The following is a 57,242-nucleotide window of genomic DNA, read 5'->3' as shown; positions in this document are numbered from 1 at the left end:
CCACCCATTTCTCAAGCCTTGCACCCCCAAATTGGTTTCTATGTCGACCGCATAATTCGTGCCCGACACCCCCCCCTGTGGGAGCGGGCTTGCCCGCGATGGCTATCGAACAGTCCCCATTTCTCAAGCCTTGCACACCCAAATTGGTTTCTATGTCGACCGCATAATTCGTGCCCGACACCACCCCCCTGCGGGAGCGGGCTTGCCCGCGATGGCTATCGAACAGTCCCCCATTTCTCAAGCCTTGCACCCCCACATTGGGCTCTTGTCGGCCACAGACTTTGTGCCCGACACCACCCCCCTGTGGGAGCGGGCTTGCCCGCGATGGCTATCGAACAGTCCCCCATTTCTCAAGCCTTGCACCCCCAAATTGGTTTCTATGTCGACCGCATAATTCGTGCCCGACACCACCCCCCTGTGGGAGCGGGCTTGCCCGCGATAGCTATTGAACAGTCCCCCATTTCTCAAGCCTTGCACCCCCACATTGGGCTCTTGTCGGCCACAGACTTTGTGCCCGACACCACCCCCCTGTGGGAGCGGGCTTGCCCGCGATGGCTATCGAACAGTCCCCCATTTCTCAAGCCTTGCACCCCCAAATTGGTTTCTATGTCGACCGCATAATTCGTGCCCGACACCACCCCCCTGTGGGAGCGGGCTTGCCCGCGATGGCTATCGAACAGTCCCCATTTCTCAAGCCTTGCACACCCAAATTGGTTTCTATGTCGGCCACAGACTTTGTGCCCGACACCGATCCCCTGTGGGAGCGAGCCTGCCCGCGAAAGCTATGGCTCATCCACAGCCAATTCCGATATTGCACCCACCCCGTGCACCCCCGCCAATCCCGCCCTTTCCCAGTGCGCCCTACCAAGCTTTTTCATCACTCGCAGCCATATATTTCCTCATTTTCCTGATCCCGGGCTTGGGCCAACATCGACCTTGCCAGTCAGCCCCTGCTGACCACCCAAAGGTCCATCAGAGACCTCGGGTTGCACCCGCTCCAAGGCCACTGGCCGTACTGCCCATTACAAAACTAAATCAACAGCTTTGGGAGTGCTCCATGATCAAGTCCTTGCTTATCCGCTTCGCTCATCCATTGGCAATCAGCGCCATCGCCGCTACGGTTGCCACCAGCGCCCAGGCCGGCACGCTGTCCATCGGCCATACCACCTGGGTCGGCTACGGCACGCTGTATCTGGCCCAGGACCTGGGCTACTTCAAGGAAAACGGCCTGACCGTCGAGTTGCCTGTCGTCGAAGAGGCCTCGATGTACATGGCTGCCCAGGCGTCAGGCGAGTTGTCGGGCTCGGCCTCGACCATCGATGAAGTGCTCAAGTACCGCCCGCAATTCTGCTTCAAGGCCGTGGCCGCGCTGGATGACAGCCATGGCGGCGACGGGGTGCTGGTGGGCAAGGACGTCAAGAGCCTGCAAGAGCTGAAAGGCCAGGCCGTGGCGGTCAATGAGGGCTCGACCTCGCAGTTCTGGCTGTCGTACCTGCTGAAAAAGAACGGCATGAAAATGAGCGACATCACCGTGCAAAACATGACCGCCGATGATGCCGCCACCGCTTTCATCGCCGGCCGCGTGCCCGCCGCCGTGACCTGGGAACCGCACCTGTCGATGGTCCGCGACAAGCAGCAGGGCAAGGTCTTGATCGACAGCAGCAGTACGCCGGGAGTGATTGTCGACGTGGTGGCGCTCAACTGTTCGGTCATTGAAAAACAGCCCGCCGACGTCAAGGCACTGGTGGCCGGCCTGTACAAAGCGGTGAAGTACACCCAGGAACACCCTGATGACGCTTACAAAATCATGGCCAAGGGTGTCGGCGGCTATCTGGCCGACCCGAAAGAGCTGGCTGCCGCCGCCAAGGGCGTGCGCTTCTACGATCAGGCCATGAGCGAAAAACTCCTCGGCTCGCCTGGCAAACCAGGGGACAGCGCACCGCTGATCAAACTGGCCAACGAGACCGCCACTGAATTGCAGGGCAGACCCTACAACGTCAGCAACGACGACCTGATCGACAACCGCTTCGTCAGCCCGCTCTAGGAGGTCAGCATGTTCAAGCGCAATTCATGGCTGAGCCGCTGCCTCACGCCCAAGACCGGCCTGCCGGTGCCGTTGGTGTGGAGCGCCAGCGGGCTGGCCTGGGTGTTGTTGGTGGGCCTGTGGGCCGGGTTGTCCTATGGCGGCATCGTGCCGGGGATGTTCCTGCCGACACCGGGGGCGGTGCTTGAGGCCGCCCTGCGCCTGGGCCGCGACGGCACGCTCGGCGTGCACGTCTGGGCCAGCGTCGAAGTGGTGATGGTCGGTTTTATCATCTCCTCCCTGGTGGCGGTGCCGCTGGGGTTGCTGATGGGCAGTTTTCGCATCGTCCAGGCCTTCCTCGAACCGTTGGTCAATTTCATCCGCTACCTGCCGGTGACCTCGTTCGTGCCGTTGTTCATCCTGTGGATCGGCATCGGCCTGGAACAGCGGGTCTCGGTGATCATATTCGGCGTGTTTTTCCAGCAACTGGTGATGATTGCCGACGTGTCCAAAGGCATCTCCAAGGATCTGATCAACGCCTCTTACACCTTGGGTTCAAGCCGTCGTGATGCGGTGGTGCATGTGATCGCCCCGGCGTCGTTGCCGGGGGTACTCGACACCCTGCGCGTGACCATGGGCTGGGCCTGGACGTACCTGGTGGTCGCCGAGCTGGTCGCCGCCTCCAGTGGCCTCGGCTATCTGAGCCTCAAGGCCATGCGCGGCTTTCAGGTGGATGTGATTTTTCTGGCAATCGCGATCATCGGCCTGCTGGGCCTGATCACCGATCAACTGTTCCGCTTCCTACGACTGAGGATTGCCGCATGGGCTCAGTAACCGCCGTCAACCCGCGTTTCGTCGAGCCGCTGGCCGCTCCGGTGCATGGCGCCCCACGGCTGCAAGTGGACAAGGTCAGCCTGCGTTACAAAAAACCTGATGGCGGCACATTCACCGCGTTGGAGCAAGTGTCGTTCGAGGTGCCGGACCAGCAGTTCGCCGTGCTGGTGGGGCCGTCGGGCTGCGGCAAGTCGAGTTTGTTGTACCTCACTGCCGGTCTCGCCGAGCCGACCTCGGGGGAAATCTATGTCGGCGGCCAGCAAGTCGAAGGGCCGGGGGCGGATCGCGGCATGGTGTTTCAGAGCTACACGCTGTTCCCGTGGCTGACGGTGCGGCAAAACGTCGAGTTCGGCCTCAAACGACGGGGCATGCCCGCCACCCGGCGCAAGGAAATCGTCGACTACTACGTCAACGAAGTGGGCCTCGCGGGGTTTGCCGACAACTACGCCAAACAGCTGTCGGGCGGCATGATGCAGCGCGTGGCGATTGCCCGGGCCTTGGCCAACGACCCGCAAATCCTGCTGATGGACGAACCCTTTGGCGCACTGGACAGCCAGACCCGCCTGCAAATGCAGCAGTTGTTGATGCGGGTCTGGGGCAACAGCAAGAAGACCGTGCTGTTCGTGACCCACGACATCGACGAGGCGATCCTGCTGGGTGACCGGGTCTATGTGATGGGCGCCAAACCTGGCCGGATCAAGCAGATTCTGGATGTGCCGATTGAACGACCACGCACGCTGGACATGGTGATGGAGCGTTCGTTTATCGAGATGAAGCGGCAGATATTCGGGTTGTTGCATGATGAATTGGAGGAGGGGCATTAGGGCTGATTGCAGTCACTTGTGAGCCAATACGGTTTCTGTGGCGAGCAAGCTCCCTCGCCACAACAGCCCCTTTCCACACGGCCGATGAGTCAAGGCGCAGGCGGCAACAGAAACCGTGCAATGACCGGCAGGTGATCGGATATCCGCAATGTATCGTCCTGGCGCACCATCGCCTCGACCCGTTTGATCCTCGGGCTGTAGAAAATGTAATCCACCGTGCGATCCGGGCCGTTCAGGCCGGGATCGTTCGGGTAATGGGTCAGCCACTGATCACGATCCACACCACTGGCTTCATTGTTGGTCGGGATCATCGGGTACTTGTCCCACAGCACATGCAACGCGCTGTCAGCGGTGTAGGGCGTTCGCTGCTCGGCGGGCAGGCGCTGGTATTGCCCCAGCGGCAACAGATTGAAGTCGCCGCCAATCAACCACGGCGTGCCCCGACTCTCGTATTTATCAAGCACTTTGGCTACCGCCTTCACCTGCGCCTCCAGCGAGCCGTCGGGCTGGGTCACGCGGTCCAGATGGGTATTGAGCACCGCAATCTGCCCGCCATCGCTGAGTGGCAGATAAGTCACCAACAAGGCATTTTTCGGTTTGAACTGGCGGCTGATGACGTTGACCGGGGCGACCGGTAGCTGCAAGCGTTCAGCGTGTTCGATCTGGTAACGGCTCAGCGTGGCCAGTTGCCGGCCAACGCTGCCGAAGATATGCGGATCAGGTATGAAGTCGGCCTTCCAGTCGAAGGCATGGGCACTGCACGGGTAAAGGTCGATCAGTCGTTCCTGCAACAGTTTGAGCTGGTTCTGGTAGCCGCTGGCCTTGGCGCCGTCATCCAGTTCCTGCAACAACACGATGTCCGGCTGTTCGTCGCGAATCACCCGCGCCACTTCGTCGAGGCTGAAGGCCAGGTCTTCCGGGGTAGGGTCTTCATCGGTGCCGTGGGCCAGGTCGTACCAGAACACATAGCGTTTACCGGCCAGGTACTGGACGTTCCAGGTCATCACCTTCAAGGCCTGGCCCGGCACCAGGGTCGGGGCCTTGGTGCTGCAACTGACAGGCAACACTTCCTTGGCGTCGGGGCGCCAGGTCAGGCTGAAGATCAGCAAACCGATCATTGCGACAGCAATCAGTGGGCCCAGCACGGTGTAGCGCAGTAGACGGGTCATGGCTCGACTTAATAGCGTTACAAAAGATGAGATCGAGCATACCCCAGAGCGTTGCCAGCGCCCACGGTCAGACGGGTCTGTTGTTTGTGTCAGGCGTTTCGTCGATCAGCATGAACAGCCGGAACAGCACCACGCTGGTAAACAGCTGCAAAAAGCTGTGAACGCTGTCGATCAGCAGGGCAATGACCGGGTTCTGTGGTTCCGGGTACACCGCATAGCTGGCGCCCTTGAGCAGCCACAACGGCGCCATCACACACAAAATGCACACCAGAATGCGCAGGAAATGGCCGCGTGTCAGGCGCAGGCTGGCCTTCATCGCCGCCAGTGGCGCCAGGCCACGCAGCACCAGCAGGTATTCGGCAAACGCCAACGTCACCATCAGCCAGATGCCCGGCAGGAAATACAGCGACAGGCCCAGCAGAATCAGCAAGGTATTGAGCGCGGTGAGCAGGGCGAAACGCGGCCACAGGGTGGCGGACATCGCCAGCAGGTCTCGGATACGCGGCGACTCGCCACGGCTGCGCGCATCGAGAAACAGAATCAGCGCCGCGGTGTACAGTGGGTACACCAGCAAGCCGACGATCACGCTGTAACCGGGAAACCCGTCCGGCCCGGCCGAGTTGTCCACCAGCTGTTGCAGGAAGGCCTCAAGGATCACCAGCGGCAGGCAAAGCTGCACGATCTGGCCCAGATTGCGCTTGAAGAAGTACAGGGAGTCACGCAGCACGTCGAACGGATTCATCAGTCGGTATCGCAGGTTGGAAGCAGTGGCCCACTTTAACCGATCAACTGCGGTCACAAGCAAACGTAAACGTTAGGTAAAGGCTATTGAAACATCTGGTATCAGCCCCATAACTGAGTCAGCACCTGGTCCAGCGTGGACGAGGGCGACGATATTCCCGGCAATCTACGAGGTCGCCATGAACAGCGAAGAACAAACCCTGATCGATGGACTGTTTTCCCGGCTGCAACAGGCCGAAGCGGATTCAGCCCCGCGCGACGCCCTGGCCGAGGCGCGGATCAAGGAACACCTGACGCGCCAGCCCGCGGCCGGCTATTTCATGACCCAGGCGATTCTGGTGCAAGAGGCCGCCATCAAGAGCCTTGATGAACAGAACAAGCAGCTGACCCAGCAAATCCAGCAGTTGCAGGCCGACCTGCAACAGGCCAAGTCCCAGGCCGCCGCACCGGCTCCGGCCAGCGGTGGTTTCCTGTCGAGCATCTTTGGTGGTGGCTCGCGCGATCCGCAGCCTGCGCCAACCCAAAGCGCGCCGCCTGCGAGTGGCGGCTGGCGTGAACCGGCGCGGCCTTCGTTCGGTTCGCAACCGCCGCAGCAAAACTTCGGCGGGCCGCAACAGAACCCGCAACAAAACTACGGTGCACCGCAACAGAACTACGCCCCGCAACAGCAGGCACCTGCCGCCGCTGGCAGCAGTTTCCTTGGCGGCGCGCTGAAAACCGCCGCCGGTGTGGCGGGTGGCGTGATGCTGGCCGAAGGCATCAGCAGCCTGTTCCACAGCAATCAGCAGCCTCAGCAAGTTGTCGAGGTCATCAAGGAAGAGCCGGCCCAGGTCAATGACCAGAGCGGCGGCAACGGCTGGAACGATGATCAGCGCGTGGCTGACAACAGCTCTTACGATAATGATCAGGGCAACTTTACCGACGCCGACTACAGCGATGATGATTCATCGTCCTTCGGCGGCGATGACGACGACTCCTTCGTCTGACCCACCATTCGTCCGAGGCGCGCTCGCGCCCCGAGCCGATTATTCGCTGAACAATCCTTCTGACTGGCATACTGGGCAACTTTTCGGGCCTGGGGCCTGATCCTGTCCGCACGCTTGTGCGCTCTTGAGGATGTACGGTGAAAAAAATCGCAGTGTTCGCCGACGTGCAAAACCTCTATTACACCGTGCGCCAGGCCTATGGTTGCCACTTCAACTACGCCGCGTTGTGGGCTGATATCAGCAAGCAGGGCGAGATCGTCGAAGCCTATGCCTATGCGATCGATCGTGGTGACAGCAAACAGCAGCAGTTCCAGCAGATCCTGCGCAACCTGGGTTTCATCGTGAAGCTCAAGCCCTACATCCAGCGCAGCGACGGCTCGGCCAAGGGCGACTGGGACGTGGGCATCACCCTCGACATCATGGACGCCGCCGACCACGTCGACGAAGTGGTGCTGGCCTCCGGCGATGGTGATTTCGACATGCTGCTGGAACGCATCATCAGCAAACATGGCGTGCAGGCCGTGGCTTACGGCGTGCCGGGCCTGACCGCCAACTCGCTGATCCGCGCCGCCAGCCGTTACGTGCCCATCGAAGGCGCCTTGCTGCTCAAGAATTGATTTTTACGGAGTTGAAACAGGTTTGGAACGCATAGCAGTCATCGACTTTGAAACCACTGGAATTTCCCCGAGCAGCAGCTGCCGGGCCACGGAAATCGCCGTGGTGATTCTTGAACAGGGGCGCATTGTCGACCGTTACCAAAGCCTGATGAACGCCGGCGTCCGTGTCCCGGCTTTTATCGAACAACTGACCGGCATCAGCAACGCCATGCTGCGCACCGCGCCGTCGGCCGAGCAGGTGATGAACGAGGTCAACGAATTCGTCGGCATCACCCCGCTGTTGGCGCACAACGCCGCGTTCGACCAGAAGTTCTGGGACTTTGAACTGGGGCGGATCAAACGCACCCGCTTGCAGAACTTTGCCTGCTCACTGCTGCTGGCCCGCCGCCTGATGCCTGCCGCACCGAACCACAAACTCGGCACACTCACTACCTTCGCCAGCCTGCCCAATACAGGCAAGGCTCACCGGGCCATGGCCGATGCCGAGATGGCGGCCAACCTGACGGCGCACCTGGCGCAAGAACTGCGGCAGAAGCATGGGCTGCGCGAGTTGTCCCATGACTTGCTGTGCAGCTTGCAGAAAGTGCCGGCGGCGAAGATCAATGAGCATCTGAAACGCCATCGCGGATTCTGAAAAAAAACACATTTCCCCCCCTGTGGTAGCGGGCTTGCTCGCGATGGCGGTCTGTCAGGCACCATTGATGTCGACTAACACTCCGTCATCGCGAGCAGGCTCGCTCCCACAGTAGATTTTCTTTTGGATCAGACCTGCTTACCTCCTCAGGGCCCCCAATGTTCTATCGCACTGACTGATTCGAAAAGTGTACGGGCGCTTTAAACGGGTTTTGTAACTTAATATTATCCGTGGGCCTTTCTAGACTATTCGCTCCCCTTGTCCTGCCTTCGAGTCGTCCATGCCAGGCCCACGCCGTTTTCCCTTGCCGTTGATCGGCGCTTTTTTCGCGTTGTATGTGATCTGGGGCTCGACCTATCTGGTCATTCGTATCGGCGTGCAGTACTGGCCGCCGTTGATGCTCGGCGGCATTCGCTTTGTCATCGCCGGGTCCTTGATGTACGCCTTCCTGCGTTGGCGTGGGGTGCCGGCGCCGACCTGGGCGCAGTGGAAAGCGGCGGGGATGATCGGGATCTTGCTGCTGAGCCTGGGTAACGGTGCGGTGAGTATCGCGGAGCACACCGGTGTGGCGTCTGGCGTTGCCGCGCTGGCCGTGGCCACCGTGCCGCTGTTCACCTTGCTCTGTGGTTATTTCTGGGGCGCGCGTAATACCCGCCTCGAATGGGCCGGGATTGTCCTCGGGATGATCGGCATTGCCATGCTCAATCTTGGCTCCAATCTCCAATCGAGCCCGCTGGGCGCGGCGTTGCTGGTGTTCGCGGCGGCAGCCTGGGCCTTCGGTTCGGTGTGGAGCAAACACCTGCCGCTGCCCCAGGGCGCGATGGCCAGTGCTGCCGAGATGCTGGTGGGTGGCGTGGTGCTGCTGATCGGTAGCGCGGTGAGCGGCGAGCATCTGGACCGCGTGCCGCCGATGGAGGGCTGGGCGGCACTCGCCTATCTGATCGGCTTCGGCTCGATCATCGCGTTCAACGCCTACATGTACCTGTTGAAACACGTGCGTCCGGCAGCCGCCACCAGTTATGCCTACGTCAACCCGGCGGTGGCGGTGTTGTTGGGGATCGTGTTTGTCGGTGAAACCATCGGTCTCGAAGAAGCCGTGGCGATGGCCGTGATCATCAGTGCCGTGGTGCTCATTGGCCTGCCGCAGTGGCGCCGACAGAAACCGGCGTGAATTAGGGTAAACTGCGCGCCATTGCACACTTGTTTTGCACAACCGCGCTGAATTTTCCTACGGTATTCCCATGACTTTCGCCACCCTTGGCCTGATCGAACCCTTGCTGCGCTCTCTCGAGACGCTCGGCTACCAGACCCCGACGCCGGTCCAGGCGCAAGCCATTCCGGCGGTGCTGGCCGGTCGCGACCTGATGGCAGCCGCGCAGACCGGAACCGGCAAAACTGCCGGTTTCGCCGTGCCGCTCCTGCAGTTGCTGGCCATGGAAGGGCCGAAAGTTGCCTCCAACTCGGTGCGCGCGCTGATTCTGGTGCCGACTCGCGAGCTGGCCGAGCAGGTCCATGAAGCCGTGCGCCAGTACGCCGAGAACCTGCCGTTGAGCACCTACGCGGTGTACGGCGGCGTCAGCATCAACCCGCAGATGATGAAGCTGCGCAAAGGTGTCGATGTGCTGGTGGCGACCCCGGGGCGTTTGCTCGACCTGTATCGTCAGAAGGCCCTCAAGTTCAATCAGCTGCAAACCCTGATCCTGGACGAAGCCGATCGTATGCTCGACCTGGGTTTCTCCGAGGAGCTGGGGAACATTTACCGCGTGCTGCCCAAGCAGCGTCAGACGCTGTTGTTCTCGGCTACCTTCTCCGATGCAATCCGCACCCTGGCCGGGCAAATGCTCAACGATCCGCTGAGCATAGAAGTCAGCCCGCGCAACGTGGCGGCCAACACCGTCAAGCAATGGGTTGTGGTGGTGGACAAGAAGCGCAAGCCGGAGCTGTTCATTCACCTGCTGCGCAAAGGCAAGTGGAAACAGGTGCTGGTGTTCGCCAAGACCCGCAACGGCGTGGATGCGCTGGTGGAAAAACTCCAGGGCCTGGGCATCAACGCCGACGGCATTCATGGCGACAAACCGCAGGCCACCCGCCAGCGCGCACTGGATCGATTCAAGGCCAGTGAAGTGCAGATCCTGGTGGCCACCGACGTCGCGGCCCGTGGCCTGGACATCGAGGATTTGCCACTGGTGGTCAACTTCGACCTGCCGATCGTGGCCGAGGACTACATCCACCGCATCGGTCGTACTGGTCGTGCGGGTTCGACGGGGGAGGCGATTTCCCTGGTATGTGCCGATGAAGTGAATCTGTTGTCGGCCATCGAAACCCTGACCCGCCAGACCCTGAGCCGTCGGATCGAGCAGGATTTCGAACCTGAGCACCGGGTGCCGGACACCGATGCCAGCGGTCAAGTGGTGAAAAAACCGAAAAAACCGAAGAAGCCAAAGACCTCTGGTGGTGGCAAGCGCAACCTGGGTAAATGGGTTGAGAGCGGCGATGCTTCGGCGCCGGAGCCTTCGATCAAGCCTGTGCGCAAGGTGCCCGTGTTCAATACCGGGCCGCGTAAGCGTAAGCCTTGATCTGATGGGGTGTCCTCCAGGCCGCCTTCGCGGGCAAGCCCGCTCTCACATTTGACCGAGTTTCTTTAGAAAGAATGCGATTGAATGTGGAAGCGGGCTTGCTCGCCAAGGGCGCGCCTCGGTCCTCAGCCCCTACGCCGCAACCACTCCACCATCCCCAACCCCGCCGCCCGTCCACTGGCAAAACACGCCGTCAGCAGATAGCCGCCCGTCGGCGCTTCCCAGTCCAGCATTTCCCCCGCGCAAAACACACCCGGCAGTTGCTTGAGCATCAAGCGCTCATCCATCGACTCGAACTTCACACCGCCAGCACTGCTGATGGCTTCGTCCAGCGGACGGGTTTTCACCAGCGTCAGCGGCAACGCCTTGATCGCCTTGGCCAGCAATGCCGGGTCAGCGAAGCAGGTGGCACCGGTCAGCTCGCGCAACAACGCGGCTTTCACCCCATCAATCCCTAGCTGACTGTGCAAATGCTTGGCCATGGAGCGTGAGCCGCGCGGCTTGCTCAGGTTCGCCTGAATTTTATCCACAGGCTTGCCGGGCAACAGGTCGAGATGAATGGTTGCCGAGCCATGGGCGTTGATCGCCTCGCGAATCGGCGCCGACAATGCGTAGATCAGACTGCCCTCAATCCCGGTGGCCGTGATTACACATTCTCCGAGCCGCGGGATGTCGTCATTGAGGCCGATGGCGATATTCTTCAGCGGTGCACCGGCGAATTTGCTGACCATCAACTCGCTCCAGGCCTGCACCTCGAAGCCGCAATTACTTGGCTGCAACGGCGCAAGTCCTACGCCGCGTTGCTCCAGAGGCAGCATCCAGGCGCCGTCCGAACCCAGCCGCGACCAGCTGCCACCGCCCAAGGCCAGCAACGTGGCGTCCGGCTTCAAGGCTGTTTCACCGTCCGGGCTCGACACCTTCAGGCTGCCATCGGCATTCCAGCCGAGCCAACGGTGGCGGGTGTGGATCACGACACCGCTGTCGCGCAGGCGTTTGAGCCAGGCGCGCAGCAACGGGGCGGCTTTCATGTCGGTTGGAAAGACCCGGCCGGAGCTGCCGACAAAGGTTTCGATGCCCAGGTCGTGAATCCATTGGCACAGCGCATCGGCGCCGAAAGGGCGCAGCAGTGGCGCAATCTGTGGTGCTCGCTCGGCGTAGCGCGAGAGGAACGCCGGGTACGCTTCGGAGTGGGTGATGTTCATGCCGCCCACACCGGCCAGCAGGAACTTGCGCCCAACCGATGGCATGCCGTCGTACAGATCGACCTGGATGCTCGCCTGGCTCAACACTTCAGCGGCCATCAGGCCGGCGGGGCCACCGCCGATGATGGCGACGTGAGCGGGGAGGGCGGCGGTGGCTTGGGTCATGGAATGCGCTGCGGTATGGCGGAATAAGCCGGGCATTCTACCAGCACCCTTCCCTGTGGGAACGAGCCTGCTCGCGAAAGCGCTGTGTCAGCCGATGGAGAGGTTGAAGGTACTGGCCTATTCGCGAGCAGGCTCGCTCCCACATGGGAATAGCGGTGGGGCGGGAAGGCTGATCAAAAAACAACCATCGTGCTGTACCCTATGTCGTATATGGCCTGCAGCGCCTTTCACTCAGGTTATCCACAGGCAGTTCCACAGGCATTGTGGGTAAAGCATCCACAACTCAATGACAGCCTGATGACGTCCACACCCGTTGTGCGCTGTGGTGCAGGATGCCGTGACGGCGGGCCAGCGCCAGGCGGTCTTTGCTGTAGCCGCCGCCAATCACCCCGACCACTGGAATGTCGCGGCCCAGGCAATGGCGCATCACACTTTCGTCACGGGCAGCGACGCCCTCGTCGGTCAGTTTCAGGTAACCCAATGCGTCGTCCTTGTGCACATCGACACCGGCGTCATACAGCACCAGATCCGGTTGATAGAGCGGCAGCAGATAGTTGAGTGCATCGTCCACCACTTGCAGGTACTCGGCGTCGCCCATGCCCTTGGGCAGCGCAATGTCCCAGTCACTTTCGGCCTTGCGTGCGGGAAAATTCTTCTCGCAGTGCAGGGAAACGGTGATCGCATCCGGGGTGTTGTGCAGAATTCGTGCAGTCCCATCACCCTGATGCACATCGCAATCGAAGATCAGCACCCTGTTCACCCGGCCACTTTCCAGCAGGTAATGGCTGATCACCGCCAGGTCATTGAAGATGCAGAACCCGGCCGGGTAGTCGTAGTGCGCATGGTGCGTGCCGCCGGCCAGGTGACAGGCCAGGCCATGTTCCAGCGCTTGCTCGGCGGCCAGCAACGAGCCGCCGACCGCCCGCACCGTGCGCCGGGCCAGCGCTTCGTTCCACGGCAGGCCGAGGCGCCGTTGGTCTTCGCGGGACAACTCGCCGCTCATGTAACGTTCGATATAGCCACGGTCATGCGCCAGGGCGAGAATCTCCACAGGGCAGATGTCCGGGCGCAGCAGGTCGGCGTCCCGGGTCAGGCCGCTGTCCACCAGGTGATCGCGCAACAGGCGGAACTTGTCCATGGGGAAGCGATGGTCCGCCGGGAACTCGGGGCTGTAGTCTTCGTGGTAGATCAGGGGCAGGGGCATGGCTGATTTATCTAAGAAGCGTGTAGGAAAGGGTGAACGATCCTACCAGCGATGTAGACTTGCCACATGGAAACGGAGGGGCACGATGGAGCCGATACTGGAACTCGAAAGCGCACGCCTGTTGTTGCGGCAGTGGCGCGATGAGGATTTGCCGGAATTTGCGGCGATGTGCGCCGATCCGCAGGTGATGCGCTATTTCCCGGCGCCCTTGAGCCGACTGGAAAGTGCCTCGTTGATTGGTCGGGTTCGCGGTCATTTTGCCGAGCACGGCTTTGGCCTCTGGGCGCTGGAGCGCAAGGACACCGGGCAGTTCATCGGTTTTACCGGGCTGGGTGTGGTCGGGTTCGACGCGCCGTTTACCCCGGCCGTCGAGATTGGCTGGCGCCTGGCCAGCGAGCATTGGGGGCTGGGTTATGCCAGTGAAGCCGCCTGGACAGCTTTGCGTTGCGGCTTTGACCGCTTGGCGCTGAAAGAGGTGGTGGCGTTCACCACGCAAAATAATCTGCCGTCGGAAAAAGTCATGCAAGCGATCGGCATGCATCACGACCCGGCCGACGATTTCGAGCACCCCCGACTGGCCGCCGATCACCCGTTGCGTCATCACCTGCTGTACCGCATCAGCCGTGAACAATGGCTGGAAACCTTGCATGGATAAGCAAACACGGATCGTTACAATGCCCGGACGTTGCACCGGGCCTGAAACTGAATCGAGCGCCGCAGCCAAGACTGCGCGTCATTGCGTTGTGTGAGGAGAGTCTGAATGAGCCAAGTGTTGGAAGATCTGGTCGAGCTGCTGACCCTGGAACCGATCGAAGAAAACCTGTTCCGTGGCCGCAGCCAGGACTTGGGGTTTCGGCAGTTGTTCGGTGGTCAGGTACTCGGCCAGTCGCTGTCGGCCGCCAGTCAGACGGTTGAAGAGGCGCGGCATGTGCATTCGATGCACGGTTATTTCCTGCGTCCGGGCGATGCCGGGTTGCCGGTGGTGTATCAGGTTGACCGGGTGCGCGATGGCGGCAGTTTCAGCACGCGCCGGGTGACGGCGATTCAGAAGGGCAACCCGATCTTCACTTGCAGTGCCTCGTTTCAGTACGACGAAGAAGGCTTTGAGCACCAGACCGAGATGCCAAACGTGGTCGGCCCGGAAAACCTGCCCTCGGAGCTGGATCTCACCCAACAGCGCGCACACCTGATCCCTGAGCACATGCGCGAAAAGCTGCTGTGCCCCAAGCCGATCGAATTTCGCCCGGTTACCGAAAAAGACCCGTATAACCCGCAGCCGACCGATCCGGTCAAGTACGTGTGGTTTCGTGCCGACGGTGCCTTGGCCGACTCGCCGGCGCTGCACAAATACTTGCTGGCCTACGCTTCGGATTTCGGCCTGTTGACCACCTCGTTGCAGCCGCACGGTAAATCGGTCTGGCAGAAAGACATGCAGGTCGCCAGCCTCGACCACGCGCTGTGGTTCCACGCCGACCTGCGCGCCGATGACTGGCTGCTGTATGCGATGGACAGCCCGTGGGCCGGCAACTCCCGTGGTTTTTCCCGTGGCAGCGTGTTCAACCGCGCCGGGAAACTGGTGGCCTCGGTCACCCAGGAAGGCCTGATTCGTCATCGCAAGGACTGGGCATGAGCCTGGCCGAAGTGCGCCACTGGGTGTTCGACATGGACGGCACCCTGACCGTGGCTGTGCATGACTTTGCGGCGATTCGCGTGGCGCTGTCGATCCCGGCGCAAGACGACATCCTGACTCATCTGGCGGCACTGCCGGCTGACGAAGCTGCGGCCAAACACGCCTGGTTGCTGGAACACGAACGTGATCTGGCGCTGGGTTCGAAACCGGCGCCGGGGGCGGTGGAGTTGGTGCGAGAGCTGGCCGGACGTGGTTATCGGCTGGGTATCCTGACCCGAAACGCCCGGGAACTGGCGCATGTCACCCTTGAAGCCATCGGCCTGGCCGACTGCTTTGCGGTGGACGATGTGCTGGGCCGCGACGAAGCGCCGCCCAAGCCGCATCCCGGTGGCCTGCTGAAACTGGCCGAGGCCTGGAACGTGCCGGCGAGCGAGATGGTGATGGTCGGTGATTATCGCTTCGATCTGGATTGCGGTCGTGCGGCGGGGGCGCGGACGGTGCTGGTGAATTTGCCGGAGAATCCGTGGCCGGAGCTGGTGGACTGGCATGCTCGCGATTGTGTTGAATTGCGGCGGATGCTTTCGGCTTGAGATGTTTGTTGTCTGTGGAACCGCCATCGCGAGCAAGCTCGCTCCCACATTGATTGCATTCTGTCTGAAAGAATTCGGTCAACTGTGGGAGCGGGCTTGCCCGCGAAGAGGCCCGAACATCCACCTCAACACTCACTGTTGAAACAACACCTTCTGCCCCTCGAGCGACGTAAACATCTTGTCCCCGTCATGCCCCACCCCAGGCACTTCAACCAGCCGCTGATTCACCCCTTGCGGGTTACGCCGTAGCAGGTAATCAAAGAAATTGTGCCCGCGAATCAGGCGATAGGCGCCCTGGGTTTGCGCCTCGCAGCCCTTGTCCAGCGCCGGATGCTGCGGGTCGATGTCCTGCTGCCCCAACAGATAAGTCACGTCGCGTTTGATGTAGCTGCTTTCAAGCTGCGGCGCCGTTTGCCCGCCCGCATACACGGGCATGTCCGTCAGCCCGTATTTCCAGCGGTTGAAGCCAGGACATTGCGCGCGATCAAACGCCACGGGCCGTTGTTCATTGAAATACGCGTAGGACGACGGGTTGGCCACCACATAACGAATACTCACACCGGCAGCCTCCAGCGCTGGCTGATCGTGAGCCAGCAGCGCATAGCGCTGCACTACCTGACCGCCTCCGGAATGCCCGGCGATGACGATTTTCTTCAGGTCCGGAAACTGCTTGTGATCGCTCAACCGGGCGACGATTTCGTCTAGAGCAGCGTAGGAGCTTTCGGGATTCGGCCCTGTGGATAATGCGCCAGCCATCCAGTCATCGCCGTGCCAGCGCAACAGGCTGTCGGGCAACTGATGGCGAGCGACGTCGGTTTCATTCAGAAACTGTGGCGCCATCACCAGCGTGGTCGCACTTTGGCCGGCCTGTTCGGCGGCGTGTTCGGCGCTCTCACGGTACGTTTCGGCGTTGCGCAGACGGCCATGGATGACGATCAGCACGCGCTCGATCTTGCTCGGCGCCGGGCCGATGCCCACGGCCATTTCGCCGCCTTTGAGCACCAGGCGTCCGGGGCTGATTTCCTTGACGCCGTGTTCTTCGGCCTGCGCGCTGGCGCAGGCAATCATGAGGACCAGCCAGCCGATACGCATCACAGGTTCCTCGCTGAAAAGGTGTCGCACTGGCTCATCTGACCCTGGGCGAACCCGGCCTTGAACCAGCGAACCCGTTGCGCCGAGGTGCCATGGGTGAACGAGTCCGGCACCACGCGGCCCTGGCTCTGTTGCTGCAAACGGTCATCGCCGATGGCGTTGGCGGCGTTCAGGGCTTCCTCGATGTCACCGGGTTCCAGCCAGTTCAGGCGTTTCTGCGCATTGTTGGCCCAGACTCCGGCCAGGCAATCGGCCTGCAATTCCTGACGCACCAGCAAACCGCCGTCGCCTTCCATGCGTTGGCCCTGTTGGCGGGCGGCCTGAATTTTCGCGGAGATGCCGAGCAAGGTCTGCACATGGTGGCCGACCTCGTGCGCAATCACATACGCCTGAGCGAAGTCGCCCGCGGCGGAAAAGCGTTGCGACATTTCCTGGAAGAAACTCATGTCCAGATAGACCTTCTGATCCGCGGGGCAATAGAACGGCCCGGTGGCGGAGGTGGCCAGACCACAGGCCGAATTCACCCGGTTGCTGAACAGCACCAGTGTCGGGTTCTTGTATTGGCGACCGGCCTGCTGAAAAATCTGACCCCAGGTGTCTTCGGTGTCGCCGAGGATCGAGCGCACGAACTCAGCCTGCTGGTCGTTGGCCGGCGGCGCCTGGCGGGTTTGCGTGGTAGCCGGCGCCGACTGCTCGCCCATCTGCCCGGTCAGTTGGCCGAGAATCTGCAACGGGTCCTGGCCGGTGAGCCAGCCGATGCCGACGATCAACACGATGGCGGTCAGGCTCAGGCCCTTGCCGCCACCAAACCGCATCCCACCGCCACCGCCGCCGGCATCCTCGCCACGGGCGTCGACCACGTTGTCACTGCGTCGGCCTTTTTTCCATAGCATGTGGGATTCCTCAGATTGTCAGTGGTGATGAGTGTTGCCGCTGTGCAGGCGCAACGCCAGTCCGGTCGTCAGACCGCCCGCCGTGGTGGCGGTTCCGGATGCATCAGCATGGCTGACTGTGTTTAAACACACAAAGATTGCTCGGCCTCCAAACCCCTTGTGGGAGCGAGCCTGCTCGCGAATGCGGTCTCGCATCCACAATGATGTCGGCTGACAGACCGCTTTCGCGAGCAGGCTCGCTCCCACAGGGGAATTTCTCACAAAAGAATCTCTCACAGGAGGATCTGCCGTGTGGGTGGATTTTTTTGTGTACAGGAAAACCAGCGTCCGGCAAAAACCCGTGCGCTGTCCGCCCACTTTCACCGCGCCAACATGGGATGATCTGCAACCAGGTTCTAAATTACCGCCGCTTCCTTCCTTTTAGAGACCTTCACTTTGACGTCGTCCATCAGCACTCCACTTTCCGGCGTCAATCATCCCTTCAAGGGGATCTTGCTGATCGTTCTGGCGACATTTCTCTTTTCCAGCCACGACGCGATTTCAAAATACCTCTCGGGTTTCTACCCGATCGTCATGGTGGTCTGGGCGCGTTACATGGTGCATACCTTGCTGATGGCCGGGATTTTTTTGCCGCAATCCGGGTTGCGCGTGCTGCGCACCAAACGCCCGTTGCTGCAGCTGGCGCGGGCGTTGTGCCTGTTGGGCACCAGCCTGTTTTTCACCACCGGTTTGCTGTTCATTCCCTTGGCCGAAGCCACGGCGGTCAACTTTCTTGCGCCGGTGTTGGTGACCGCGTTGTCGGTGCCTTTGTTGAAGGAGCATGTCACCCGTGGTCAATGGATCGCGGTGATCTGCGGCTTTATCGGTGTGTTGATCATCGTCCACCCCGGCGGTGAATTGTTCACGACAGCGGTGTTGCTGCCGTTCTGCTCGGCGATGTTTTTTTGTTTCTATCAATTGCTCACCCGCAAGCTCAGCCAGATTGATAGCCCGACCACCAGCAACTTCTTCGCCGGATTGTGCAACACCCTGGTGATGAGCGCGCTGGTGCCGTTCTTCTGGCAACTGCCGAGTCTGGGGCACGGGTTGATGATGGTGGCGCTGGGTACCTGCGGGATGACGGCGCATCTGTTTCTGACCCAGGCTTTTCGTCATGCGGCGCCGGCGTTATTGGCTCCGTTTGGTTATTGCCAGATCGTGTTTGCCGGGCTGCTCGGTTGGCTGGTGTTTTCGCACACGCCGACCTTGACCACGGTGGTCGGGATTGCGGTGATCTGTTGCAGCGGGTTGGCGGCGGCGTGGCAGCAGAGCCGACGTTAACGGCCACCGATGAACGACCTGTGGGAGCGAGCAGGCTCGCTCCCACAGGGGGATTGTGTTGGGTTTTTCAGTCGGTGACGGTCGGGATCTTGCGTGGGGCCATGAAGTACATCCAGATCAGCGCGATGAAGTACATCGCCGGGATCAGGGTGAACAGCACCGTGTAGTTGTTGTTGGTCACGGTCAGAATGTGGCCGACGATCTGGGTCATGAACATCCCGCCGATAGCCGCGCACATGCCGCCGAAGCCGAACACCGTGCTCATCATGTGTTTGGGTGTGTAGTCCATCACCAGGCTCCAGATGTTCGCGGTCCAGGCCTGGTGCGCGCCGATGGCCAGGGAGATTGCAGCCACGGCGACCCACAGGTTGCTGGAACCGGCAGCCATGACGACGCCGATGATGCAGCAGGCAAACAGCAGCATCGACATCAACCGCGCCTTGATCGGGTTGAGCCCGCGACCGATCAGGAACGAAGACAGAATCCCGCCGCCAACGCTGCCGAAATCCGCCGTGACATAAATGATGATCAGCGGGATGCCCATCTGGGTGACGTTGATCCCCAGGTTGTACTGCTGATTGAGAAACGGCGGCAGCCAATAGAGGTAGAACCAGAACACCGGCGCGGTCATCGAATAGGCAAGGGCGAAGGCCCAGGTGCCGCGCATGCGCAGGATTTTCGAGAACGGCACGCGGGCCTGTTCCGGTTCGATTTCTTGCTGAATGTAATCCAGCTCCGACTGTTTGACGCTGGGATGATCTTCCGGGTTGAAGTACTTCAAACCCCAGAACAGCAGCCAGATTCCGCCCAGTGCCGACATGCACAGGAACGCCGCCTGCCAGCCCCACACATGCAGAATCAGCGGCAGCAGCATCGGCGTGAACATCGCCCCGACGTTGGTCCCGGCGTTGAAGATGCCGGTGGCCACGGCGCGCTCGCCGGCCGGAAACCACAGCCGTGTGGTCTTCACGCACGCCGGGTAATTCGCTGCTTCCGTCAGGCCGAGAATAAAGCGGCAGACCATGAAGCCCAGCGCCGAAGTCGCCAGGCCATGGGCGCCGGTGGCCACGCTCCACAGCAGCACGGCGCAGAAGAACACACGCTTGACGCCGACCCGGTCGATCAGCCGGCCCTGCAACACGAAGCCGATCGCGTAGCCGACCTGAAACCAGAAGTTGATGTTGGCGTAGTCCATCGCCGTCCAGCTCATTTCCTTGGCCAGGATCGGCTGCATGACGCCGAGGGCGGCGCGGTCGATGTAGTTCAGGGTGGTGGCGAAAAACACCAGCGCCAGCATGCCCCAACGGGTTTTTCCGACCGCCAGGGCGCCGCGGATCTTGTCGCCGATACCGCCGCTCGCGACGTTCATGGCAGGTGCCAGGGAGGAGCGCTCCAGGCGAGAGCTTTGAGAAGGAGTCATGTGTGCCACCCGATTTTTGAAATTTTTATGTGGTGTTCTGGGTCAGTCAATTAACCGAGACCGGCGGTTCACGACCGGACTCAATGTGCTGCCGATGGTGCGCAGTGGACGAAAAATCGTCAATTCGCCCCTTGCCATTGTGTTCGATAATCGCCCATAAAACTAACTGACTGGTACACTTTGCAGCAGTCCCGGCCAATAATTTCCCCCAGAAAAACGCTACCTCCGTAGGCGCTGCGACACACTGCGATCTTCTGATTTCATTTTCAGGATCAACAGTTCTCAGTCTTCGGCAGCGCCTGCAACAGCGTGCAATCATCGGGAGTCGAACTGTATGCAGCGTTCCATCGCCACTGTTTCCTTGAGCGGCACCCTGCCGGAAAAGCTCGAAGCCATTGCCGCCGCCGGGTTCGACGGGGTGGAGATATTCGAAAACGACCTGCTGTACTACGACGGCAGCCCCCGTGAAATCAGGCAGATGTGTACCGATCTGGGGATCGCCATCACGCTGTTCCAGCCGTTCCGTGACTTTGAAGGCTGCCGCCGTGATCGCCTGCCGCGCAACCTGGAACGCGCCGAACGCAAGTTCGACCTGATGCAGGAACTGGGCACCGATCTGGTGCTGGTGTGCAGCAATGCGTCGCCCGATTGCGTCGGTGATGAACGCATTCTGATCGATGATTTGCGGCTGCTGGCCGAGCGTGCCGGGGCCCGCGGGCTGCGTATTGGCTATGAAGCGCTGGCCTGGGGCCGTCACGTCAATACGTATCAACAGGTGTGGAACATCGTGCGTCAGGCCGATCATCCGAGCCTCGGCGTGTTGCTCGACAGTTTCCACACGCTGTCGCTCAAGGGCGACCCGCATGCCATCGCTGACATTCCCGGTGACAAGATCTTCTTCGTGCAGATGGCCGATGCACCGATCCTGGCCATGGACGTGCTGGAGTGGAGCCGGCACTTTCGCTGCTTCCCGGGTCAGGGTGAATTCGATCTGGCCGGGTTTCTCGCGCCGATCATCCAGAGCGGCTACACAGGGCCGTTGTCCCTTGAAATCTTCAATGACGGTTTTCGCGCCGCGCCGCCTCGGGCCAACGCCGCCGATGGTTTGCGCTCGTTGCTGTACCTGGAAGAGAAAACCCGTCAGCGTCTGGCGCAACTGGCTATGCCTGCGGCCAATGTCGATATTCTGTTCGAGACGCCCAAGGCCAGTGAGTACAACGGCATCGAGTTTCTGGAGTTCGCCGTCGATGAAAGCCTTGGGGCCAAGCTCTCTCACTGGTTGGAGCGCCTGGGTTTTGTGAAGGCCGGGCAGCATCGTTCCAAAAGTGTCAGCCTGTTCCGCCAGGGCGATATCAACCTGATCCTCAATTGCGAACCGTATTCGTTTGCCCACAATTTCTTCGAGGCTCACGGCCCGTCGCTGTGCGCCACCGCCGTGCGGGTCAAGGACAGCGCCAGCGCGCTGGCCCGTGCCGTGGCCTACAAGGGCCAGCCTTATCGTGGGCTGGTCGGCCCCAATGAACTGGAACTGGCGGCAGTGCGTGCCCCGGACGGCAGTCTGATTTACCTGGTGGATCAGCAGGCCGACGTCTATGGCACCGACTTCAATCTGCAACCAGCGGCGCAGATCAGCGGCGGCCTCAAGCGCATCGACCACATGGCCATGGCGCTGCCGGCAGACAGCCTCGACAGTTGGGTGCTGTTCTATAAAAGCCTGCTGGATTTCGAAGCGGACGACGAGGTGGTGCTGCCTGATCCGTACGGTCTGGTGAAAAGCCGGGCGCTGCGCAGCCGGGACAATTCGATCCGCTTGCCGCTGAACATTTCCGAGAACCGCAACACCGCGATCTCACACGCGCTGTCGAGTTATCGCGGCTGCGGGGTGCATCACATCGCTTTTGATTGCGACGACATCTTTGCCGAAGTCAGCCGGGCGAAAGAGGCGGGCGTGCCGCTGCTGGATATTGCGCTCAACTACTACGATGACCTGGCGGCGCGTTTTGACTTCGACGATGAGTTTCTCAGCGAGCTGGCGTATTTCAACGTGCTGTATGACCGCGATCCTCAGGGCGGCGAACTGTTTCATGTGTATACCGAGCCGTTCGAGGGCCGTTTTTTCTTTGAAATCATCCAGCGCAAGAACGGCTATGCCGGCTACGGGGCCGCAAACGTGGCGGTGCGACTGGCCGCGATGGCAAAATCGCGCAATGGCGTCGTTCGTCAGGCAAAGTTGTAGGAAATTCGTAAACGTGGCGTGAAACCGGGGCTCTGCGGCTTCCTTCACTGTGCGGTGCGGCCCATAATCGCCGCCTGTGCAGTGATGGCCGTGAGCCCGCAATGACAACAATTTCAGAACTCCCCGTTGCCCCCGACGAACCGATTGTCGAGCCTCGCAAGAGTCGCAAGAACAACCCGGAAAAGACCCGCGAGAACATCCTTCAAGAAGCCATTGTCGAGTTTGTTCAGCAGGGCCTTTCTGGCGCCCGGGTCGATGCAATCGCCGAGCGTATCCACACCTCAAAACGCATGATCTATTACTACTTCGGCAGTAAGGAACAGCTGTATATCGAGGTGCTGGAGAAGCTTTACGGCGATATCCGCACCACCGAAAACCGCTTGCACCTGGCCGAACTGGCCCCGGTCGAGGCGATTAGGCGGCTCGTGGAGTTCACCTTCGATCACCATGACCGCAATGTCGATTTCGTGCGTATCGTCAGCATCGAGAACATTCACAACGCCGAGTATGTGAAGCGCTCCGATGCGATCAAGGCGATGAACAACACCATCCTCGACTCACTGGGCGTGATTCTGGCTCGCGGTGTCGAAGAGGGCGTGTTCCGCACCGGGCTTGAGCCGCTGGATGTGCATTTGCTGATCAGTTCGTTCTGCTTCTACCGCGTGTCGAACCGCCACACCATTGGCGAGATTTTCCAGATCGAACTGCCGGACGAGGCGATCAAGCAGCGTCATCGTGCGATGATTTGCGAGTCGGTTTTGCGTTATCTGCAGGCCTGAGCCGATAGCGCTTCTGTGGCGAGGGAGCAAGCTCACTCGCCACAGGTTATTCGTTGTCCGTGCTGTCTTTGCGGCTCAATCACTCATGCTCTGAAAGTGCGTCAACATCCGTTGCGCATCCGGCACCACGCCGCTGAACAGTTCAAACGCCTTCACTGCCTGAAACACTGCCATGTTGCCGCCATCCAGCGTGCGGCAGCCCAAGGCGCGGGCATCGCGTAGCAGTTCGGTCTCCAGCGGGAAATAAACAATCTCCGCCACCCACAACTCAGCCCGCAACAATTCCACCGGCACAGGCGTTCCCGGCAATTTCTTCATGCCCATGGGCGTGGTGTTCACCAGGCCGTCAGCCTGGGCCAGGGTATTCGCCAGGTCACAGCCGGCCATCGCCCGGCCAGCCCCGAAATGCTGATTGAGGTTGTTCGCCAACGACTGCGCCCGAGCGTTATCCACATCAAAAATACTGAGCTGCTGTACGCCTTCGCTAAGCAACGCGTGGGCCACCGCCGCGCCTGCGCCCCCAGCGCCCATCTGGACTACACGTTGGCGGGCGACGTCCGGCAATCCCCGGCGAAAACCTTCGGCAAATCCCAGGCAGTCGGTGTTGTGGCCGATGCGTTTGCCGTTCTTGAGCACCACGGTGTTCACCGCACCGATGCCTCGCGCCTCTGGGGACAATTCATCCAGTATCGGGATGATCGCCTGTTTGCACGGAAAGGTGATATTCAAGCCGGTGAAGTTCATGCGCTCGGCGGCCATCAGCAGATCGGGGAGTGCCATGGCGTCGAGTTGCAAACTGTCCAGATCGATCAGCCGATAGAGGTAACGCAGGCCCAGGGCATCGCCCTCGTGCTCGTGCAATGCCGGTGTGCGCGAGGCCTGGATACCGGCGCCGATCAGCCCGGCCAGTACCACGGTATTGCAGGTCATGTCGCGTTCCCCTTCAGGCATTGGCTGAAATGCGCCAGCGCCAGGCGATAACCATGGCTGCCGAAACCGCACATCACCGCCGTGGCGATGGCCGAAACGAAGGAGTGATGACGGAACGGTTCGCGGGCGTGGACGTTGGACAGGTGCACTTCGATCACTGGCAATTGGCTGGCAACCAAGGCATCGCGGATCGCCACTGAGGTGTGAGTCCAGGCAGCCGGATTGATGACAATCCCGGCACAACGGCCGCGGGCACCGTGAATCCAGTCGAGCAATTCGCCCTCGTGGTTGGTCTGGCGAAACTCCACCGCCAGACCAAGCTCTTGCGCGGCCCGGCCGCACAGAGCTGAAATGTCGGCCAGGGTTTCGTGGCCATAGGTGGCCGGTTCACGTGTGCCGAGCAGGTTCAGGTTCGGGCCGTTGAGCACCAGAACGATAGGGGGCATCGGGAAATCTCCAGTTCTTATTGTTGGTGTCGGCTTGGGGTTTCAGCCTGTGGGGATAAATTGTACCAGGCGGTTACTTTGGTCAAATGAAGAGGTGATCGCGCGGATTTTTGTGTGCGGTGATCGGACGCTGCACTTTCCGACACCGTCGCACCGTCGGGCGGGCCTGAAAGGATTGCTCACCATTTTGTGCCGCGATTTGAAGGCCGTAATGCCTTCGAACGCTAGGCTCAAACTCAGGTGATTGTTTGAAACCGATTATCGGATTTCTACGGAATATCGAGTCATTTGACTTATTAACCTAACGGATGGGTTAGCATGAGGTTATTCAGCTACAAAGGGTTTCAATGGTCATCATGCTGCGCGATGAACACTGCCCGCCGCACACGCATGTCGACGCTGGTGCCTGGAGTGCGCGCTTCAAGTTCAGCTTCTGGCACAACGGTGTCGAGCTTTGGGACGTCGTTCCTCATTCACGCCGACCGCCCGCAGCAGTGCTTGAGGGATTGCGTCATGCGCTTCGGCAACCCGCGCATTTGCGACGTGCACGCAGCATCTGGTGGGGCAAATTGCAGACGGCCTGCCTTGATAATCAGTTATGGGATTGGCAGGCCAACGAAGTGGTGGTGATGCAAAGGAGGGAGACCCTAACCTACATGATTGGCTCGGCGTGTTATGAGCCGAAGGAGAACAAGACACGACTGGCCCTGATCGGAGCACCGGAGGGCGTGGAGATAGCACTATGAAAACGGTAAAGGCAAAAATGCAGGTGGATCGGCCAGTGACCGAAACGTTACTGGATGAGGCAATTGAACGCGGTCAGGTACGCCACACATGCGCTGTGCAGGCAACGACGGTAACGTTGCTGGACTCATGCCTGGTCGTGCGTTTCGAGGATGGCAGCGGCGTGTTGCTGCCGGTGAAGCGCTACCCGGAATTCGCGGGTTTCAAGGCCGAAGATTTTGCCGGCCTGAAGGTCGGTTTTTCCGGTACTGCACTGTGTCATGACACGCGGGATGTGCATGTCTCCATCGCCGGGATGATTTCGGCGAGCGAGTCGCTGATGACGGTGGCGGCGTCGGTCATCGCTTCTCGCAATGGTCGCCAGAGCAGTGCCGCGAAGGCCGAGGCTGCGCGGGCCAACGGCAAAAAGGGCGGGCGCCCGCGCAAGGTTGGGGTTGCCCTGTAAATGGCGCCCACAAAAAAGCCGTCACATGGACGGCTTTTTTGTGGGCGGCAACTGCAATCAACGCCGAGTCAGCAACACCCCGGATTCCATGTGGTGAGTCCATGGAAACTGGTCGAACATCGCGCATTGGGTAATGCGGTGGGTGTCATGCAGTTGGGCGATGTTGGCCGCAAGCGTTTGCGGGTTGCAGGAAATGTAGAGGATGTTGTCGAAACGACGGGTCAGTTCGCAGGTGTCCGGGTCCATGCCAGCGCGCGGCGGGTCGACGAATACGCTACCGAACTCATAGCTCTTGAGGTCGATGCCGTGCAGGCGGCGGAACGGGCGCACTTCGTTCAGGGCTTCGGTCAGTTCTTCGGCGGACAGGCGCACCAGGGTGACGTTATCCACAGCGTTTTCGCTGAGGTTGCTCAGTGCGGCGTTGACCGACGTCTTGCTGATTTCGGTGGCCAGCACTTTGCGCACGCGGGTGGCCAGCGGCAGGGTGAAGTTGCCGTTGCCGCAGTACAACTCCAGTAAATCGTCGCTGCGATCGCCGAGGGCGTCGTAAGCCCAGTTGAGCATTTTCTGGTTCACGGTGCCGTTCGGCTGGGTGAACGCGCCTTCGGGCTGGCGATAGCTGAACGTACGACCACCGACTTCGAGCTTCTCGACCACGTAATCGTGACCGATCACTTCGCGCTTGCCCTTGGAGCGGCCGATGATGCTGACGTTCAGCTCGGCTGCCAGTTTGGTTGCCGCGGTGTGCCAGTGTTCGTCCAGCGGGCGGTGATAGCACAAGGTGATCATCGCATCGCCGGCCAGGGTGGTCAGGAACTCCACCTGGAACAACTTGTGGCTCAGGGCTGCGCTGGCTTTCCAGGCGGCCTTGAGCTGCGGCATCAACTGGTTAATGCGCAGGCTCGCAATCGGGAATTCTTCGATGAGGATCGGCGTGCGTTTGTCTTCCTGGGAAAACATCGCGTAGTGACGTTCGCCGGCTTCGCGCCACAGGCGGAACTCGGCGCGCAGGCGAAAGTTCTTCAACGGCGAATCAAAGACGGCCGGTTGCGGCGCATCAAATGGGGCCAGCAGGTCACGCAAGCGCGTGACCTTGTCTTCGAGCTGAGCGGCGTAGGCCTGGGAATCAAAAGTCATGCGTTGAACCAACCCAACTTGATCACGAACAGAATCGACAGAATGACCAGCGCCGGGTTCAGCTCACGGGCACGACCGGACAGCAACTTGATCACAGTCCAGGAAATGAAACCGAACGCGATGCCGTTGGCGATGGAGTAGGTGAACGGCATCGCCAGGGCGGTGACAACGACGGGCGCTGCGACGGTGATGTCTTCCCAGTCTATTTCCGCCAGACCGGACGTCATCAGCACCGCGACAAACAGCAATGCCGGTGCGGTAGCGAATGCCGGAATGCTGGACGCCAGCGGCGAGAAGAATAGCGCCAGCAGGAACAGAATCGCCACGACCACGGCGGTCAGGCCGGTACGGCCACCGGCACTGACGCCGGCTGCGGATTCGATGTAGCTGGTGGTGGTCGAGGTGCCCAGCAGGGAACCGGCCATGGCCGCGGTGCTGTCGGCGATCAGCGCCCGACCCATTTTTGGCATGTGGCCGTCCTTGCCCATCAGGCCGGCGCGCTTGGCGACGCCGATCAGGGTGCCGGAGTTGTCGAACAGATCGACGAACAGGAAGGCAAAAATCACGCTGACCAGACCGATGTCCAGTGCGCCTTTGATGTCCAGTTGCAGGAAGGTCGGGGCCAGCGAAGGTGGCATCGACATCACGCCGCCAAACGGGGTGAAGCCCATCGCGATGGAAACGATGGTCACCGCGAGAATGCCGATCAGCACCGCGCCGCGTACTTTCAGCGCTTCGAGGGCAACGATCAGCGCGAAACCGAGGGTCGCGAGAATCGGTGCCGGTTGCTTCAAGTCACCGAGGCCGACCATGGTCGCCGGGTTACTGACCACGATGCCGGCGTTATGCAGGGCAATCAGCGCCAGGAACAGGCCGATACCGGCGGCAATCGCCGAACGCAGGGGCAACGGGATGCTGTTGATGATCCATTCGCGGATGCGGAAGATCGACAGCAGGAAGAACAACACGGCGGAGATGAACACCGCACCCAGCGCCACTTGCCAGGTGTGGCCCATGTGCAGGACCACGGTGTAGGTGAAGAAGGCGTTCAGGCCCATGCCCGGTGCGAGGGCGATCGGGTAGTTGGCGATCAGGCCCATGACCGTGGAGCCGATGGCGGCCGCCAGGCAGGTGGCGACGAACACCGCACCCTTGTCCATGCCGGTCTCGCCGAGGATGCTCGGGTTGACGAACAGAATGTAGGCCATGGCCAAAAAGGTCGTGATGCCCGCCAGAATCTCGGTCCGCACGTTGGTGTTGTGGGCCTTTAGTTGAAACAGCCTTTCCAGCATGTCTGCTCCCCGTGGCGCGCAGTGCGCCGTGAATGTATCGACCTCAACAGCAAAGCACAGACGGCCAGAGGCGCCCGGGAATTTTCTGTGTGTCGGAAAAAGCCGCGCATCATACCAGCAGCGTGGGGCAATGGCTGCGATCGTCGGCGATGTTTTGCGTCAAAGCCAAGTACGCCATACTGCGAGCCTGTTTTGAGGGGAGTCATCATGGATTGCAACAAGCGCAACATCATTCGGTCGCTGGGTCTTTTTGTCGTGCTGCTGTGCGGTGCGCCGCTTGCAATGGCCGCGTCGGCGCCGCCCCTGACCCACGTCCAGGTGCTCAAGGTGCAGTCGGCGGCGTGTGGCATTGAAAATATTGCCGACGGTCAAGCGCAGACGACCTGCGACCACGGCGGCGCGAACATCAAGGTGTATGTGCTGGAAATGGGTTATGGCCGCGTACCGCATGCGTCCCTCGACGGTTTCAGTCTCGACGGGATGCAAACCAAGGTCTGTGCCTACGACAACGGCAATCCGACCGAGTGCTCGGGTGCGGCCACCAGGATCGTCGGCACGCTTTATATTTTTGATCTGGGCGGCTATCAGGGAGGGACGTTCACCTTCAGCAACACCTCGATCAACGCGCCGGGCAATACGCTGGCGACGCAGCTTTACATCAAGTAACGGCCGGCTCGAACAGGCGTCGGGAAAGCTGACTACGCTTCAAGGATCATCCTGCGGACCACGCTTATGACCTTTAGAGCCTTGATTACCCTTGCCGAGGGCATCGACGACCTGCAATGCGTGACGCTGATCGACGTCCTGCGCCGCGCCAAGGTTGAAGTGGTGGTGGCCAGCGTCGAGGCGCGGCGCATGTTGACCTGCGCACGCGGTACCCGCCTGACGGCCGATGCGATGCTGGTCGACGTACTGGCCCAGCCGTTCGACCTGATCGTCCTGCCGGGCGGTGCCGTCGGCGCGCAACACCTGGCCGCCCATCATCCCTTGCAACAACTGCTCAAGGACCAGGCCGCCGCCGGGCGCCTGTTCGCTGGCATCGCCGAAGCCCCCGCGCTGGCCCTGCAAGCCTTCGGCGTGCTGCGGCAACGGCGCATGACCTGCCTGCCCACTGTCAGTCATCAACTGTCGGGCTGCACCTTTGTCGACCAACCGGTGGTGGTCGATGGCAACTGCATCACCGCCCAGGGCTCGGGCGCGGCGTTGCCGTTTGCGTTGATGCTGGTGGAGCAGTTGTGCGGTAAAGCCACACGGGCGATGGTGGCGGGGGAGCTGCTGGTTTAGCGCCAGCTTGCCGCAGATCAATTCCCTTGAACGCTCATCCCACCCCGAAGTCGTACCCCTTATGACGGCGGTTTTCCAAAACGCCGCGAATGTATGACCAACCGTGAGGTGTTTATGAGCGCGACCACTCTCGACGCTGCGCCGTCGTTATTCACCCGTCATTCGTTACATTTGACGCTCAACGGTCAGGCCCGCGAGCTTGAGGTGTTGCCCTGGACCACGCTGCTGGATCTGTTGCGAGAGCAGCTGGACCTGATCGGCACCAAAAAGGGCTGCGATCACGGTCAGTGCGGCGCTTGTACGGTGTTGCTCAATGGCAAGCGGGTCAACGCCTGCCTGACGCTGGCGGTGATGTGCCAGGGCGCCGAGCTGACCACGGTGGAAGGGCTGGCCGAGGGTGACGAGCTGCACCCGATGCAGCAGGCCTTCATCAAACACGATGCGTTTCAGTGTGGTTATTGCACGCCGGGGCAAATCTGCTCGGCGGTCGGATTGGCCAATGAAGGACGGGCGCAAACCAGCGGGCAGATTCAGGAGCTTATGAGCGGTAATCTGTGCCGCTGCGGCGCCTACAGCAACATTCGCGATGCCATCGAAGAGGCATTGCCCGCGTGCCGTCAGCGCAGTGGGCAAGGGGGCGGTCAATGAATCCTTTCCAGTACAGCAAACCCGACTCCGTGCAGAGTGCGATTCATCTCGTGGGGCCGGCGTCACGGTTCATTGCCGGCGGTACGAATCTGCTGGATTTGATGAAGGAAAATCTCACCCGCCCCGAGCATCTGATCGACATCACGGGGCTGCCACTACGCGAGGTGACAGCAACGGCAAAGGGCGGACTGATGATCGGCGCGCTGGTCAGCAATGCTGATCTGGCCTGGCATCCGTTGATTGAACAGCGCTACCCACTGTTGTCCCAGGCGATCCTGGCCGGCGCTTCGCCGCAATTGCGCAACATGGCCAGCACCGGAGGCAACTTGCTGCAACGCACCCGTTGCTATTACTTCTATGACGCCAATGTGCCGTGCAACAAGCGCGAGCCGGGCAGTGGCTGCCCGGCGCGAAATGGCCTGAACCGGATTCACGCAATCCTCGGCGCCAGTGAACAGTGCGTGGCCACCCATCCGTCCGATATGTGCGTGGCACTGGCGGCGCTGGAGGCCGTGGTCCATGTGCACGGTCGCGACGGTGCCAGAACTATCGAGTTCGCCGACTTCCATCGACTGCCCGGCGATTCTGCGGAACGCGACAACCACCTGGCCCACGATGAGCTGATCACCGCTATTGAATTGCCCGCCATCGGGTTTGCCGAACATAGCCATTACCTGAAGATTCGCGACAGGGCGTCCTACGCCTTCGCGCTGGTCTCTGTGGCCGCCGCGCTGGAAATGACCGGCCCGGTGATTCGCGAGGCGCGTCTGGTGTTGGGCGGCGTGGCGCATAAACCCTGGCGCGACAAGACGGTTGAAGGCTGGCTGGTGGGCAAGGTTGCCAGCCGGGAAGCCTTCAGCACTGCCGCCGATGCGCTGTTGAAAGACGCGCAGCCGCTCGAACATAACGCTTTCAAAGTCAAACTGGCGCACCGGGCCATTGTCCGCGCCTTGAGCGATGCAGCGCTGGGAGGGCAGGCCTGATGAACACCTTTACCCAACCCCTGGGCCAGCCGCTGGATCGGGTCGACGGTCGACTCAAAGTGACCGGTCAGGCCCGTTACGCCGCCGAGTTTCCCGAAGACCGCCTGCTGCACGGCAGCGTGGTGTCGAGCAGCATTGCCTGCGGTCGCGTGCTGCATATCGATGCATCGAAGGCGCTGGCGTTACCGGGTGTAGTCGCCGTGATCGATCACACCAATCGTCCGCACGTCGCCAGTTATGACAAGGACTATGAAGACGCCGACTCCGCCAAGGGGTCGCCGTTTCGTCCGTTGTACAACGATCGAGTGCTCTACAGCGGCCAACCGCTGGCGCTGGTGGTGGCGGACAACCTGGAGCTGGCGCGGTATGCCGGGTCGCTCGTGGAGATCGAATACGAAACCGAGCCGCATCAGACCGATCTGTTAGTCCTGCAGGAAGAAGCGCATTCGGCGCCTGCCGAAGTGCCCAAGCCCCGTGGGAATTTTCAGGGCGAGTTTGCCAGCGCGGCGATCAGCGTGGATGTGCACTACAGCACGCCCAGCGAACATCACAATCCGATGGAACCGCATGCCAGTACGGTGCTATATCAAGCGGATGGCAGCCTGCACATTCACGACAAGACCCAAGGGCCACAGAACTGTCAGTCATATGTGCAAAAGGTCTTTGGGCTGGAGAAGGCGCAGGTCAGGATCTTCGCCGCCTATGTCGGTGGCGCCTTCGGCTCCGGTTTGCGTCCGCAGTACCAGTTGCCGCTGGCGGTAATGGCGGCGCTGTCGCTCAAGCGTTCAGTGCGGGTGACGCTGACGCGCCAGCAGATGTTCACCTTTGGCTATCGGCCTCGCACCTTGCAGCGACTGCAACTGGGCGCGGCCCCCAATGGCCGCTTGCTGGCTCTGGCGCACAACGCTATCGCCCAGACCTCGCGTTTCGAGGACTTCACCGAACACGTCGTGGAATGGAGCGGTATGCTCTATCACTGCGACAACGTACAACTGACCTACAAAGTGCTGCCGCTGGACGTCTATACCCCACTGGACATGCGTGCCCCCGGCGCCGCATTGGGTGTGGTCGGGCTGGAATGTGCGATGGACGAACTGGCCTGCGCCCTGGCAATCGATCCGGTGCAACTGCGTTTGATCAACTTCGCCGAGCGCAATCAGAACGAAGACAAACCGTATTCCAGCAAGGAATTGCGCGAGTGCTATGCCCAAGGGGCGCAACGTTTTGGCTGGGACCAGCGTGATCCCGAGCCCCGGAGCATGCGTCAGGGGCGTCAACTGGTCGGTTGGGGCATGGCCGGCGGCGTCTGGGAAGCATTGCAAATGAAGGCCAGCGCCAAGGCTGTACTCGACCAGAACGGGCAACTGACGGTCAGCAGCGCGACCACCGATATCGGCACTGGCACCTACACAGTGATGACGCAAATTGCTGCTCAGGCGTCGGGCGTTTGCGCCAGGGACGTCAGATTTGTCCTCGGTGACTCCTCGCTACCCACCGCACCGCTGCAGGGCGGTTCGTTCACCGTCTCGTCGGTAGGGACGGCGGTGCAGCAGGCCTGCGAAGCCCTGAAAGACAAACTGCTGGCGGTGGCGCGGCAGACGTATCCGGCGTTCAGCGGTGTCACCCCGGAACAGGCGCTGTTCGAGAACGGTTACCTGTCTTTCGGCGAAGCACGGGTGAGCCTGGCTGAATTGGCCCGGGACAGCGGCGAAGAGACGATCGAAGTGCAGGTCGACAGTAAGCCTGATCCCAAACGCGACGGCTATGCCACGGCAACGCACTCGGCGGTGTTCGTTGAAGTGCTGGTGGATGAGGACCTGGGCACGGTGAAAGTCAGTCGAGTGGTCAGTGCGATTGCGGCGGGCCGCGTGGTGAATCCGAAGATGGCCCGCAGCCAGATCCTTGGCGGCGTGGTGTGGGGGATTGGCATGGCCTTGCACGAAGAAACCCAGACGGACCATGCGCTGGGCCGCAACATGAACCACAGCCTGGCCGAGTATCACATTCCGGTAAACGCGGATATTGGCGACATTGAGGTGATTTTCGTCGAGGAAAACGACGAAATCGTCAACGCACTGGGTTCCAAGGGCGTCGGCGAAATCGGTATCGTCGGTGTCGCAGCGGCGGTAGCCAATGCCGTGTATCACGCCACCGGCAAGCGGGTGCGGGACTTTCCCGTCACCCTCGACAAGCTGCTTTAGAGCCGGGTTTCTTCCGCGGGCACATGCATGCGGTCGCGGTTGGCCAGGGTCGGGAACAGCTTGATCCAGGTCCCCGTGACCAGCAGCGTGCCGATGCCGCCCATCACCACCGCTGGCACAGTGCCGAACCAGTGGGCAGTCACCCCGGATTCGAACTCGCCCAACTGGTTCGAGGCGCCAATGAACAGGCCATTGACCGCGCTGACCCGGCCGCGCATTTCGTCCGGGGTTTCCAGTTGCACGAAGGATGCACGGATCACCATGCTGATCATGTCCGCCGCGCCCAGCACCACCAGCACCGCCAGGGAAAACCAGAACGAGGTCGACAGCCCGAAGGCGATGGTCGCCACACCGAAGATGCCGACGGCGGTGAACATCACCCGCCCGACGTTGCGCTCAACGGCAAATCGCGCCAGGAACAGCGACATCAGCAGCGCACCCACCGCTGGCGCCGAACGCAGCAGCCCGAGGCCCCAGGGGCCGGTCAGCAGAATGTCCTTGGCGAACACCGGCAGCAATGCGGTGGCACCGCCGAGCAGCACGGCAAACAGATCCAGCGAAATGGCGCCGAGGATATCCGGACGGCTGCGAATGAACCGCACGCCTGCCAGCAATGAGTCCATGGTCGCCTTGTTCTTGTTCAGCGGCGTTTGCCGAGCGGGCAGGCTGAGCATCAGCGACAAGGCGATGACGTACAGAATCACCGTCGGCCCATAGACCCAGACACTGCCGAAGGCATAAAGCAAACCGCCGAGGGCAGGGGCGACGATGGTGGCGGACTGCTGCGCCGATTGCGCGGCGGCGACGGCGCGCGGGAACAAGGCCTGCGGGACGATGCTCGGCAGCAATGCCTGGGTGGTTGGCATCTCGAAGGAACGCGCGGCGCCGAGCAGAAACGCCAGGATGAAGATCATTTCCCGCGTGACATGGCCAGTTGCGCCGCCGATCGCCAGGGTCAGTGCAATCAGCGCCTGCAACGACTGACAGATCGCCGCGACCTTGCGCCGGTCATAGCGGTCGGCGACGTGCCCGGTGTGCAGCATGAACAACACGCGTGGGGCGAACTCCACCAGACCGACCAGACCCAGGTCGAGCACGTTGCCGGTCAGTTGATACAGGTTCCAGCCGATGGCCACGGTGAGCATCTGAAAACCACTGGCGGTAAACACCCGGGCCAGCCAGAACGCGATGAAAGGGCGATGATGACGTAACAACAGGGGCGGCTGGCTGGGCATCGGACGGCGGGTCTTGGGCGAGGGGAGGCGTTCGAGATTATCACCAAGCTGTAACCAGAAGTTGCGAGGCTGGGAAATATAGTTAGCTAGACACCGATCCTCAAAACACCTTTATTTCCCCTGTGGGAGCGAGCAGGCTCGTGAAGGCGTGAGTCAGTGGCATCCAAGGGGTCTGACACACCGCCTTCGCGAGCAGGCTCGCTCCCACAAGGGTTTTATCTGTCAGAGAAAATGTATTTCAGTTCATGACCAAATCGCTGAGGCAACCTGTCACGCGGCAATAGACCACACCGCTCATTGGCAAAAACCGGACTACTCTTTCAACGTTGCTTGATCCAGATCAATACCTTTGCGGGAACCTGATCCGGCGGCCATGAGGCCAGACTCCCCACGTTGTGATGGTTTTAAAAAAGAACGAATTGCAATTCGCCACACTCCATATCCGTGGGGGCAGAGTGGGTGCAGGGGCCATAAGCCTTGCAGCCGGTATTACCTGACAGAGGAAAACTTATGTTCGGTTTGGAGGCGCTCGATCTCGCCCGAATGCAGTTCGCGTTCACCATCTCGTTCCACATCCTGTTCCCGGCCATCACCATTGGCCTGGCGAGTTACCTGGCGGTGCTCGAAGGCTTGTGGCTGAAAACCAAAAACGACACGTATCGCGATCTGTACCACTTCTGGTCGAAGATCTTTGCCGTCAACTTCGGCATGGGCGTGGTCTCCGGGCTGGTCATGGCGTATCAGTTCGGTACCAACTGGAGCCGCTTCTCGGACTTCGCCGGCGCCGTCACCGGGCCGTTGCTGACCTACGAAGTGCTCACCGCCTTCTTCCTCGAAGCCGGCTTCCTCGGTGTCATGTTGTTCGGCTGGAACAAGGTCGGACGCAGGCTGCACTTCTTCTCCACGGTCATGGTGGCCATCGGCACGTTGATCTCGACTTTCTGGATTCTCGCCTCCAACAGCTGGATGCAGACCCCGCAAGGCTTTGAAATCATCGACGGCCGGGTGATTCCGGTGGACTGGCTGGCGGTGATCTTCAACCCGTCGTTCCCGTACCGCCTGATGCACATGGCAACGGCTGCGTTTGTCGCGACGGCATTCTTTGTCGGTTCGTCGGCAGCCTGGCACTTGCTGCGCGGCAAGGACAATCCGGCTATCCGCACCATGCTCTCGATGGCCATGTGGATGGCCTTGATCGTGGCGCCGATCCAGGCGGTCATCGGTGACTTCCACGGCCTGAATACACTGAAGCATCAACCGGCGAAAATCGCCGCAATCGAAGGCCACTGGGAAAACCATGGCAGCGAGGCGACGCCGCTGATCCTGTTTGGCTGGCCGGACATGAAAGAGGAGAGAACCAAATTTGCCGTCGAGATTCCGTACCTCGGCAGCCTGATTCTCACCCACTCGCTGGACAAGCAAGTACCGGCACTCAAGGACTTCCCGCCTGAAGACCGGCCGAATTCGACCATCGTGTTCTGGTCGTTCCGGGTCATGGTTGGCCTCGGGTTCCTGATGATCTTCACCGGTCTGTGCAGTCTGTGGCTGCGCAAGAGCGACAGGCTGTATACGTCGCGGCCGTTCCTGTACCTGGCGTTGTGGATGGGGCCATCGGGTCTGATCGCGATCCTCGCCGGCTGGTTCACCACCGAAATCGGCCGTCAGCCATGGGTGGTGTACGGCTTGATGCGCACGGCGGACGCGTCGTCCAATCACAGTTTCATGCAGATGAGCATCACCCTGGTGCTGTTCGTCGTGGTCTATTTCGCGCTGTTCGGTGCCGGTCTTGGCTACATGATGCGCCTGGTGCGTAAAGGGCCGAAGATCGACGAAGGCAAGGAAACCAACGATGGTGGTCCAGGCCAGAAACGTACGCCGGCCCGTCCGCTGTCCGCCGCCGACGACGAGCACAGCGATGCCGACCACACCGTGACCAAGGAGATTTGAATCATGGGTATTGATCTTCCGCTGATCTGGGCCGTGATCATCATCTTCGGCATCATGATGTACGTGGTCATGGACGGCTTCGACCTGGGGATCGGGATTCTCTTCCCGTTCATTCCAGGCAAGACCGACCGTGACGTGATGATGAACACCGTGGCACCGGTCTGGGACGGTAACGAAACCTGGTTGGTGCTGGGCGGTGCCGCATTATTCGGCGCCTTCCCGCTGGCCTATTCGGTGGTGCTCTCGGCGTTGTATCTGCCCCTGATCTTCATGCTGATCGGCCTGATCTTTCGCGGGGTTGCATTCGAGTTCCGCTTCAAGGCCAAGGATGACAAACGTCATCTGTGGGACAAGGCCTTCATCGGTGGTTCGGTCGCCGCAACGTTCTTCCAGGGCGTGGCGCTGGGGGCGTTCATCGACGGCATTCCGGTGGTCAACCGCCAGTTCGCCGGCGGTTCGCTGGACTGGCTGACGCCGTTCACCCTGTTCTGCGGCCTGGCGCTGGTGATCGCCTATGCCTTGCTCGGTTGCACCTGGCTGATCATGAAGACCGAAGGCAAGTTGCAGGAGCAGATGCACAATCTGGCACGGCCGTTGGCGTTCGTGGTGCTGGCGGTGATCGGCATCGTCAGCATCTGGACACCCTTGGCCCACGCTGAAATTGCGGCGCGCTGGTTCACCTTGCCGAACCTGTTCTGGTTCCTGCCAGTGCCGATCCTGGTGCTGGTGACCATGTATGGGCTGATTCGCGCCGTGGCGCGTAATGCACACTACACGCCGTTCCTGTTGACCCTGGTGCTGATCTTCCTCGGCTACAGCGGCCTGGGCATCAGCCTGTGGCCGAACATCGTGCCGCCGTCCATCTCGATCTGGGACGCCGCCGCACCGCCGCAGAGCCAGGGCTTCATGCTGGTGGGCACACTGTTCATCATTCCGTTTATCCTGGGTTATACCTTCTGGAGCTACTACGTGTTCCGCGGCAAGGTCACCCACGAAGATGGCTATCACTAGAGCGCCCCGAACCTGCTCGCGATGGCGTCGGCAGCGACGCCATCAACCTTGAAGAGGATTGCAGACAATGAACGGCAAACATTCCTTGCAGGAAATTGAAGCTGCCGAGAAAAAGCCGCTATGGCAGCGTCTTGGCTGGTTGGCAATGATCTGGGTCGGTAGCGTCGGAGCACTGTTTATCGTGGCCTCGCTGATGCGCATGTTCATGAACGCCGCGGGCCTGACTACGCACTGATGTGATGTGCGCCAACGTAAAAAAACCTCCTGTGGTGGAGGTTTTTTTTCGCCTGCGATTTATTTGCGGGCTTTGAGAATCACGAATTTCGGCGTGGCAGCCACTTGCTCGACACCCCGGAACAACCGCGCCAGCTTGCTGTGATAACCCAGATGGCGGTTGCCGACGATGTACAGCGCACCCCCCACGACCAGTGCCTCGCGGGCTTGCTGGAACATCCGCCAGGCAAGGAAATCGCCCACCACCTGCTGCTGGTGAAACGGTGGATTGCACAGCACCACGTCCAGCGATTGCGGCTCTTGCCCGGCCAGACCGTCGCCCGCACGCACAATCACTTCACGCTCGCCCAGCGCGGCACGCCAGTTTTCGGCCGCCGATTGCACCGCCATGTACGACTCGTCCACCAGTGTGTAATGAGCGTCAGGATTTTGCAGGGCGCTGGCGATGGCCAGCACGCCGTTGCCGCAACCGAGATCGGCCACTCGGGCTGCGCCGAGGTTCTTCGGCAGGTGCGGCAGAAATGCCCGGGTACCGATATCCAGCCCTTCACGGCAGAACACGTTGGCGTGGTTGAGCAGTTCGATGGCGGGTTCATCGAGACGGTAGCGCGAAGGGTAGGGCGATACCGCCGGCGTTTTGATTTCAGGCGTGGCGATCAGCAGCCGCGCCTTTTTTACCGCCAGCGAAGCTTGTACCGGGCCGATGTAGCGCTCCAGCAAATCGCCGGCAGCGCGTGGCAGGTGTTTGACCATCGCGGCTGCAACCACCTGCGCGCCGGGCGCCAGTTGACCTTGCAGACGGATCAATTGCTCTTCCAGCAACGCCAGGGTCTTCGGCACCCGGATCAACACCCGGTCAAACGGACCGACACAGATTTCGCTGGCCGGTATGCTCGGCACGGCGTCGAATGGCTGGCCGTTGCGGATCAAATTCTTTTCCAGTGCCTGCAATGCCAGGAACGAGTCGCTGCTGCTGGTTACTTGCACCTTGCCCGCCAAACTCGCTGCCAATGCGCCAAAACTGTCGTTGAGCACCAGCACACGGGTATCTGCAGTCGGCTGCTGTTCGGCCAGATGATTGAGCAGGTATTCATCTGCGGCATCGAAGGCTTGCAGCGGTTCGTTCTGCTGTTCGGGCTGGCGGATCAGATCAAGTTGGGCGAAGGCTGTTTCGAGCAAAGGCATGGGGCGGGGGGCTCTGGATAAACTACGAATGTCCCGCGGCCCGGGGGGGCGTTGTAGCGGGCGGAACCGGCCAGGCGGACGACGACGTGCTGTCGGGCACGTCACCACTCAGGCTGGATCGCAAATGGTACGTTTTTTTCCTTTGGATTGCCCGTGGGTTTTCCCTAGCCCCAACTCACTGCATCAGATGGCACCGGACCTGGCAGCCTTGATGACAGCGGCAATCTTGTTGTTGACGCCCAGTTTCTGGATGGCACTGTGCACATGGAAATTGACCGTGCGCTCGCTCAGGTTAAGGATGCGGGCGCTTTCGTAGGCGGTCTTGCCGTCAGCCGACAACTTCAGCACCTCTATTTCCCTGGGGGACAGGTGTGGTATTGGCGAGGCGGGTACCTTTTTGGGCAGCGTCTGCGTCACCAGTGCATGCAGATGGCGACTGATGAACACCGTGAAGCCAAGGTTTTCATAAAGCTCATAGGGTGTGATCGGGCAATGGCTTCGCGCCAGGCTCAGCATGCTGCACATACCGCTGTCCTCATCGATGATCGACTGCGACCAGCCATGCTGCACGCCCCGCTCCTGAAGTGCCTGCCACAGGTGCGGCGTTTTGGAGAAGATTTCCGGGCTCCACACAATCGGTAATGTCGATTGGCTGCAGTGGGCGACTACCGGGTCTATCGAGTTGAAGCCTTGTTTCTCATATTCGCTGTTCCAGTCATTGGGATAGTTATTGAGATTTATTTGTGTATAACGGGCCTCTGGTGTTTGGGAACTAGTCGTAAATGCACAAAACTTGAAACCGAGGTTCCTGAAGAAGTTGAGTGCAATCAGATAAGCGCAATTGACCTCGTTGGCATGGGAGAGTTGTTTTAGTTGGGACTCCTTCCACAATTCCATTTCGCTGTTCCTCTGCTTTTTCCGTGGGGGTGGCTGATTGGATCCAGGATCCAAGGTTCGAAAACAGTCACGGAAACGAGTGTAGGACGAATCCAACTTCGACGTTTTGAATTTTTTTCTATTTGTGAAGAGGTCGGTTGTATAGGTGATTCTTAAACTTTACAGAAGGGATGAACTGCACGCTGGATGTAGTCTGTAATGTAAGCATTAAAAGGCTTTAAATTGCGGATAAGCTGCGGTTTTCATTAAGATTGGGTATTGACTAAGCGTAAGTGAAATTTATTTTATAAAAGCCATTACAGACTGCCGGTGTTTAAGACGAGCGGTTTGCGGGACACTGTCACCACCTGTTCAGTGGAGCGCCCCATGACCGCCAGCGCCGAAAAATACACTCGCCAGACCCTGCTGGACGTCCAGCCGTTGACCCCCAGCCTGTTCACCTTGCGTACCTCGAGAGACTCCGGCTTTCGTTTTCGCGCCGGACAGTTCGCCCGCCTGGGTGTGACCAAACCGGATGGCAGTACCGTGTGGCGTGCCTATTCAATGGTCTCATCGCCCCATGACGAGTTTCTTGAGTTCTTCTCTATCGTGGTGCCGGGCGGCGAGTTCACCAGTGAGCTGAGCCGCCTGCAAGTGGGCGATACGTTGCTGGTCGACCGCCAGGCTTTCGGCTACCTGACCCTGGACCGCTTTGTGGATGGACGTGATCTGTGGTTGTTGTCCACAGGCACCGGCGTGGCGCCGTTCCTGTCGATCCTGCAGGATTTCGAGGTGTGGGAGAAATTTGAGCGCATTATCCTGGTATACAGCGTGCGAGAGGCCCGGGAGCTGGCATATCAGCCGCTGATCGCAGAACTGATGCAACGCGATTATCTGGCTGAGTACGCTCATAAGCTGCAGTACATCGCCACCGTGACGCGGGAAACCCATCCGGGGGCGCTGAACGGGCGGATCACCACGCTGATTGAAAGTGGCGAGCTGGAGCAGGCAGCGGGTGTGGCGCTGACGGCCGAACACTCGCGGGTCATGCTCTGCGGCAACCCGCAGATGATTGACGACACGCGCCAACTGCTGAAAAAGCGCGATATGCAACTGAGCCTGACTCGGCGTCCCGGACAGGTTGCGGTGGAGAATTACTGGTAAAAAAACGGCGCCCCGAAGGCGCCGTTTCTCGATGCAACACCGCCATCAAGGCCGGGTGTTCTGGGCCTTGAGCAGGTCGCGGATCTCGCTCAGCAGCTCTTCTTCCTTGGTGGGCACTGGCGGCAGGGTCGGTGCCACGGCTTCTTCGCGCTTCAGGCGGTTGATGGCCTTGACGCCCATGAAGATCGCGAACGCGACAATCACGAAGTCGATCATGCTCTGGATGAACTTGCCGTAAGCCAGGACCACCGCCGGAACAGTGCCATCGGCGGCCTTGAGCGTAATGGCCAGGTCACTGAAATCCACCCCGCCGATCAGCAGGCCGATTGGTGGCATGACCACGTCACCGACGAACGACGACACGATCTTGCCAAACGCTGCACCGATGATGATACCGACGGCCATGTCGACCACATTGCCTTTGACCGCGAAGGCCTTGAACTCGCTGAGCACGCCCATAGGTTATTTCCTTGTTACAGATGAGGTTGGTGAACGCAGTGTAAATCAGCAAAACGCATCTTGCTCGACACAACTGCTTACATCGTTTGCCTGCTATCGACCGGCTCATCGACGAAAAGTTTACAAAAGGCCACCATTCGCGCGCGGTTTACCCCCTCTGGCACGGGCTTTCCACAAGCATTTGCCTATCACCCCGGTACGGCATTTCTATTTAGATTCTGCACCGCTGGTCACTAGCCTCTGTGGAGCGCACCTGGATGCGCTTTATAAAATCAGAGGAAACGCCTATGACTTCTTCCCTTGGCTTCGGGGCTTTTCCCCACCGCCGCGCATTGGGCATCTTGACCGTCAGCCTGCTGTCCTTTTCCGTCAGCGCCGCCACCCTGACCCGCGATAACGGGGCTGCGGTGGGTGACAACCAGAACTCGCAAACTGCTGGCGCCAACGGCCCGGTCTTGCTGCAAGACGTGCAATTGATCCAGAAGCTCCAGCGCTTTGACCGCGAACGCATTCCCGAGCGTGTCGTCCACGCCCGTGGCACGGGCGCCCATGGCACCTTCACCGTGACCGACGACCTGAGCGATCTGACCAAGGCCAAGGTGTTCGCGGGTGGCCAGAGCACGCCTGTGTTCGTGCGCTTCTCGGCGGTGGTACATGGCAACCATTCTCCGGAAACCTTGCGCGACCCACGGGGCTTTGCCACCAAGTTCTACACCGCTGATGGTAACTGGGACCTGGTGGGCAACAATTTCCCGACCTTTTTCATCCGTGACGCGATCAAATTCCCGGACATGGTCCACGCCTTCAAGCCGGACCCGCGCACCAATCTGGATGACGATTCCCGACGTTTCGACTTCTTTTCTCATGTGCCGGAAGCCACCCGTACGTTAACCGAGCTCTATTCCAACTCGGGCACCCCTGCCAGTTATCGGGAAATGGACGGTAACGGTGTGCATGCCTATAAGTTGATTAACGCCAAAGGTGATGTCAGCTATGTAAAGTTTCACTGGAAAAGTTTGCAGGGGATCAACAATCTCGATCCAAAGGCTGTCGTAAAAGTTCAGGGTCAGGATTACAGTCATATGACCAATGACTTGGTATCGCATATCAATAAAGGCGACTTCCCCAAGTGGGACTTGTACGTTCAAGTGGTAAAGCCGCAAGACTTGTACAAGTTTGATTTCGATCCATTGGACGCCACCAAGATCTGGCCCGGTATTGCAGAGCGAAAAGTTGGACAAATGGTCTTGAACCGTAATCCGGCAAATGTCTTCCAGGAAACCGAACAAGTTGCCATGGCGCCCGCTAATCTGGTGCCCGGTATCGAGCCATCGGAAGACCGTTTGTTGCAAGGTCGAGTGTTCTCTTATGCCGATACCCAGATGTATCGCCTGGGCGCCAATGCACTGCAATTGCCGATCAATGCGCCAAAAGTTGCCGTAAACAACGGTAATCAGGACGGCGCCATGAACGGCGGGGCCAGCACCAGCGGCGTGAATTACCAGCCAAGCCGCCTGCAGCCGCGTGACGAGCCGCAAGTCGCGCGTTACAGCCAGACAACCCTGTCGGGCAGCACCCAGCAGGCAAAGATTACCCGTGAGCAGAACTTCAAGCAGGCCGGCGATCTGTATCGTTCGTTCAGTCAGAAGGAGCGCCAGGACCTGATCGACAGCTTCGGCGGTTCCCTGGCCAGCACTGATGACGAGAGCAAGCACATCATCCTGTCCTTCCTTTATAAGGCCGATCCGGAATACGGCACCGGCGTGACCAAGGTTGCCAAGGGTGACCTGGGTCGGGTCAAGGCGTTGGCGGCCAAGCTGGTCGACTGATTCCACTGCCATCATTGCGGGGTCTCAGTTGAGGCCCCGTCAGTCCCAGGAGCATGCTCATGCGTTTTCTCTTGTTTCTATTTCTCGGGAGTCTGTCGCTTGCCGCGTCGGCGGCGCCAGCCACTCAAGACCCCGCCGCGCTGAAAGCGCAGTTGCAGGATTACTATTTCGATGCCGCTCGCCGGGGCGATGTGCCGATGCTGGAGACGTTCATTGAGGCCAATTACTCCCTCGATACTCGCGACAGCAAGGGCTACACCGCGCTGATTCTGGCCGCCTATCACGGTCAGGGTGCGGCGGTTGAACGCTTGCTAGCCGCTGGAGCGGATGCCTGTGCCCAGGACCAGCGTGGCAATACCGCGTTGATGGGCGCCATTTTCAAGGGCGAAATACAGATTGCCCGGACCCTGATGGCGTCCAATTGCAGCCCCGATCAACGTAACGGCGCCGGGCAGACGGCGGCGATGTACGCCGGGTTGTTCAAGCGTGTCGAATTGCTCGACGCGCTCAAGGCCAAAGGCGCCGACCTGAATGCCGAGGATCCGCTGGGCAACAGTGCCGCGCGTCTGGCCAGCGGTGAAATCCGTACCGCCGCGCCGCGCTGATCCGTGCTGGCTGAGCTATCATCGCGGTTTTTGCCGGGAGTTCAGATGGCCAAGGCCAAGCGCATGTACGGCTGCACCGAGTGCGGCTCAACCTTCCCCAAGTGGGCCGGCCAGTGCGGCGAGTGCGGGGCCTGGAACACCCTGACCGAAACCATGGTGGAAAGCGGCGGCGCGGCGGCCCCCAGCGGGCGAACCGGCTGGACCGGCCAGCAGGCGCAGATCAAGACCCTGGCTGAAGTCAGCGTCGAAGAAATCCCGCGTTTTTCCACGGCTTCCAGCGAACTCGACCGGGTGCTGGGCGGCGGTCTGGTGGACGGTTCTGTGGTGCTGATCGGCGGTGATCCCGGCATCGGCAAATCGACGATTCTGTTGCAAACCTTGTGCAACCTCGCCAAGAGCATGCCGGCGCTCTACGTCACCGGCGAAGAGTCCCAGCAACAGGTGGCCATGCGCGCCCGTCGCCTCGGTTTGCCTCAGGACAAGCTGCGGGTGATGACCGAAACCTGCATCGAAACCATCATTGCCACGGCCCGCCAGGAAAAGCCCAAGGTGATGGTGATCGACTCGATCCAGACGATCTTCACCGAACAATTGCAATCGGCACCGGGTGGCGTGTCCCAGGTGCGCGAAAGTGCGGCGTTGCTGGTGCGTTATGCCAAGCAGAGCGGCACGGCGATTTTCCTGGTGGGTCACGTCACCAAGGAAGGCGCACTGGCCGGTCCCCGCGTGCTGGAGCACATGGTTGATACCGTGCTGTATTTCGAAGGTGAGTCCGACGGGCGACTGCGTTTGCTGCGGGCGGTGAAAAACCGTTTCGGCGCGGTAAACGAGCTGGGCGTGTTCGGCATGACTGACAAGGGCCTGAAAGAAGTCTCCAACCCGTCTGCGATATTTCTTACCCGCGCTCAGGAAGAAGTCCCGGGCAGTGTGGTCATGGCGACGTGGGAAGGCACGCGACCGATGCTGGTGGAAGTTCAGGCGCTGGTGGATGACAGTCACCTGGCCAACCCGCGCCGGGTGACGCTGGGCCTGGATCAGAATCGTCTGGCGATGTTGCTGGCGGTGCTGCATCGTCACGGTGGCATTCCGACCCACGATCAAGACGTGTTCCTCAATGTGGTCGGCGGGGTGAAGGTGCTGGAAACCGCATCCGATCTGGCGCTGATGGCGGCGGTGATGTCCAGCCTGCGCAACCGGCCACTGCCGCATGACTTGCTGGTGTTCGGGGAAGTCGGATTGTCCGGCGAAGTGCGCCCGGTGCCGAGCGGTCAGGAGCGGCTGAAAGAGGCGGCCAAACACGGCTTCAAACGTGCCATCGTGCCCAAGGGCAATGCACCGAAGGAAGCGCCACCGGGTTTGCAGATTATTGCCGTGACCCGCCTCGAACAGGCCCTCGACGCACTGTTCGAATAAACACCCTGTCTCTGTGGGAGCCGGGCTTGCCCGCGATAGCGGTCTATCTGTCGGCATTGATGTTGGATGTGAGTCCGCCATCGCGGGCAAGCCCGGCTCCCACAGGGGGATGTGTTTGCGTCAGATTTCGATCAGGGCCCCCAACTCCCGCTCCAGCTCCTGCGGATCCCCCAGATTGAGCTCGATCAAGCGCCGCAGGCTTTGAACCGATTCGAGGCTGATGTAGCGGCAGACGAAACCAAGTTGGCGGTTATTGTCATGGGACAGCTGCACGTCCATGCGGATCTCTGCGTCCTTGCCCAGGTGAATGTCCACCGAGAAAACCTGGTTCTTGTCACCCAGCCATGGCTCGGGCCGTTCGATCAACAGCCCCTTGAGCGACAGGTCGATCAGTTTCACCGGCCAGAGGTGTTGCCCTTGGCTCAGCTCGGTTTTGGCATCGAACGCAATACGTTTGAAGCGACGACGATTGGCAGGGTGCTCGGTCATGGTGCAATCCTCGCGAAGGTTCGCTGACTATAGACCCGCATCCCCGAGGCCCGCCAGCAAACCGGGGATCTAGACCTATGTCGGGGTATGGTCTTTGGCGCCAGTAGCGCTAAACTCGGGGTGGCTGTCTTTCTTGTCCACCCTGGCTGGAATAATAAAATGAAAAATAATAATAGCCTGCTACGCCACTTACCCTGGCTGCTGCTGGCAATCGTAGGAGCGTGCGCCCTGGGCGTTGTGGCATTGCGCCGAGGCGAGGCGATCAACGCCTTGTGGATTGTGGTCGCCGCCGTGGCGATCTATCTGGTTGCATACCGCTATTACAGTCTGTTCATCGCCAACAACGTGATGCAACTGGACCCGCGTCGGGCCACCCCCGCCGTCGTCAACAATGATGGTCTGGACTACGTGCCGACCAACAAACACATTCTGTTCGGTCATCACTTCGCGGCCATCGCTGGTGCGGGGCCTTTGGTCGGCCCGGTATTGGCGGCACAAATGGGCTATCTGCCCGGCACGCTCTGGCTGATTGCCGGCGTGGTGCTGGCCGGTGCCGTTCAGGACTTCATGGTCCTGTTCATGTCCACCCGCCGCAACGGTCGCTCCCTGGGTGACATGGTCCGTGAAGAAATGGGCCGCATCCCCGGCACCATCGCGCTGTTTGGCTGCTTCCTGATCATGATCATCATCCTCGCGGTGCTGGCGCTGATCGTGGTCAAGGCCCTGGCCGAAAGCCCGTGGGGCATTTTCACGGTGATGGCGACCATCCCGATCGCGATGTTCATGGGCGTCTACATGCGCTACATCCGCCCGGGCCGCATCGGTGAAATCTCTGTCGTCGGCGTGTTGTTGCTACTCGGTTCGATCTGGCTGGGCGGGCAGATTGCCGCCGATCCGGTCTGGGCCAAGGCGTTCAGCTTCACCGGGATCCAGATTACCTGGATGCTGATCGGCTACGGTTTTGTTGCCGCCGTGTTGCCGGTATGGCTGATTCTGGCGCCGCGTGACTATCTTTCGACCTTCCTGAAAATCGGCACCATCGTCGCTCTGGCGATTGGCATCCTGGTCACCATGCCCGTGCTGAAAATGCCGGCACTCACTCAATTCATCGACGGCACCGGACCGGTGTGGAAGGGCGGCCTGTTCCCGTTCCTGTTCATCACCATCGCCTGTGGCGCGGTCTCGGGTTTCCACGCGCTGATTGCCTCTGGCACGACGCCGAAGCTGCTGGCCAGTGAAGGCCATGCCCGTTACATCGGTTACGGAGGCATGCTGATGGAGTCCTTCGTGGCGATCATGGCAATGGTTGCCGCCTCGGTGATCGAGCCAGGCGTGTACTTCGCCATGAACAGCCCGGCCGCAATCGTCGGCGGTGATGTGATGCAAGTCGCGCAAACCGTCAGCAGTTGGGGTTTTGCAATTACTCCGGAAGCGCTGCAAGCGGTCGCCAAGGACATTGGTGAAACCACCGTGCTGGCTCGCGCCGGCGGTGCACCGACGCTGGCGGTCGGTATTGCGCAGATCCTGCACAGCGTACTGCCGGGTGAAAACACCATGGCGTTCTGGTACCACTTCGCGATCCTGTTCGAGGCGCTGTTCATCCTCACCGCGGTTGACGCCGGTACTCGTGCCGGGCGTTTCATGCTGCAGGATTTGCTCGGCTCGTTCGTGCCGGCGCTCAAGCGCACCGAGTCCTGGACCGCCAACCTGATCGCCACGGCCGGTTGCGTGGCAATGTGGGGTTACCTGCTGTATCAAGGGGTGATCGATCCGCTGGGTGGCATCAACACCTTGTGGCCGCTGTTCGGTATCTCCAACCAGATGCTGGCCGGTATTGCGCTGATGCTCGCCACCGTTGTGCTGATCAAAATGAAACGCCAACGCTACATCTGGGTGACCATGCTGCCAGCAGTCTGGCTGCTGATTTGCACCGTCACCGCAGGCTTCATCAAGCTGTTCGACGCCAACCCGGCGATCGGCTTCCTGTCGCTGGCCAAAAAATACAGCGATGCATTGGCCAACGGGCAGATTCTCGCCCCGGCCAAGGACATCACCCAGATGCAGCATGTGATCTTCAACGCCTACACCAACGCAACGCTGACGGCACTGTTCCTGTTCGTGGTATTCAGCATCCTGTTCTATGCGCTCAAGGTCGGCATCGCCGCCTGGGGCACCAAGGAACGCACGGATAAAGAAGCGCCATTCCAGGCCATTCCAGACGCGTAATCGAGGATTGCAAACATGTTCAATGACCTGAGTCGCCTCGGTAAATACCTCGGTCAGGCTGCGCGCCTGATGGTCGGCATGCCCGACTACGACAACTACGTCGAGCATATGCAAACCAAACATCCGGACAAACCGGTGATGAGCTACGAGATGTTCTTTCGCGAACGTCAGGAAGCCCGTTACGGTGGCAAGGGTGGGCCCAAGTGCTGTTGATCCGCTAACCGCGGGTTACCCGATGTGATGTGGGAGCGGCTTTTTGTGGGAGCGAGCTTGCTCGCGATGCAGACAACTCGGTATATCGTCAGACCGAGGTGATGCCATCGCGAGCAAGCTCGGTCCCACAGGACCGCTCTCATTTTTTTGCGTATTAGAAGGAGATCCAGTTTGTCCTCTCCCATCCCGGTCACCGTGCTCAGCGGTTTCCTCGGCGCTGGCAAGACCACGCTGCTGCGCCATCTGCTCAAGGCCGAGCACGGGCTGAAAATCGCCGTGATCGAAAACGAATTCAGTGACGCCGGTATCGACACCCAACTGCTGGGCGACGAGCCGGTGCAGGTGATGACGCTGTCCAACGGCTGCGTCTGCTGCACTATCCACACCGACCTGACCAAGGCCCTGTACCTGCTGCTCGAACGCCTGGACAGCGGTGAAATCGCCTTCGACCGTCTGGTCATCGAATGCACTGGCCTGGCTGACCCGGCGCCCGTGGCGCAGACCTTTTTCATCGATGAGGAGCTGCGTGATCGCTACATCCTCGACGGCATCATCACCCTGATGGACGCGGCTCACGCTGAAACACATCTGGCCCAGACCATCGCCCAGGCGCAGATCGGTTTCGCCGACCGGCTGCTGGTGAGCAAGCGCGATCTGGTGGACGAGACGACATTCACGGCGCTCAGCGAACGCCTGACCCGGATCAATCGCCGTGCTCCGATTCGTGTGGTGGAACACGGCAACATTGACCTGGCTGAACTGCTGGACGTGCGCGGTTTCAACCTCAACGCCGATCTGGGGGGCGGGGTGAATCTGCGCCCGGTGAGCAAGGCGCCGTCCATCGACCGCATCTCCAGCCTGGTGCTGCGCACTGATAAACCGCTGGATATCGACAAGCTCAGCGAGTTCATGAATGAGCTGCTGGAAGACCATGGCAAGCAGTTGCTGCGTTACAAGGGCGTGCTGAGCATTCTCGGCGAGCCGCGGCGGATGGTGTTTCAGGGGGTTTTGAAGCTCTATGGTTTCGACTGGGATACCGAGTGGGCTGAGGATGAGACGCGCGAAAGCGTGATCGTGTTTATTGCTGATGATTTACCGCAAGAGAAGATTCGGGCGGGGTTTGAGCGGGTGGTGGCGGTCTGAAGCATCGTCGGTGGATGTTATGACGCCTTCGCGATCAGGCTCGCTCCCACAGGGGGATGCATTTCAAATGTGGGAGCAAGCCTGCTCGCGAAGACGATTTAATTGGCGATGCAATCCTGGCAGGTTTCTGGATTGAGCAATGCCCCCTCAATCTGATCCAGGCACTGCCCCATCAACCTGACAGCCATCGCCACATCGCCACCCTCCAGTGCATCAACAATCCCGGCATGCGCTTGCCACTCGCAACAACTCTGCGTCTGCCCTCCAAACCGCGCAATCGCCAATGCAGTCATGGGCACCAGACTGCCGAGAAAATGCGCCAGCGGTGCATTCCCCGCCATCTCGGCCAGTTGCAGATGAAACTCCCCGGCCAGGCGGATCGCCGGACCGCGCTGCGTACATTGGCGTTCTTGCTCGATCAACACCCGCAGGCGTTGCAAGTCCTGCGGGCAGGGCTGTTGGCAGGCCAGGCGTACCAGCGTGATTTCGGTCAGGCGCCGGGCATGCAGTGTCTGCCGGGTTTGTTCGGCATCGAGTGCAGCGACTTTGGGTCGATGATTGGGCCGCACGATGATGATCTGCTGATGCGACAGTCGCGTCAGCACCTGGCGGATGCTGCTGCGGCTGGTGCCAAACAGGTCCGCCAGACTTTCTTCGGTAAATCGACTGCTTGGCACCAGGCGCTGTTCGAGAATGGCATCGAAGACCTGCGGGTACAGATCATCCGCCGACGTCTTCGTACGGGCGAAGGGCAGGGCGCTGAGGGGCTGCGCCGGGGCGAAACTGTTCATGGCCTGTCTCCAGTTCGGGGCTGATTCAACTGCCTAAATGGTCGTCCGGGATATTCAGCTCAATGCCCATCCGCTGGCCTTCACGAAGGATATGCCGACGCATTTCGGCACTGGCCTGGGCGCTGTTCTTGCTGCGGATGGCGCGCACCACCGCTTCGTTCTCCTCCAGCCGCTCGGCCAGGTGTTCCGGCGAATTGCGCAGCACCTCGGCACTTTGCTTGAGGGCATTGCTGGTCTGTTGCACCACACTCTGGAAAATCGGGTTGGAGGTCAGGGTGAACAGTTCTTCGTGGAAGGCGATGTAGGCGCTCACGCCAGCCTCGCTGTCATTGGCGTCCAGCGCTTCGCGCATGTCCATCAGGGTCAGGCGCAGTTGCCCGACTTCCTTGCTGCTGATGGACTGCGCCACCAGGCCGACGATGAACGGCTCCAGGGTGTAGCGCAGTTGCAGCACGTCTTCCAGGCTGGCACCGGCCACCGCGTTGTCGTGGTGCTGGCTGTCGCTGAGATTGGCCTCCAGCACCACCACCCCTTTGCCCGGCATCGAACGCACCAGGCCAAGGGTTTCCAGCACGATCACCGCTTCACGCAGGCTCGGGCGGCTGATGCCCAGTTGTTCGGCGAGTTCGCGCTGGCCTGGCAACATGTCGCCGCTGCGCCATTGACCACGGGCCAGCGCGGCCCGGAGTTTTTCGACGACTGAATTTACGACGGTTGAAGTGCTAATCACTGTTTGCTCCGTGAGTCTTGAAGAGTGCCGACGGCCAGATTCGCAGCCTTCGGCAGCTCCTGCAGGATGGGGTCAGAATTCCTGATGCGCCGGTGCCGCCGTTTTTCTTGGCTGGAAGGTATACCCCTGCTGGCCGGAAAGTACCTTGTTCGCCCGCTGGATATCGATGTCCCGTTCCCAGCGTGCGATGGCCACGGTGGCGACGCAGTTGCCGATCAGGTTGGTCAGCGCCCGGCCGATGCCCATGAACCAGTCCACCGCCAGCACCAGCACCAGGCCGACCACCGGAATCGCCGGGATCGCCGTCAGTGTCGCCGCCAGGATCACCAGTGCCGAGCCGGGAATGCCGTGAGCCCCTTTGGAGGTGATGAGCGACACCAGCAGAATGGTCAGCAGGTCAGTCATGGCCAGCGGCGTGCCAGTGGCGTTCGCAATGAACACGATGGCCAGGGTCAGGTAGATCGAAAAGCCGTCCAGGTTGAACGAGTAGCCAGTGGGAATCACCAGCCCGACGGTGGAGCTGCCGATGCCCAGGTGTTCCAGCTTGCGCATGATCTGCGGCAGCACGGCGTCGGACGAGGCGGTACCAATGACGATCAGCATTTCTTCGCGCAAGTATTTGAGCAAGGGCCACAGCCGCAGCCCGGATAGGCGCATCACCAACCCGAGAACCAGCGACACGAACGCGGCACAGGTCAGGTAGAACAAGCCCACCAGGCTGCCCAGATGTTGCAGCGAGTCCAGGCCATATTGGCTGGTGGTGAATGCGATGGCGCCGAACACGCCAATCGGCGCCAGGCGCACGATCATGCCCATGATGCGGAAAATCACATGGCTCAATTCATTGATCAGCCGCGAGATGCCCGACGCCGCTTCGCCCACCAGATTCAGCGCACTGCCGAACAGCACGGAAAACAGCAGCACTTGCAGAATGTTGTTGTCGGCAAAGGCGCCGATCACTGAGGTCGGGATCAGTTCCAGCAGAAATTGCGTCGTGGTGTGCAGGTGCTGGCCTCGCTGGGCCAGATCGCCCATGTCGGCCTTGGCCAGTTGATCCAGATGAATGTTGGCGCCGCTGCCGATGCCGGTACTGAAGGCGAACGCCAGGCCGATCAACAGGGCGATGGTGGTCAGTACTTCGAAGTAGATCACTGACTTGAGGCCGATACGGCCGACTTTCTTCAGATCGCCGGCGCCGCTGATGCCGCTTACGACCACGCAGAATACGATCAGGCCGATGAGCATCTTGATCAGTTTGATGAAGCCGTCGCCCAAGGGTTTGAGCTGGGCGGAGTATTCGGGGAGGGTCAGCCCGCAGACGATGCCGAGCACCAGTGCGAGAACCACTTGGAGGAAGATTGAACGCGAGCACCATCTGAGCATGGGAGGAATCCTGGTCGGTGTCCTGGCTGCCGTGCGCGATGCGCATCAGATTCAGGACTTAATTATTGTGGTCTTACCGGTATGTCCAGTGCAGGCCCAGTCTACGCTCGGTGTTTTTGAGATGACAAGTGAAAATGATGAAATTGGCATGACCGGTCTGACCAGTGGTTACAGCGCCTACAGGGGGGGAATTGCAGGCGAAAAAAAACCGGCCATCACTGACCGGTTTTTTCATGCCGCGATTTAGCGTCGCAATTAAGCGCCGTATACCGGCAGCTTCTTGCAGATGGCCTTGACCTTCTCACGAACGGCGTCGATCACCGCGTCGTTGTTCAGGTCAGCCAGGATGTCGCAGATCCAGCCGGCCAGCTCTTTGCACTCTGCTTCCTTGAAGCCACGAGTGGTCACAGCCGGAGTACCGAAACGCAGACCCGAGGTCACGAACGGGGACCGTGGATCGTTTGGCACGGAGTTCTTGTTCACGGTGATGAACGCTTTGCCCAGAGCGGCGTCAGCATCTTTACCGGAGATTTCCTGCTTGATCAGCGACAGCAGGAACAGGTGGTTTTCAGTACCGCCGGACACCACGTCGAAACCGCGCTCGATGAATACGCTGGCCATGGCCTGGGCGTTTTTCACCACTTGTTGCTGGTAAGTCTTGAACTCAGGTTGCAGCGCTTCCTTGAAGCAGATCGCTTTGGCGGCGATCACGTGCTCCAGCGGGCCACCCTGGGCGCCCGGGAATACCGCGGAGTTCAGTTTCTTCTCGATGTCGGCGTTGGCGCGAGCCAGGATCAGGCCGCCACGTGGACCGCGCAGAGTCTTGTGCGTGGTGGTGGTCACGACGTCAGCGAAGGGAACCGGGTTCGGGTAGACGCCAGCGGCGACCAGACCGGCCACGTGGGCCATGTCGACGAACAGGTAGGCGCCGACCTTGTCAGCGATTTCGCGGAAGCGCGGGAAGTCGAGGATCTGCGAGTAGGCAGAGAAACCGGCCACGATCATTTTTGGCTTGTGCTCGACAGCCAGGCGCTCGACTTCGTCGTAGTCGATCAGGCCATTGGCATCGATACCGTACTGAACGGCGTTGTACAGCTTGCCGGAAGACGAAACGCTGGCGCCGTGGGTCAGGTGACCGCCGTGGGCCAGGCTCATGCCCAGGATGGTGTCGCCCGCTTGCAGCAGGGCCAGGTAAACGGCGCTGTTGGCTTGCGAACCGGCGTGCGGCTGAACGTTGGCGTAATCGGCGCCGAACAGTTCTTTTGCACGGTCGATGGCCAGTTGCTCAACCACGTCGACGAACTCGCAACCACCGTAGTAGCGCTTGCCCGGGTAGCCTTCGGCGTACTTGTTGGTCAGTACCGAGCCTTGAGCTTCCATCACCGCAGGGCTGGTGTAGTTTTCCGAAGCGATCAGCTCAATGTGTTCTTCCTGGCGCTGAGCTTCTTGCTCCATGGCGGCAAAGAGATCGGCGTCGTACTTGGCAATAGTCAAATCACGGCTGAACATGGCGGTCCTCAAGGATCGGGGCAGAAAAGGGGGGCATTCTAACCCAATGGGTTTTAGATGGCATATGAAAGGACATCATGTCGCAGACAAGTGGCGTTCATGACCGGATATGCGGTGCCTGGGCGGGCCTGTGGCGAGGGAGCTCGCTCCCGCTGGGCTGCGAAGCGGCCCCAAAATCTCGTGAGCGCTGCGCACTCAATCAGGAGCAAGCTCCCTCGCCACAATGATTGTGCTTCAGTCAAACATGAACAGCGCATCATTGCTGAACTGCGCCTCGAACCGGCTCGCCGGCATCGGCCGTCCGAACAGATACCCCTGAACCTCATCGCAACCATGCTCACGCAGGAAATCGAGTTGTTCATGGGTCTCCACGCCCTCGGCAATCACCGCCAGGTTCAGGCTGTGGGCCATGGCGATGATGGCGCGGGCAATCTGCGCATCCTGCTCACCCGATGGCAAGCCGTCGACGAAGGTGCGGTCGATTTTCAGCACGTCGATCGGGAACTGCTTGAGGTAGTTGAGCGATGAGTAACCCGTGCCAAAGTCATCGACCGCAATGCTCAGGCCGAGGTTTTTCAGCCCGGCAAGAATTTGCATCGCCTCACTGACTTCGCGCATCAGGATGCTCTCGGTCAGTTCCAGCTCCAGGCACGCTGGCGGCAGGCCGGTCTCCCGCAGGATGGTGGCGATCCGGGTGCCGAGCTGGCCGTCGGAGAACTGCCGGGCCGAGATGTTCACCGACACCTTCGGCACTCGCACCCTGGCCTGATGCCAGCTCTTGAGCTGACGGCAGGCTTCACTGATCACCCAGTCGCCGACGTCCACCACCAGCCCGAGCTCTTCCAGGACCGGGATGAAATCCCCCGGCGGCACCAGGCCGCGTCGCGGATGGCGCCAGCGCAGCAGGGCTTCGGCACCGGTCAGGCGTTTGCCATCGCCGCTGAACTGCGGCTGGTAATACAGCACGAATTCGTTTTGCTCCAGCGCATGGCGCAAGTCGCTTTCCAGCTCCAGACGCTCCAGGGCGCTGGCGTTCATGTCGGCCTGATAGAACTGGAAGTTGTTCTTGCCGCGCTCCTTGGCGTGGTACATCGCGGTGTCGGCGTTTTTCATCAACTGGCTGAGTTCGTTGCCGTCCTGCGGACTCAGGGCGATACCGATACTGGCGGTGACGAAGAACTCGCGGCCCTCCAGTACAAAGGGTTTCACCAGGCTGGCGAGGATCTGCTCGGCCACGTTAATTGCCCGGTTCAGCGCCACTTCACGGCTGGTGCGCGGTTGCAGCAGCAGGGTGAATTCGTCGCCGCCCATGCGCGCCACGGTGTCGTCATCGTCGACGCAGCCGAGCAGCCGCGTGGCCATTTCCTTGAGCATGCGATCGCCGGCGGCGTGGCCCAGGGAGTCGTTGATCGGCTTGAAACGGTCCAGATCGAGGAACATCAGCACCACCCACGACTTCTGCCGTTCCGCCGATTGCAGTGCGGTGTGCAGGCGATCCTGGAACAGCGTGCGGTTGGGCAGGTGCGTCAGGGCGTCGTAGTAGGCGAGGCGGTGAATCCGCTGCTCGCTGGCCTTGCGCTCGCTGATGTCGCTGAAGAAGCACACGTAACTGGCCAGATCGCCTTCGTCGTCGAGCACGGCGGTAATGCCGACCCAGGCCGGGTAATGCTCGCCGTTACGGCGCTTGAGCCAGACTTCACCTTCCCAGGTGCTGTTCTGATGCAATTGTTTGAGCACGTAACGCAGATGCGCTTCCTGCTGCTCGTCGACCGTCAGCATATTCGGCAGCTGATCCAGTACCTGCTCCACGGCATAGCCGCTGACACGACTGAACGCTTCATTGGCCTGGACAATGTAGCCCGCCGGGTCGGTGATCAGGATCGCCGACGTCGAGTGTTCAAATACCGTGGCCGCCATGCGCAGGTCTTTCTCGGCCCGGCGCTGCTGACTGATATCGCGGCCAACACCCAGCACACCTTCGAAAGCTCCATGTTCGTCCCACACCAGCACCAGCCGCAACTCGATAGGGATCTTGCGCCCGTCGGCTCGCAGGCAGTCGAAGAGGAACAGTTGGGTCTGCACCTGGTTGCGTAGCAGGGCCAGTTGATCGGGTTTATCCAGTGCCTTGCTGACCCGGTCCATCAAGCTGTAAATACCGGTCAGTTGTTGCGGGTTGGCGATGGTCGATTGCCAGCCGTTCTGGAAGATCCAGTCAACGTCGTAACCGAGCACCACTTGCACCGACGGGCTGACGTAATTGAGCGACAGTTTGCTGTCGGTGGAGAAAATCACGTCGCTGATGCTTTCGGCGAGCATGCGATAGCGCTGCTCGCTGTCGCGCAGGGATTCGCTGGCCTCGATCTGATCGGTGATGTCCTTGGCGACGCCGATGATGCGCGTGACCTGATCGTGGCAGTCGCGCGCCAGGGCCTGTTCACGAATGTCGAAGCGCCGCCATTTTCCATCGCGATGGCGAAAGCGCAACTGACATTGCAGCAATTGGCTGTACCCGGCCTGACGCTGGGTCTGGCGCGAGCGGTGGTAGTAGTCGGCATCTTCGGGGTGCAGCAGGATTTCCCAGAAGTACTCACCCATCTGGTGCAACTCGGTGCGGTTGTAGCCCAGCGTCTGCCCCAGGTGATGGTTGCTGAAGATCATCCGCTGGCTGATCACGTCCTGCACATACAGGTGATCGGGCACGGTACGCACCACGTCGGACCAGAAGCCTTCACGCTCCAGTAATGAGAGTTCGATGAGCTTGCGGCTGGTGATGTCGTTGATGCTGAGGATCACTGCTTTATAGTCGTGCTGTTCTTCCGGCAGGCGCAGCACCAGCCACAAGTGCTGATCGCGGCCGCTGGTGTCCTGAAGTTTGATTTCCAGTTCCAGCTGTTGCTGCTGGCTCAGCACCGCTTCGAGTACTTGATTGCCGATGGCGGTGCCATCTTGCAGGTTGCCGTCGATCAGCAGCTTCCAGGCCTGATCGCAGGAATTGACGTTGAGCAGTTGCAGGGCGACCTGGTTGACCTCGGTGATGCGCAACTCTTGCAGTAGCAGTAGGCGTTTTTTCCGGCGTATTGAGCCATGCCTTCAACTGATCGCTGCTTTGCAACTGGGACTTTTCGAACAGGGCCTTGAGCCCCGACAGATCCAGCACGCACAGGGCCACGCCGGTTCCTTCGAAAATGTCCTGATAGCGGCGCCGGCCTTCATGCAACTGGCGCTGGCGGCGACGCATGCTCAGCAGGGCGATGAACGGCAGCAGCGAGAAGGCCAGCCCCAGCAGGCATTTGCCAATGAATGCCGGCAGCAGTTGTTCGAGCACGCGCTCGCGGTCGAACAGGCCGCGCAGTTGCCAGTCGCTGCTGCTCAAGGGCACGGTGAGTACACTGTCCTCCAGATCGTCGGCCGTCGCCACGCCTGGTTTCGATGAGGGCAGGCCTTCATCGCGGCTGATGATCTGATGATTGACGCGGTTTTCCACCAGCCACAATGGGCGGATGCCGGTCTCGGCCTGTTTGGTCAGTGTCGAGAAAAACGTCGGCCGCAGACGCAAGGCCCAGTAGCCACGAGTACTGCCACTGGCTTGATGCAACAACAGGTGCACCACCGAACCGTCGTCGGCGTTACTGAAATAGTGGGCTTGCGCACGGCTGCGGCGCACCAGTTCGCTCAGGTAATCGGCGTCGTGGCTGTCGGCGGCGCTGTCGCTGACAATTTTCCCGGAGGGGCTGAGCAACGCCAGACTTTGCAGC

51 protein-coding genes and 2 pseudogenes (1 of these 53 running past the window's edge) are annotated in these 57,242 nt (G+C 60.4%); 32 read left to right on the top strand and 21 right to left on the bottom strand.

Going from position 1 to position 57,242, the window contains the following annotated elements:
* Positions 1-1,057: 1,057 nt before the first annotated feature.
* Genes POF45_RS12005 through POF45_RS11995 form a run of 3 tightly spaced genes read left to right on the top strand, consistent with a single transcriptional unit; the run spans position 1,058 to position 3,681 of the window.
* Positions 1,058-2,044, top strand: coding sequence for an ABC transporter substrate-binding protein (locus POF45_RS12005; RefSeq protein ID WP_282315743.1), 987 nt, complete (start codon positions 1,058-1,060; stop codon positions 2,042-2,044).
* A 9-nt stretch (positions 2,045-2,053) separates the two neighbouring features.
* Positions 2,054-2,857 (top strand): ABC transporter permease, encoded by an 804-nt coding sequence (locus POF45_RS12000; protein WP_282315742.1) that lies wholly within the window; start codon positions 2,054-2,056, stop codon positions 2,855-2,857.
* Positions 2,845-3,681 (top strand): ABC transporter ATP-binding protein, encoded by an 837-nt coding sequence (locus POF45_RS11995; protein WP_282315741.1) that lies wholly within the window; start codon positions 2,845-2,847, stop codon positions 3,679-3,681. Before POF45_RS12000 ends, POF45_RS11995 begins: the two co-directional genes overlap by 13 nt.
* Before the next feature lie 89 nt (positions 3,682-3,770).
* Here POF45_RS11995 and POF45_RS11990 read toward each other — a convergent pair whose 3' ends face one another.
* Positions 3,771-4,850: an endonuclease/exonuclease/phosphatase family protein gene (locus POF45_RS11990; protein WP_259496820.1), complete on the bottom strand. Its 1,080-nt coding sequence runs from the start codon at positions 4,848-4,850 to the stop codon at positions 3,771-3,773.
* Between the two features lie 67 nt (positions 4,851-4,917).
* Positions 4,918-5,592: a YciC family protein gene (locus tag POF45_RS11985; RefSeq protein ID WP_259496819.1), complete on the bottom strand. Its 675-nt coding sequence runs from the start codon at positions 5,590-5,592 to the stop codon at positions 4,918-4,920.
* Positions 5,593-5,770: 178 nt separating this feature from the next.
* Between POF45_RS11985 and POF45_RS11980 the strand changes: the two genes are divergently transcribed.
* From POF45_RS11980 to rhlE1, 5 genes are all read left to right on the top strand, one after another.
* Positions 5,771-6,577, top strand: coding sequence for a DUF2076 domain-containing protein (locus POF45_RS11980; RefSeq protein ID WP_259496818.1), 807 nt, complete (start codon positions 5,771-5,773; stop codon positions 6,575-6,577).
* A 137-nt stretch (positions 6,578-6,714) separates the two neighbouring features.
* A complete protein-coding gene (locus POF45_RS11975) occupies positions 6,715-7,194 on the top strand; it encodes a LabA-like NYN domain-containing protein (RefSeq protein WP_054052625.1) in 480 nt (159 codons plus the stop codon).
* Between the two features lie 22 nt (positions 7,195-7,216).
* Positions 7,217-7,828: a 3'-5' exonuclease gene (locus tag POF45_RS11970; RefSeq protein ID WP_259496815.1), complete on the top strand. Its 612-nt coding sequence runs from the start codon at positions 7,217-7,219 to the stop codon at positions 7,826-7,828.
* 280 nt (positions 7,829-8,108) lie between these two features.
* Positions 8,109-8,999 (top strand): drug/metabolite exporter YedA, encoded by an 891-nt coding sequence (yedA, locus tag POF45_RS11965; protein WP_259496814.1) that lies wholly within the window; start codon positions 8,109-8,111, stop codon positions 8,997-8,999.
* A gap of 70 nt (positions 9,000-9,069) precedes the next feature.
* Positions 9,070-10,404, top strand: coding sequence for an RNA helicase RhlE1 (gene rhlE1, locus POF45_RS11960; protein WP_259496813.1), 1,335 nt, complete (start codon positions 9,070-9,072; stop codon positions 10,402-10,404).
* 125 nt (positions 10,405-10,529) lie between these two features.
* Here rhlE1 and POF45_RS11955 read toward each other — a convergent pair whose 3' ends face one another.
* Complete coding sequence (locus tag POF45_RS11955; RefSeq protein WP_282316034.1) at positions 10,530-11,771, bottom strand: TIGR03862 family flavoprotein; 1,242 nt, start codon at positions 11,769-11,771, stop codon at positions 10,530-10,532.
* A gap of 283 nt (positions 11,772-12,054) precedes the next feature.
* Positions 12,055-12,975: a histone deacetylase family protein gene (locus POF45_RS11950; RefSeq protein ID WP_282315740.1), complete on the bottom strand. Its 921-nt coding sequence runs from the start codon at positions 12,973-12,975 to the stop codon at positions 12,055-12,057.
* Between the two features lie 85 nt (positions 12,976-13,060).
* Between POF45_RS11950 and POF45_RS11945 the strand changes: the two genes are divergently transcribed.
* The 3 genes from POF45_RS11945 to POF45_RS11935 all read left to right on the top strand — a co-directional run bounded on the left by POF45_RS11945 (position 13,061) and on the right by POF45_RS11935 (position 15,195).
* Positions 13,061-13,630: a GNAT family N-acetyltransferase gene (locus POF45_RS11945; protein WP_259496811.1), complete on the top strand. Its 570-nt coding sequence runs from the start codon at positions 13,061-13,063 to the stop codon at positions 13,628-13,630.
* A gap of 105 nt (positions 13,631-13,735) precedes the next feature.
* Positions 13,736-14,605 carry an acyl-CoA thioesterase II gene (gene tesB / locus POF45_RS11940; protein WP_259496810.1) on the top strand — a complete coding sequence of 290 codons (870 nt, stop codon included), beginning with the start codon at positions 13,736-13,738 and terminating at the stop codon, positions 14,603-14,605.
* Positions 14,602-15,195, top strand: coding sequence for an HAD family hydrolase (locus POF45_RS11935; protein ID WP_282315739.1), 594 nt, complete (start codon positions 14,602-14,604; stop codon positions 15,193-15,195). Before tesB ends, POF45_RS11935 begins: the two co-directional genes overlap by 4 nt.
* Before the next feature lie 132 nt (positions 15,196-15,327).
* On the opposite strand, the gene POF45_RS11930 is transcribed toward POF45_RS11935, so the two are convergent.
* A complete protein-coding gene (locus POF45_RS11930) occupies positions 15,328-16,287 on the bottom strand; it encodes an alpha/beta fold hydrolase (RefSeq protein ID WP_282315738.1) in 960 nt (319 codons plus the stop codon).
* Positions 16,287-17,180, bottom strand: a complete 894-nt coding sequence (gene ypfJ, locus POF45_RS11925; RefSeq protein WP_259496806.1) for a KPN_02809 family neutral zinc metallopeptidase — start codon at positions 17,178-17,180, stop codon at positions 16,287-16,289. Before ypfJ ends, POF45_RS11930 begins: the two co-directional genes overlap by 1 nt.
* Before the next feature lie 435 nt (positions 17,181-17,615).
* On the opposite strand from ypfJ, the gene POF45_RS11920 reads away from it, so the two are divergent.
* The gene (locus POF45_RS11920; protein ID WP_282315737.1) at positions 17,616-18,500 is read left to right on the top strand and encodes a DMT family transporter; all 885 of its coding nucleotides are present in this window, start codon (positions 17,616-17,618) and stop codon (positions 18,498-18,500) included.
* Between the two features lie 67 nt (positions 18,501-18,567).
* Here the strand turns inward: POF45_RS11920 and POF45_RS11915 are convergent, their stop codons facing one another.
* Positions 18,568-19,920: an MFS transporter gene (locus POF45_RS11915; protein WP_409077903.1), complete on the bottom strand. Its 1,353-nt coding sequence runs from the start codon at positions 19,918-19,920 to the stop codon at positions 18,568-18,570.
* A gap of 334 nt (positions 19,921-20,254) precedes the next feature.
* On the opposite strand from POF45_RS11915, the gene quiC reads away from it, so the two are divergent.
* Both quiC and POF45_RS11905 read left to right on the top strand, forming a co-directional pair.
* The gene (quiC, locus tag POF45_RS11910; RefSeq protein WP_282315736.1) at positions 20,255-22,156 is read left to right on the top strand and encodes a 3-dehydroshikimate dehydratase QuiC; all 1,902 of its coding nucleotides are present in this window, start codon (positions 20,255-20,257) and stop codon (positions 22,154-22,156) included.
* A gap of 101 nt (positions 22,157-22,257) precedes the next feature.
* The gene (locus POF45_RS11905) at positions 22,258-22,935 is read left to right on the top strand and encodes a TetR/AcrR family transcriptional regulator (RefSeq protein ID WP_259496803.1); all 678 of its coding nucleotides are present in this window, start codon (positions 22,258-22,260) and stop codon (positions 22,933-22,935) included.
* Between the two features lie 75 nt (positions 22,936-23,010).
* Here the strand turns inward: POF45_RS11905 and POF45_RS11900 are convergent, their stop codons facing one another.
* Positions 23,011-23,865, bottom strand: coding sequence for a shikimate dehydrogenase (locus POF45_RS11900; RefSeq protein WP_259496801.1), 855 nt, complete (start codon positions 23,863-23,865; stop codon positions 23,011-23,013).
* A complete protein-coding gene (gene aroQ / locus POF45_RS11895; RefSeq protein ID WP_259496800.1) occupies positions 23,862-24,311 on the bottom strand; it encodes a type II 3-dehydroquinate dehydratase in 450 nt (149 codons plus the stop codon). The genes POF45_RS11900 and aroQ overlap by 4 nt, the downstream gene beginning before the upstream one ends.
* 318 nt (positions 24,312-24,629) lie before the next feature.
* Between aroQ and POF45_RS11890 the strand changes: the two are divergent.
* Positions 24,630-25,057: pseudogene (locus POF45_RS11890) on the top strand (DUF4160 domain-containing protein).
* Positions 25,054-25,500, top strand: a complete 447-nt coding sequence (locus POF45_RS11885) for a DUF2442 domain-containing protein (RefSeq protein WP_282315734.1) — start codon at positions 25,054-25,056, stop codon at positions 25,498-25,500. The pseudogene POF45_RS11890 and the gene POF45_RS11885 overlap by 4 nt, the downstream one beginning before the upstream one ends.
* Positions 25,501-25,557: 57 nt before the next feature.
* Here POF45_RS11885 and trmA read toward each other — a convergent pair whose 3' ends face one another.
* Both trmA and POF45_RS11875 read right to left on the bottom strand, forming a co-directional pair.
* Positions 25,558-26,637 carry a tRNA (uridine(54)-C5)-methyltransferase TrmA gene (trmA, locus tag POF45_RS11880; protein WP_282315733.1) on the bottom strand — a complete coding sequence of 360 codons (1,080 nt, stop codon included), beginning with the start codon at positions 26,635-26,637 and terminating at the stop codon, positions 25,558-25,560.
* Positions 26,634-27,929 (bottom strand): NCS2 family permease, encoded by a 1,296-nt coding sequence (locus POF45_RS11875; RefSeq protein ID WP_282315731.1) that lies wholly within the window; start codon positions 27,927-27,929, stop codon positions 26,634-26,636. The genes trmA and POF45_RS11875 overlap by 4 nt, the downstream gene beginning before the upstream one ends.
* A 207-nt stretch (positions 27,930-28,136) precedes the next feature.
* Between POF45_RS11875 and POF45_RS11870 the strand changes: the two genes are divergently transcribed.
* The 5 genes from POF45_RS11870 to POF45_RS11850 all read left to right on the top strand — a co-directional run bounded on the left by POF45_RS11870 (position 28,137) and on the right by POF45_RS11850 (position 33,045).
* Positions 28,137-28,595 (top strand): YolA family protein, encoded by a 459-nt coding sequence (locus tag POF45_RS11870; protein ID WP_259496794.1) that lies wholly within the window; start codon positions 28,137-28,139, stop codon positions 28,593-28,595.
* 66 nt (positions 28,596-28,661) lie between these two features.
* On the top strand, positions 28,662-29,213 hold the full coding sequence (locus POF45_RS11865; protein WP_259496792.1) for a DJ-1 family glyoxalase III: 552 nt from the start codon (positions 28,662-28,664) through the stop codon (positions 29,211-29,213).
* 114 nt (positions 29,214-29,327) lie between these two features.
* On the top strand, positions 29,328-29,861 hold the full coding sequence (locus POF45_RS11860; RefSeq protein ID WP_282315730.1) for a (2Fe-2S)-binding protein: 534 nt from the start codon (positions 29,328-29,330) through the stop codon (positions 29,859-29,861).
* A complete protein-coding gene (locus tag POF45_RS11855; protein WP_282315729.1) occupies positions 29,858-30,844 on the top strand; it encodes an FAD binding domain-containing protein in 987 nt (328 codons plus the stop codon). Before POF45_RS11860 ends, POF45_RS11855 begins: the two co-directional genes overlap by 4 nt.
* Positions 30,844-33,045, top strand: a complete 2,202-nt coding sequence (locus tag POF45_RS11850; RefSeq protein WP_259496789.1) for a xanthine dehydrogenase family protein molybdopterin-binding subunit — start codon at positions 30,844-30,846, stop codon at positions 33,043-33,045. The genes POF45_RS11855 and POF45_RS11850 overlap by 1 nt, the downstream gene beginning before the upstream one ends.
* Here the strand turns inward: POF45_RS11850 and POF45_RS11845 are convergent.
* Positions 33,042-34,280 carry an MFS transporter gene (locus tag POF45_RS11845; RefSeq protein ID WP_259496788.1) on the bottom strand — a complete coding sequence of 413 codons (1,239 nt, stop codon included), beginning with the start codon at positions 34,278-34,280 and terminating at the stop codon, positions 33,042-33,044. The genes POF45_RS11850 and POF45_RS11845 overlap by 4 nt on opposite strands.
* Before the next feature lie 510 nt (positions 34,281-34,790).
* Between POF45_RS11845 and POF45_RS11840 the strand changes: the two genes are divergently transcribed.
* From POF45_RS11840 to POF45_RS11830, 3 genes are all read left to right on the top strand, one after another.
* The gene (locus POF45_RS11840) at positions 34,791-36,227 is read left to right on the top strand and encodes a cytochrome ubiquinol oxidase subunit I (RefSeq protein WP_282315728.1); all 1,437 of its coding nucleotides are present in this window, start codon (positions 34,791-34,793) and stop codon (positions 36,225-36,227) included.
* 3 nt (positions 36,228-36,230) lie between these two features.
* On the top strand, positions 36,231-37,238 hold the full coding sequence (gene cydB, locus POF45_RS11835; protein ID WP_259496786.1) for a cytochrome d ubiquinol oxidase subunit II: 1,008 nt from the start codon (positions 36,231-36,233) through the stop codon (positions 37,236-37,238).
* Positions 37,239-37,305: 67 nt separating this feature from the next.
* Positions 37,306-37,473, top strand: a complete 168-nt coding sequence (locus POF45_RS11830; RefSeq protein WP_259496785.1) for a DUF2474 domain-containing protein — start codon at positions 37,306-37,308, stop codon at positions 37,471-37,473.
* Between the two features lie 59 nt (positions 37,474-37,532).
* Here POF45_RS11830 and POF45_RS11825 read toward each other — a convergent pair whose 3' ends face one another.
* Positions 37,533-38,657, bottom strand: coding sequence for a methyltransferase (locus POF45_RS11825; protein WP_259496784.1), 1,125 nt, complete (start codon positions 38,655-38,657; stop codon positions 37,533-37,535).
* Positions 38,658-38,840: 183 nt separating this feature from the next.
* Positions 38,841-39,554 carry a helix-turn-helix transcriptional regulator gene (locus POF45_RS11820; protein ID WP_259496783.1) on the bottom strand — a complete coding sequence of 238 codons (714 nt, stop codon included), beginning with the start codon at positions 39,552-39,554 and terminating at the stop codon, positions 38,841-38,843.
* 366 nt (positions 39,555-39,920) lie between these two features.
* Here POF45_RS11820 and POF45_RS11815 point away from each other — a divergent pair, with 366 nt between their 5' ends.
* Positions 39,921-40,697, top strand: coding sequence for a ferredoxin--NADP reductase (locus POF45_RS11815; protein ID WP_259496782.1), 777 nt, complete (start codon positions 39,921-39,923; stop codon positions 40,695-40,697).
* Positions 40,698-40,742: 45 nt separating this feature from the next.
* On the opposite strand, the gene mscL is transcribed toward POF45_RS11815, so the two are convergent.
* Positions 40,743-41,156 (bottom strand): large-conductance mechanosensitive channel protein MscL, encoded by a 414-nt coding sequence (mscL, locus tag POF45_RS11810; RefSeq protein WP_259496780.1) that lies wholly within the window; start codon positions 41,154-41,156, stop codon positions 40,743-40,745.
* Between the two features lie 287 nt (positions 41,157-41,443).
* Here mscL and katB point away from each other — a divergent pair, with 287 nt between their 5' ends.
* Genes katB through radA form a run of 3 tightly spaced genes read left to right on the top strand, consistent with a single transcriptional unit; the run spans position 41,444 to position 45,003 of the window.
* Positions 41,444-42,985 (top strand): catalase KatB, encoded by a 1,542-nt coding sequence (katB, locus tag POF45_RS11805; protein ID WP_282315727.1) that lies wholly within the window; start codon positions 41,444-41,446, stop codon positions 42,983-42,985.
* A 59-nt stretch (positions 42,986-43,044) separates the two neighbouring features.
* Entirely contained in the window at positions 43,045-43,590 is a 546-nt protein-coding gene (locus POF45_RS11800) for an ankyrin repeat domain-containing protein (RefSeq protein WP_282315726.1), read from the top strand.
* Between the two features lie 45 nt (positions 43,591-43,635).
* Positions 43,636-45,003 carry a DNA repair protein RadA gene (radA, locus tag POF45_RS11795; RefSeq protein WP_259496774.1) on the top strand — a complete coding sequence of 456 codons (1,368 nt, stop codon included), beginning with the start codon at positions 43,636-43,638 and terminating at the stop codon, positions 45,001-45,003.
* A gap of 120 nt (positions 45,004-45,123) precedes the next feature.
* On the opposite strand, the gene POF45_RS11790 is transcribed toward radA, so the two are convergent.
* Entirely contained in the window at positions 45,124-45,492 is a 369-nt protein-coding gene (locus POF45_RS11790) for a PilZ domain-containing protein (RefSeq protein ID WP_259496767.1), read from the bottom strand.
* 159 nt (positions 45,493-45,651) lie between these two features.
* Between POF45_RS11790 and POF45_RS11785 the strand changes: the two genes are divergently transcribed.
* From POF45_RS11785 to yjiA, 3 genes are all read left to right on the top strand, one after another.
* Entirely contained in the window at positions 45,652-47,718 is a 2,067-nt protein-coding gene (locus POF45_RS11785; RefSeq protein ID WP_259496766.1) for a carbon starvation CstA family protein, read from the top strand.
* A gap of 15 nt (positions 47,719-47,733) precedes the next feature.
* On the top strand, positions 47,734-47,931 hold the full coding sequence (locus tag POF45_RS11780; protein WP_007895266.1) for a YbdD/YjiX family protein: 198 nt from the start codon (positions 47,734-47,736) through the stop codon (positions 47,929-47,931).
* 171 nt (positions 47,932-48,102) lie between these two features.
* Positions 48,103-49,074, top strand: coding sequence for a GTPase (yjiA, locus tag POF45_RS11775; protein ID WP_282315725.1), 972 nt, complete (start codon positions 48,103-48,105; stop codon positions 49,072-49,074).
* Positions 49,075-49,172: 98 nt separating this feature from the next.
* On the opposite strand, the gene POF45_RS11770 is transcribed toward yjiA, so the two are convergent.
* The 3 genes from POF45_RS11770 to POF45_RS11760 form a co-directional block, all read right to left on the bottom strand.
* Positions 49,173-49,865 (bottom strand): GntR family transcriptional regulator, encoded by a 693-nt coding sequence (locus POF45_RS11770; RefSeq protein WP_259496764.1) that lies wholly within the window; start codon positions 49,863-49,865, stop codon positions 49,173-49,175.
* Between the two features lie 25 nt (positions 49,866-49,890).
* On the bottom strand, positions 49,891-50,595 hold the full coding sequence (locus POF45_RS11765) for a FadR/GntR family transcriptional regulator (protein WP_259496763.1): 705 nt from the start codon (positions 50,593-50,595) through the stop codon (positions 49,891-49,893).
* A gap of 72 nt (positions 50,596-50,667) precedes the next feature.
* The gene (locus POF45_RS11760; protein ID WP_259496762.1) at positions 50,668-51,978 is read right to left on the bottom strand and encodes a C4-dicarboxylate transporter DctA; all 1,311 of its coding nucleotides are present in this window, start codon (positions 51,976-51,978) and stop codon (positions 50,668-50,670) included.
* On the opposite strand from POF45_RS11760, the gene POF45_RS11755 reads away from it, so the two are divergent.
* Positions 51,977-52,225: a hypothetical protein gene (locus POF45_RS11755; RefSeq protein ID WP_259496761.1), complete on the top strand. Its 249-nt coding sequence runs from the start codon at positions 51,977-51,979 to the stop codon at positions 52,223-52,225. The two genes, POF45_RS11760 and POF45_RS11755, sit on opposite strands and share 2 nt — an antisense overlap.
* An 8-nt stretch (positions 52,226-52,233) precedes the next feature.
* Here the strand turns inward: POF45_RS11755 and glyA are convergent, their stop codons facing one another.
* Together glyA and POF45_RS11745 are read right to left on the bottom strand one after the other, a co-directional pair.
* A complete protein-coding gene (gene glyA / locus POF45_RS11750) occupies positions 52,234-53,487 on the bottom strand; it encodes a serine hydroxymethyltransferase (protein WP_259496760.1) in 1,254 nt (417 codons plus the stop codon).
* Positions 53,488-53,721: 234 nt separating this feature from the next.
* A pseudogene (locus tag POF45_RS11745) lies at positions 53,722-57,242 on the bottom strand (sensor domain-containing protein); it runs 329 nt beyond the window's last position.

Source organism: Pseudomonas fungipugnans, assembly GCF_029955235.1.
In the GTDB taxonomy this organism is placed as follows: Bacteria; Pseudomonadota; Gammaproteobacteria; order Pseudomonadales; family Pseudomonadaceae; genus Aquipseudomonas; species Aquipseudomonas fungipugnans.
This window is presented reverse-complemented; position numbering and strand designations above follow the sequence as displayed.

Coding starts and splice junctions, on each gene's coding strand:
- POF45_RS12005 (WP_282315743.1), top strand. CDS start 1,058: ATGATCAAGTCCTTGCTTATCCGCTTCGCTCATCCATTGGCAATCAGC.
- POF45_RS12000 (WP_282315742.1), top strand. CDS start 2,054: ATGTTCAAGCGCAATTCATGGCTGAGCCGCTGCCTCACGCCCAAGACC.
- POF45_RS11995 (WP_282315741.1), top strand. CDS start 2,845: ATGGGCTCAGTAACCGCCGTCAACCCGCGTTTCGTCGAGCCGCTGGCC.
- POF45_RS11990 (WP_259496820.1), bottom strand. CDS start 4,850: ATGACCCGTCTACTGCGCTACACCGTGCTGGGCCCACTGATTGCTGTC.
- POF45_RS11985 (WP_259496819.1), bottom strand. CDS start 5,592: ATGAATCCGTTCGACGTGCTGCGTGACTCCCTGTACTTCTTCAAGCGC.
- POF45_RS11980 (WP_259496818.1), top strand. CDS start 5,771: ATGAACAGCGAAGAACAAACCCTGATCGATGGACTGTTTTCCCGGCTG.
- yedA (WP_259496814.1), top strand. CDS start 8,109: ATGCCAGGCCCACGCCGTTTTCCCTTGCCGTTGATCGGCGCTTTTTTC.
- rhlE1 (WP_259496813.1), top strand. CDS start 9,070: ATGACTTTCGCCACCCTTGGCCTGATCGAACCCTTGCTGCGCTCTCTC.
- POF45_RS11955 (WP_282316034.1), bottom strand. CDS start 11,771: ATGACCCAAGCCACCGCCGCCCTCCCCGCTCACGTCGCCATCATCGGC.
- POF45_RS11950 (WP_282315740.1), bottom strand. CDS start 12,975: ATGCCCCTGCCCCTGATCTACCACGAAGACTACAGCCCCGAGTTCCCG.
- POF45_RS11945 (WP_259496811.1), top strand. CDS start 13,061: ATGGAGCCGATACTGGAACTCGAAAGCGCACGCCTGTTGTTGCGGCAG.
- tesB (WP_259496810.1), top strand. CDS start 13,736: ATGAGCCAAGTGTTGGAAGATCTGGTCGAGCTGCTGACCCTGGAACCG.
- POF45_RS11935 (WP_282315739.1), top strand. CDS start 14,602: ATGAGCCTGGCCGAAGTGCGCCACTGGGTGTTCGACATGGACGGCACC.
- POF45_RS11930 (WP_282315738.1), bottom strand. CDS start 16,287: ATGCGTATCGGCTGGCTGGTCCTCATGATTGCCTGCGCCAGCGCGCAG.
- ypfJ (WP_259496806.1), bottom strand. CDS start 17,180: ATGCTATGGAAAAAAGGCCGACGCAGTGACAACGTGGTCGACGCCCGT.
- POF45_RS11915 (WP_409077903.1), bottom strand. CDS start 19,920: ATGACTCCTTCTCAAAGCTCTCGCCTGGAGCGCTCCTCCCTGGCACCT.
- quiC (WP_282315736.1), top strand. CDS start 20,255: ATGCAGCGTTCCATCGCCACTGTTTCCTTGAGCGGCACCCTGCCGGAA.
- POF45_RS11905 (WP_259496803.1), top strand. CDS start 22,258: ATGACAACAATTTCAGAACTCCCCGTTGCCCCCGACGAACCGATTGTC.
- POF45_RS11900 (WP_259496801.1), bottom strand. CDS start 23,865: ATGACCTGCAATACCGTGGTACTGGCCGGGCTGATCGGCGCCGGTATC.
- aroQ (WP_259496800.1), bottom strand. CDS start 24,311: ATGCCCCCTATCGTTCTGGTGCTCAACGGCCCGAACCTGAACCTGCTC.
- POF45_RS11885 (WP_282315734.1), top strand. CDS start 25,054: ATGAAAACGGTAAAGGCAAAAATGCAGGTGGATCGGCCAGTGACCGAA.
- trmA (WP_282315733.1), bottom strand. CDS start 26,637: ATGACTTTTGATTCCCAGGCCTACGCCGCTCAGCTCGAAGACAAGGTC.
- POF45_RS11875 (WP_282315731.1), bottom strand. CDS start 27,929: ATGCTGGAAAGGCTGTTTCAACTAAAGGCCCACAACACCAACGTGCGG.
- POF45_RS11870 (WP_259496794.1), top strand. CDS start 28,137: ATGGATTGCAACAAGCGCAACATCATTCGGTCGCTGGGTCTTTTTGTC.
- POF45_RS11865 (WP_259496792.1), top strand. CDS start 28,662: ATGACCTTTAGAGCCTTGATTACCCTTGCCGAGGGCATCGACGACCTG.
- POF45_RS11860 (WP_282315730.1), top strand. CDS start 29,328: ATGAGCGCGACCACTCTCGACGCTGCGCCGTCGTTATTCACCCGTCAT.
- POF45_RS11855 (WP_282315729.1), top strand. CDS start 29,858: ATGAATCCTTTCCAGTACAGCAAACCCGACTCCGTGCAGAGTGCGATT.
- POF45_RS11850 (WP_259496789.1), top strand. CDS start 30,844: ATGAACACCTTTACCCAACCCCTGGGCCAGCCGCTGGATCGGGTCGAC.
- POF45_RS11845 (WP_259496788.1), bottom strand. CDS start 34,280: ATGCCCAGCCAGCCGCCCCTGTTGTTACGTCATCATCGCCCTTTCATC.
- POF45_RS11840 (WP_282315728.1), top strand. CDS start 34,791: ATGTTCGGTTTGGAGGCGCTCGATCTCGCCCGAATGCAGTTCGCGTTC.
- cydB (WP_259496786.1), top strand. CDS start 36,231: ATGGGTATTGATCTTCCGCTGATCTGGGCCGTGATCATCATCTTCGGC.
- POF45_RS11830 (WP_259496785.1), top strand. CDS start 37,306: ATGAACGGCAAACATTCCTTGCAGGAAATTGAAGCTGCCGAGAAAAAG.
- POF45_RS11825 (WP_259496784.1), bottom strand. CDS start 38,657: ATGCCTTTGCTCGAAACAGCCTTCGCCCAACTTGATCTGATCCGCCAG.
- POF45_RS11820 (WP_259496783.1), bottom strand. CDS start 39,554: ATGGAATTGTGGAAGGAGTCCCAACTAAAACAACTCTCCCATGCCAAC.
- POF45_RS11815 (WP_259496782.1), top strand. CDS start 39,921: ATGACCGCCAGCGCCGAAAAATACACTCGCCAGACCCTGCTGGACGTC.
- mscL (WP_259496780.1), bottom strand. CDS start 41,156: ATGGGCGTGCTCAGCGAGTTCAAGGCCTTCGCGGTCAAAGGCAATGTG.
- katB (WP_282315727.1), top strand. CDS start 41,444: ATGACTTCTTCCCTTGGCTTCGGGGCTTTTCCCCACCGCCGCGCATTG.
- POF45_RS11800 (WP_282315726.1), top strand. CDS start 43,045: ATGCGTTTTCTCTTGTTTCTATTTCTCGGGAGTCTGTCGCTTGCCGCG.
- radA (WP_259496774.1), top strand. CDS start 43,636: ATGGCCAAGGCCAAGCGCATGTACGGCTGCACCGAGTGCGGCTCAACC.
- POF45_RS11790 (WP_259496767.1), bottom strand. CDS start 45,492: ATGACCGAGCACCCTGCCAATCGTCGTCGCTTCAAACGTATTGCGTTC.
- POF45_RS11785 (WP_259496766.1), top strand. CDS start 45,652: ATGAAAAATAATAATAGCCTGCTACGCCACTTACCCTGGCTGCTGCTG.
- POF45_RS11780 (WP_007895266.1), top strand. CDS start 47,734: ATGTTCAATGACCTGAGTCGCCTCGGTAAATACCTCGGTCAGGCTGCG.
- POF45_RS11770 (WP_259496764.1), bottom strand. CDS start 49,865: ATGAACAGTTTCGCCCCGGCGCAGCCCCTCAGCGCCCTGCCCTTCGCC.
- POF45_RS11755 (WP_259496761.1), top strand. CDS start 51,977: ATGGGAGGAATCCTGGTCGGTGTCCTGGCTGCCGTGCGCGATGCGCAT.
- POF45_RS11760 (WP_259496762.1), bottom strand. CDS start 51,978: ATGCTCAGATGGTGCTCGCGTTCAATCTTCCTCCAAGTGGTTCTCGCA.
- glyA (WP_259496760.1), bottom strand. CDS start 53,487: ATGTTCAGCCGTGATTTGACTATTGCCAAGTACGACGCCGATCTCTTT.